The following is a 54,783-nucleotide window of genomic DNA, read 5'->3' as shown; positions in this document are numbered from 1 at the left end:
TCGGCCACGGCGTTGGCCATCGCCTCGATGTGGCCGTAGGCGGAATAGTAGAGGACAAGAACCTTGGCCATGGCGGCCTCCTTGATGGTCTGGGTTTGGGGTCAGGCTGGGGACGGGTGCAAGCGCCCGTCCCCAGGGATGGATCGGCTAGGCGGCGTCGACGAGCACCAGTTCGGCGTCTTCCAACGCTTTCACGCGGATCACGGCCTCGTCTTGAATGGCCGCGCCGTCGCGGGTGTTCAAAGCCACGCCGTTGACCTCGACCTTGCCGGTCGAGGGCACCAGATAGCCCTTGCGGTCGGCGCCGATCGCGTACTCCGTGGTCTCGCCGGCCTTCAGCGTCGCGCCCAGGACCCGGGCGTCGGTGCGGATCGGCAGGGCGTCGGTGTCGCCCTCGAAGCCGCTGGCCAGGGCCACGAACTTGCCGCTGCGGTCGCCCTTGGGGAAAGGCTTGGCGCCCCAGGCGGGACCTTCGCCGCGCTTGTTCGGGATGATCCAGATCTGGAAGATCTTGGTCGCGGTGCTTTCCAGATTGTATTCCGAGTGGCGGATGCCGGTGCCGGCGCTCATCACCTGGACGTCGCCCGCCTCGGTGCGCCCCTTGTTGCCCAGGCTGTCCTGGTGGGTGATCGCGCCTTCGCGGACATAGGTGATGATTTCCATGTCGGCGTGCGGGTGGGGCGGGAAGCCCGTGCCGGCCGCGATGGTGTCGTCGTTCCAGACCCGCAGGGCGCCGTGGTGGACGCGCGAAGGGTCATGGTAGTCGGCGAACGAGAAGTGATGCTTGGCGTCCAGCCAACCGTGGTTGGCGCCGCCCAGGCTGTCGAAGGTTCTGACGTCGATCATCGTCTGTCTCCTGGAGACCGAGGCCCCGAGGAAGGAGGGGTGGGGCCGTCTCTGTTGAGGAGAAGATGGCCTCTTGCCTTGCGATCTGAAATGGAAATGATCGAAACAAACCGTTTCGGAAATCGCACCAATGAAGCTCCCCGACTTCGAGGCCTGGGCGGTGTTCGCCAAGGTGGCCGAGACCGGCTCGTTCGTCGGCGCCGCGCGGCAGTTGAACCTGTCCAAGGCCACGGTCTCCAAGGCCGTTTCCCGGCTGGAAGACCGGCTGGGGGCGGCGCTTTTTCATCGCACGTCCCGGCGGCTGTCCCTGACCGAGGCCGGCAAGGCCTCGCTGCACCGGGCCAGCCACCTCCTGCAGGAGGGCGAGGCGCTGGAGGCCGAGGCCTCGGCCCAGTCGGCCGCGCCGCGCGGCCTGGTGCGGGTGGCCGCGCCGATGTCGTTCGGGATCGCCCACCTGGGACCCGCCCTGCCGGAATTCTTCGCCCTCTATCCGGAGGTCTCGGTCGAGCTGTCGCTGTCGGACCAGCTGGTCGACATCGTCGAGGAGGGCTTCGACCTGGCCCTGCGGATCTCGGCGCTCGAGGATTCCAGCCTGCTGGCCCGGCGCCTGTGCCCCGTGCGGGTGATGCTGGTGGGGTCGCCCGGCTACTTCGACCGGCATGGGCGGCCCGGCCACCCCAAGGACCTGACCGCCCATCGCGGCCTGTTCTACACCGGCGGCCGGTCCAGGGACGCCTGGCGGTTCGAGCACGCCGAGCACGGACAATACGCGGTCAGCGTGCCCTCGCCCCTGCGCGTCAACAACGCCGACATCCTGCGGCCCTCGCTGCTGGCCGGCCTGGGCCTGGCCATGCAACCGGACTTCCTGTGCTGGGAGGACGTCAAGAGCGGCCTGCTGGAAGAGGCCCTGCCCGACTGGGCCCCGCCGCCGATCGCCATGCATCTGGTCACCCCGCCCAGCACGATCCGGCCGGCGCGGGTGGAGGTGCTGATCGCGTTCCTGGCCAAGCGGATGGCGTCGGCGCCGTGGTTGGGGTGAAGGGCTTTAAAGAGGATGGCGCGACATCATGCGCGCCAATGAGCGCATCCGCTCCGACTTGGCCTAACCGAAGGGGATCAGGCCATCTCGTGCTTGTCGCTCAGGCATTCGCCGATGGCCCGGGCGCAGCCCGGCAAGCCCAGGGCGCCGATGAACGACATGGCGACCGCGCAGACCAGCATCACGGGTTGGAAGAAACGCATGCGAAATTCTCCACAGGCCAGTTCGTTCGGAAGGCGAGTTCCAACCCAGATAAGGCTGAAGCTTGACGTTTGTTCCTGCGAACCGTGGGTCCAGGTCGGAAAAGCTCAGCATGCGGCAGATATGTCTCACCCGTATGTCAGTCTCCCAACGCATAGGCGACGCGAGCGGCCTCAATTCGGGCCAGTTTTTCCTCGAGCGGGGACCAGTCGTCGGCCTCCGCGATCGGCGCCCACAGAGCCTCGACCTCGTCGATCAGCATCTCTTCCGGCTCCAACGCCTTGAAAACCGGGCTTTCCAGCCGCTCGGGCCGGTCGGGCTCGAAGGCCGGCAGCTGGCGGCGGAAGTCGAGGAACGCCGCCTGTCCGTACAGGGCGGCGCGCGGACCGGCCAGGGCGCGGGCCTCTGACGCCTCGCCGCCGAACCAGTCGAAGAAGAACGGCTCCCAGCGCAGTGATTCGCCGTCGGCCGCGCTCCCCGCGGCCAGGGCCACGAACGCGGCCTGGACCAGGGCCAGGTCGTCCTCGGCCGAGCGGCTCTTCAGGCCCAGGCGGCCCAGCATCGCCGCGCGCAGGGCGTTCCGGTAGAGGTCGGAGAAGGTGTTCAGGGCGGCGATCAGGCCGGCGTCGTCCGTGACCAGGGCCAGGCAGCCGGCCAGCTGCTGCAGGTTCCAGAACACCGTCTCGGGCTGGCGGCCGAAGCTGTAGAGGCCCGAATGGTCGAAATAGGCGGCGGTGAAGTTCGGATCGTTGCGCGGCAGGAACCGCCAGGGGCCGTAGTCGAAGCTCTCGCCCGTCACGACCATGTTGTCGGTGTTGAGCACCCCGTGCACGAAGCCGGCCGCCATCCAGCGGGCCAGCAGGCGGGCGCTGGCGGCCACCGCCTGCTCCAGCAGCACCCTGGGCCGGTCCGGCTGGTCCGCGACGTCGGGAAAGTAGGTCTCGACCGCATGGTCGACCAGCCTGGTGATGTTGTCGGGCCGCTCCAGGAAGGCCTGGCGCTGGAAGGTCCCGAACCGGATGTGGCTGTGCGAGAGGCGGGTCAGCACGGCCGAGCGGGTGGGGCTGGGCTCGTCGCCGCGCACCAGGGCCTCGCCGGTCTCGACCAGGGAGAAGGCGCGGGAGGTCGGAACGCCCAGGGCCTCCAGCATCGTGGCCGCCAGGATCTCGCGCACCCCGCCCTTCAGGGTCAGCCGGCCGTCGCCGGCCCGCGACCACGGCGTCTGGCCCGAGCCCTTGGTGGCCAGGTCGAGCAGGCGCCCGCTTCCGGCTTCCCGAAGCTGGGCGAACAGGAAGCCGCGCCCGTCGCCGAGGTCCGGGTTGTAGCTGCGGAACTGATGGCCGTGATAGCGCATGGCCAGCGGTCCGGGCTGGTTGTCCGGCAGGGGCGAGAAGCGCGCGAAGTGCGCCAGCCATTCGGCGTCGCTCAGCGCCTCCAGGCCCACCGTCGCGGCCGCGCGGTGGTTGCGGAACCGCAGGGTCGTCTCCGGGAAGGGCGCGGGCGCGACCGGATCGGCGAACTCCGGACCCAGGCGCATGAAGACCGGATCGGGGCGATAGGCGGCGGAAATGGGCATGTCCCCGACATGAGCCGCCGGTCGCGCCGGCGCAAGCGGCCATCTGGCCGCGCGCGATCGCTTCGAGGCCAACGGAAGGTTGGGGATGTTCGCCGAACGCTGTCGCATCCGAGCAACAGCCGTTCTCGAACCGTTAATCCATAAGGTTTCTCCTTGCCGAGACACCAGCGGGACCGTAACCCTTGCGTGTCAATTCGAACAGTCGTTCGGGTCACGACCAAATCAAAAGGCTGGGGCGGTGCAAGCGCTCGAGCCATAAAACGAACCGAGGTAGGAAATGCGCTTTACTCAGGTGCTTTGCGGCACGGCGTCCGCCGTCGTGCTCGCCGGTCTGACCCCTCTGGCGGCTCAGGCCCAAACCGCCGCCCAGGACACCGAAATCCCAACCGTCGACAGCATCGTCGTCACCGCCCAGAAGCGCGAGCAGAACCTGCAGGACGTGCCGGTGGTGGTCACCGCAGTCGGCGCCAAGCTGCTGCAGGACACCGGCGTCAAGGACATCAAGGACCTGACGATCCTGACCCCCGGCCTGACCGTGACCTCGACCTCGTCGGAAGCCTCGACCACCGCCCGCATCCGCGGCGTCGGGACGGTCGGCGACAACCCCGGCCTGGAAAGCTCGGTCGGCGTCGTGATCGACGGCGTCTATCGCCCCCGCAACGGCGTCGGATTCGGCGACCTGGGCCAGATGGAGCGCATCGAGGTCCTGAAGGGGCCGCAAGGCACGCTGTTCGGCAAGAGCACCTCGGCCGGCGTCATCAACATCGTCACCAAGGAGCCGGAATTCGGCTTCGGCGCCGAAGCCGAGGCGACGATCGGCAACTACAACGCCCACGGCCTGGCCGCCTCGGTGACGGGGCCGCTGTTCGGCAGCGAGACCTTGGCCGCCCGCCTGTACGTCGCCGCCCGCGAGCGCGACGGCTATAACGACGTGGTCACCGGCAAGGGCCCCAGCGACCGCGACGAGGACGCCGACCAGGGCTTCTACACCGTCCGCGGCCAACTGCTGTTCATCCCGGACGACAAGGCCACCTTCCGCCTGATCGCCGACTACAGCAAGCGCGACGAGAACTGCTGCGGCGCCTTGCAGATCCGCACCGGCCCGACCGCCGGCATCCTGGGCCTGCTGAACGGCGGCCCGGCCCTGGCCACCACCGCCGATCCCTATGCCCGCGTCGCCTATTCGAACCGCGGCGCGCCGTCGTCGATCGAGGACAAGGGCGTGTCGCTGCAGGGCGTGATCGACACCGACTTCGGCCAGATCACCTCGATCTCGGCCATCCGCAACTGGCGCACCGACAACGGCCAGGACTCGGACTTCACCACCGCCGACATCGCCTATCGCAACAAGGACGGCACCAACTACAGCGAGTTCACCACCTTCAGCCAGGAAATCCGCCTGGCGGGCCAGACCGACAAGTTCGACTGGCTGGTCGGCGCGTTCCTGGCGGACGAGCGGCTCGATAACAAGGCCAACTTCCTCTATGGCAACGACTACGAGCAGTATCTGGGCCGCCTGCTGTCGCGCTCCGCCGCCAACCCGGCCGGCGTCGCCAACTTCATCGCCCTGCTTCTGAACCGCGCGCCCAACACCAGCTTCGTCGGCGGCCAGGGCCTGCGTGACCAGTACAAGCAGCGCGCCACCACGGTCGCCGGCTTCACCAACAACACCTGGCACGTGACCGACGCCTTCGACATCACCGCCGGCCTCCGCTACTCGATCGACAAGAAGGACCTGGACACCTACCAGACCACCAGCGACGGCGGCGTGGCCTGCGGCACCGCCCTGTCGCCGGCCGGCCAGGCCCGCATCGCCGGCATCGTCGGCGCGGCCAACGCCGGCACGGTGATCGGCAACCTCTGCCTGCCCTGGGCCAACCCGCTGTTCAACGGCCGCGGCACCAACCAGAAGCGCTCGGACAAGGAATGGAGCGGCACCATCAAGGCGTCGTACCGCTTCTCGCCGGAAGTGTTCAGCTACGCCTCGTACGCCCGCGGCTACAAGGGCGGCGGCTTCAACCTGGACCGCACCCAGTCGTCCAACGGCCTGCCCTCGGGCGCGCCCGGCGTCGTGCCGATCCTGGACACCTCGTTCCCGGCCGAATTCGTCGACAGCTACGAAGTCGGCCTGAAGAACACCCTGTTCAACCGCACGATCCTGTTCAACGTCACGGGCTTCTACCAGAAGTTCAGCGACTTCCAGCTGAACACCTTCCTGGGCACCTCGTTCGCGGTGCGCTCGGTCGAGGAAGTGACCTCCAAGGGCGTCGACGTCGACTTCCTGTGGTTCACCCCGGTGCGCGGCCTGTCGATCCAGAGCGGCCTGAGCTACGCCGACACCAAGTACGGCGACCAGCCGGTCGCCAACGACCCGACCAACGCCCTGGCCCTGCTGCCGGGCAACCAGATGTCGCTGGCTCCGAAATGGTCCGCTTCGGGCTCGCTCAGCTATGAGCGCCCGGTCGGCGGCGACCTGAAGGCCCGCTTCAACATCGGTACGAAGTACTCTTCGAAGTACAACACCGGTTCCGACCTGTTCCCGCCCAAGGTCCAGAAGGCCTACACCGTGGTCAACGCCCGCCTCGGTCTGGGCGCGGCGGACGACAAGTGGACCATCGAGCTATGGGGCCAGAACCTGCTCGACGAGAAGTACGCCCAGGTGGCCTTCAACGGCACCCTGCAGGGCTCGTCGGGGCTGAGCGCCACCAACAAGGTCTACAACCCGGCGGCGGACACCATCACCTACAACGCGTTCCTGGGCGCGCCGCGCACCTACGGCCTGACCCTGCGGGCCAAGTACTAGGCCTGGACTCCGCCCGTGCCGGCCAGGGCCGGGATGGGCGGAGACGGGACGCGAGACCTGAAGGGCGATCCGGGCGACCGGGTCGCCTTTTCGTTTGGCCCGATTGGTCCTTAACCACGCTTTCCTCGAATCCCGAACCGCCCCACCCTGCGGTTGGGGGATTCGCCGCGGGAGGCATCGCATGAAGACCGTCCGGCTGCTCGGCGTCTGGGTCTGTCTGTTGCTGGGCCTGGCGATCGCCAACCTGGCGCTGCGCACGCCGCCGCCCCTGCCCGCCAACGCCCCGGCCGACCAGTTCTCGGCCGGGCGCGCCATGGCCGACGTCCGGGCCATCGGCCGCAAACCCCATCCGATCGGCTCGGCCGAGATCGTCCGGGTCCGCGACCACCTGCTCTCGCGGGTCAACGGCCTGGGGCTGGAGGTGCTGGTGCGGCCCGGCGAGGGCGTGCGCGAGGCGGCCCAGGGGTCGCCCCGTTCGGTGGCCGTCGGCGCGGTGCAGAACATCGTGGCCACCCTGCCCGGCGCCGATCGCGACGCCCCGGCGGTGCTGGTGATGAGCCACTACGACACCGTCCCCAACTCGCCCGGCGCGGCCGACGACTCGGCCGGCGTCGCCGCCGCCCTGGAGATCGCCCGCGCCCTGAAGGCCGGCCCGACTCCGGCCCGCGACGTGATCTTCCTGTTCACCGACGGCGAGGAGCCGGGCCTGCTGGGCGCCGAGGCCTTCTTCGCCCGCGACCCGCTGCGCGAGCATGTCGGCGTGGTGGTCAACATGGAGGCTCGGGGCGACGCCGGCCGGGCGGCCATGTTCCAGACCGGTCCCGACAGCGGCGACCTGATCCGCCTCTACGCCGGGAGCGCCCGGCAGCCGACCGCCAACTCGCTGGCCGCCGCCGTCTATGCGCGGATGCCCAACGACACCGACTTCACCCACGCCCTACGCAAGGGCCTGCCGGGGCTGAACTTCGCCTTCATCGACGACCAGCTGGCCTATCACACGCCGTTGGCCACGCCCGAGCACCTGAACCAGGGCAGCCTGCAGAACCTGGGCGACCAGGCCCTGCCCGCCGTCCGGGCCCTGGCCATGGGCGCGACCCTGCCTTCGAAGTCGCCGGACCTGATCTATTCCGACGTCCTGGCCCGGGGCCTGGTGGCCTATCCGGTGGAGGTCGGCTGGGCGATCCTGGCGTTGGCCGGGGTGCTGATCCTGTTCACCGGTTTCCGCGCCCTGCGCGGCAAGGCCGTGACCTTCGTCGAGATCCTGCGCGGAATCGCCGGCTTCCTGCTGCTGGGGGCCGGCGCGGTCCTGGCCCTGCACCTGGCCGGCCGGCTGATCGGGATCGGCGACCAGCAGCGCTACTACGCGATGCTGGGCCAATTCAACCTGCTGCTGCTGGGGGCCGGCGTCCTGCTGATCGGAGCGTGCCTGACCATCCTGATCCTGCAGGCGCGGGGCGGCGGCCGGATCTGGATCAGCCTGGTCGGCCTGGCGGCCGGGGGCGCCTGCAGTCTGGTCGGCGGTTTCGATCCGGTTGGCCTGGGCCTGGGGGTGGCGGTCGTCGTCCTGGCCTGGCTGAGCCTGGGCAAGGGCGTTGGCGTGTTCGGCGCCTGGCTTGGGGCGCTGCTGGTCGTGCTGGGCCTGGCGGTCACGGTGCAGGCCCTGCTGCCGGGCGGCTCGGTGATGCTGGCCTGGCCGCTGCTGGCCGCCAGCCTGGCGGCCGCCCTGGTCATGGCCGTGGGCGGGACCCGCGACCGCCGCGTCGCCTGGGTGCTGACCCTGGCCGTCGCCCTGATCGCCATCGCCGTCGTCGCCCAGCTGGGCGCCTGGGGGGCCTGGACCTTCGCCGGGGTGGGCCTGCAGGAGCCGGCCGTCCTGGCGGCCTTCGCCATCCTGGCCGCCCCGGCCCTGCTGCCCCTGGCCTTCGACTTCGCCGCCTATCGCGGGGCCCCGGTCTTCGCGGGCGTCGCCGTGGCGGCGGGCGTGGGGCTGCTGGCCTATGCCGGCCTGGGCGAAGGCGGGCCGGGCCGGCCGCAGCTGGCCGAGGCCAGCCACCTGGCCGACCTGTCGACCGGCACGGCCTGGCGGGTCTCGCCCCAGCCACGCCTGGATCCCTGGTCGCGGGTGGTGCTGTCGGACAACGACGCCAGGCCCGTGCGCCAGGCCTATCCGCCGCTCTACCGCGCCCCGGTGTGGATGGCCCCAACCGCCGTCCTGCCAGTCGAGCGGCCGGTGCTGTCGATCGACCGGGCCGGCGACCGCCTGCTGGTTCGCGCCATGCCGACCGCCGGCGCCGAGGTCCTGACCCTGCGCCTGCGACCCAGCATCGCCCTGCGCGAACCGCGCCTGAACGGCCGGCCGATCGCCCTGCCCACCCAGGCCGGCGAATGGACCAGCCTCAGCTACCACGCCCCCGACCCCAACGGCGTCACCCTCAGCTTCACCGCCCGCCCGGCCGGCAAGGTCGAGGTGGCCGTGGTCGAGATCCGCGACGGCTGGCCGCGCGGCGCCTCGGCCATCCCCGCCAAGCCGGCGGGGCTGATGGCCATGGGCTATTCGGACAAGACGATCGTGATGGATCGCGGGGCGTTGAGCTGGGCGGCGTATGTGGAGGGGGCGGACGGGGAATAGACCTTCTCCCCTTGCGGGAGAAGGTGTCGGCGAAGCCGACGGATGAGGGGTCGCACCGCCCTATCCGCCGTTCGCAGCTGGACCGACCTTCAACCCCTCATCCGACCTCGCTCCGCGAGGCCACCTTCTCCCGCAAGGGGAGAAGGGTTCGGGACCCGCCATCGCCGATCGACCGAAAGACCCTCGCGACGGCAAGATGCGGAACTTGGCCCTATTCCGCCGCCTGCTTGGCCGAATAGCCCAGCACGGCCTTGGTCTCGAGGAACTCGCCGAACGCGTGGTCGCCCCACTCGCGGCCGTTGCCGCTCATCTTGTAGCCGCCGAACGGGGCCATCAGGTCGGGGCCGGCGCCGTTCAGGATCACCTGGCCGGCCCGCAGCTTCGAGGCCACGACGCGCACCTGGTCCTGGTCATTGCCCGAGACATAGGCGGCCAGACCGTATTCGGTGTCGTTGCCGATCTCGACCGCCTGGTCGACGCCGTCATAGCCGAGGATCGCCAGCACCGGGCCGAAGATCTCTTCCTTGGCGATGGTCATGTCCGAGGTGACATTGGCGAAGACGGTCGGCTTGACGTAGTAGCCGGTCTCCAGCCCTTCCGGCTTGCCCGGACCGCCGGCCACCAGGGTCGCGCCCTCGTCGACGCCCTTCTGGATCAGGCCCTGGATCTTGTTCCACTGCACTTCGGAAACCACCGGACCCAGCTTGGAATTGCCGTTCGGGTCGCCGACCGTGTGGGCCTCGGCCGCGGCCTTGGCGATGGCGATCACCTCATCCATGCGCTTGCTGGGCACCAGCATCCGGGTCGGGGCGTTGCACGACTGGCCCGAGTTCATCATCACCGAGGCCACGCCGCCGCCGACCGCCTTCTGGAAGTCGGCGTCGTCGAGGATGATGTTGGGGCTCTTGCCGCCCAGTTCCTGGTGCACGCGCTTGACGGTCGGGGCGGCGTTGCGGGCCACCTCGATCCCGGCCCGGGTCGAGCCGGTGAACGACACCATGTCGACCTCGGGGTGCGAGCTCAGCGCCGCGCCCACCGTCGGTCCGTCGCCGTTGACCAGGTTGTAGACCCCGGCCGGCACGCCGGCGGCGGCCAGGATCTCGGTCCAGATCCAGGCCGAGAACGGGGCCACTTCCGAGGGCTTGAGCACCATGGTGCAGCCGGTGGCCAGGGCGGGCGCGACCTTGCAGGCGATCTGGTTGATCGGCCAGTTCCACGGGGTAATGAAGGCGCAGACCCCGATCGGCTCCTTGACCAGCCGGGTCGTGCCGCGGTCTTCCTCGAACTTGTAGTCCTTGAGCACCTGGAGGGCGGTCTGGACGTGGGCGATGCCCATGGCCGCCTGGGCGCGCTGGGCCAGCCACGACGGGGCGCCCATCTCCTCGGTGATGGCCTTGGCCATGTCCTCGAAGCGCTTCTGGTACTCGGCGATGATCCGCTCGAGCAGATCGACCCGCTCCTCGCGGCTGGTCCGGGAATAGCTGGCGAACGCCTTGCGGGCGGCGCGGACGGCGAGATCGACATCCTCGGCCGTGCCCAGGGTCACCCGGCCGGCGACGGCCTCGGTGGCCGGATTGATCACGTCCACGGTCTTGGAGCCTTTAGGCTCGACCCACTGACCGTCGATGTAGAACTTCAGGTAGTCGCGCATGCCGTGCTCCTCCGGGCTGGGGCGGTTCACGTCCGGAAGGACGACGGCCCTCGTTCAAACATCCATTTTAATGATCATTGATCACTGGGGAAGGCCTGATCGCTCGCCCGTCCTCGCCTCACCACATGGGATCGCGATCGGCGGCCTGGAAGACCTCGGCGATCCGCCGCCGATTGCCCGGCGTGACCTCGTCCGGCAGGGCGTCGGGCGCGAACCAGCCCACCCGGTGGATCTCGCCCTGGGCGCTGGCCGCGCAGGGCTCCCAGGCGTGGACGCGGTAGACCAGCACATGGTCGCCCGGATGGCGCGGCTCGTTGCTGTGGACCGACACCAGGGTCGGCCGGTCCAGCACGCGCACGCCGGCCTCCTCCTGCAACTCGCGGATCACCGCCGTCTCCGCCGTTTCGCCGCGCTCGACCCCGCCGCCCGGCAGGTGCCAGCCGGGAACATAGGTGTGCTCGATCAGCAGCACCCGTCCCTCGGCGTCGGTGACCACGCCGCGCACCCCCAGGGTCAGGCCCCGCCTGGCGCGGAACCAGGCATAGACGAGGGGACGGGTGAAGGGTTCGACACGGCGACGCCAGAGCATGGAGGGAACCTAGGATGTGCTCCTTCTCCTGTCATCCCGGGCATCGGCCTTGCAGGGAGCCCCGGCCCCCGCTAAAGCCCGGATCACATTTCAATCCGACAACGGACCCACGCTCATGCTCGCGATCGGCGTCATCGCCATTTTCCTGGCGGTCATCCTCGGCCTCAACAAGTTCGAGTTCGGCCGTTTCGACTAAGACCGTGACCACGCGCGGCGCGGCCCTGGTCACCGGCGCCGGCCGCCGGATCGGCCGCGCCCTGGCGCTCGAGGCCGCGCGGTGCGGCTTTGATGTCGCCGTCCATTACCGCACGGCCAAGGGCGACGTCCTGGCCGTCGCCGACGAGATCACGGCCCTGGGCCGCCGCGCCGCCGTCCTCGACGCCGAGCTGGCGGACGAGGACCAGGCCGCCAGCCTGGTCGCTCGCGCCAACCAGGCGCTGGGCCCCGTCACCCTGCTGATCAACAGCGCCTCGACTTTCGAGGACGACCGCCTGGCCACCGCGACCCGCCAGAGCTGGGACGCCCATCTGGACGCCAACCTGCGGGCCCCGGTCGTGCTGGCCCAGGCCTTCGCCGGCGCCCTGCCCGACGGCCGCTCGGGCCAGATCGTCAACATCGTCGACCAGCGCGTGCTCCGGCCCAATCCGCAGTTCTTCAGCTACAGCCTGTCCAAGGCCGGGCTGTGGTGGGTCACCCGGACGATGGCCCAGGACCTGGCGCCGCGCATCCGCGTCAACGCCATCGGCCCCGGCCCGACCCTGGCCTCGACGCATCAGGCGCCCGGCGAGTTCGAGCGCGAGGCCGCCGGCACGCCGCTGGAACGGGCCGTTTCGCTGGACGACATCGCCGCGGCCCTGCGCTACCTCATTGACGCCACGGCGGTCACGGGCCAGATGATCGCGGTCGACGCGGGTCAGCATCTGGGCTGGCGCACGCCGGACATCATCGGTTCCTGAGAGTCGCCGTGGCCGCCCAACCCCTGACCAATGCTCCCAACGACGCCCCGCGCCCCACGCCGGCCCGGGTGATCGTCACCAAGGTGTTCGTGCGCGGCCTGAAGGTCGACGCCTGGATCGGGGTCTACGACCACGAGCACGGCCGCCAGCAGCCCCTGGTCATCGACGTCGAGCTGGACGTGGCCGCCAGCCACTGCGAGGCCCTGGGCGACACGGTGAACTACGAGACCATCCTGCAGGCCGCACAAGCCATCGCCGCCGAGGGCCATATCGACCTGGTCGAGACCTTCGCCGAACGCCTGGCCCAGGCCAGCTTCGCCGACGGCCGCGTGACCCGCGCCCGGGTGCGGGTCGAAAAGCCCCTGGCCCTGGCCCCCCACGCCGCCGCGGCCGGGGTGGAAATCACCGCCGTCCGGGGGTGAGCCGCCGGTCATGAGCGAGCTCTCGCACAGCGCCCGCCTCTCCCCCTTCCAGCCCGAGACGGTCTGGACGCTGGAGGGCGCGGAGCTGGTCGAGCGCCGGGGCCGGCGCGAGTCGCGCTTTCCGCTGGCCGCCCTGACCTCGTTCCGCCTGGCCCGGCCGCGCTCCGGCGGGCGCCGCCGAGTGCTGACCCTGGCGTTCGGCCGCCGCAAGACGATCCTGACCGCCCAGAGCTATGTCGGCCCCGGCCGTTTCGACGACCGGCTGGCGAGCTTCTCGCTGTTCGTCCGCGCCGTGGCGGCTGTGGCCTCGGACCTGGCGCCCTCCAGCGAGAAAGGGGGCGCCCGCTTCGAACTGGCCGGCGTTATGGCCGCGCGCGAGGCCCTGACCTGGGTGATGGGCCTGCTGGCCTTCGGCACGGTGGTCATGCTGCTGCTGGCCTTCAGTCCGCACATGGCCGGCATGGCGATCGCCATCGCCGCCCGCCTGGCCTTCCTGCTGATCCTGCTCGCCGCGGCCCTGCCCTGGCTGGGACGCGGCCAGGGCCTGGACCCGCACGCCCTGCCGGACGACCTGCTGCCGTCGACATGAGGTCATCCCTCTCCCCCTGCGGGAGAGGGTGGCCCGCGAAGCGGGTCGGGTGAGGGGTCGCACCACCTCAGCCGTACACGGCTGATCCCACCTTCGCCCCCTCATCCGTCGGCTGCGCCGACACCTTCTCCCGCAAGGGGAGAAGGAAGCGCTCCACCTAACAGCACCTTCATTTGCATCCGCCGTCGTTTTTCGCGACCATCGTTCCATGAACCAAGCCGCCCCCGATCCCGCCGTCCCCCCTGCCCTGCAGGACGACAAGACCATGCCCGTGGTGGTCTACGCCCTCTATCTGGCCGCCCTGCTCTCGGCCGGCATGACCGCCGTGGTCGGGGTGATCCTGGCCTATGTCGGCAAAGGGGCCGCGCCGGAGTGGATACAGAGCCACTACGTCTTCCAGATCCGCACCTTCTGGCTGTCGCTGCTGTTCAGCGTGATCGGCCTGGTGCTGACGCCGATCGGCGTCGGCTTCGTGATCCTGCCGGCGGTCGGCATCTGGGTCGCGGTGCGATGCATCCTTGGCCTGTCCTGGCTGTTGAAGAACCAGGCCTATCCCACGCCGCGCAACTGGATGATCTGATGAGCGACGCCGCCCCCACCGCCCCCGACCGCGTCGATGAGGACAAGGTCCTGCCGATCGTGGTCTACGCCCTGTACCTGCTGGGCTTCACCAACGGCCTGACCGTCCTGGCCGGGCTGATCGTCGCCTATCTCAATCGCGAGACGGCCGGGCCGATCAACGCCAGCCACTACACCTTCGCGATCCGCACCTTCTGGCTGTCGATCTGGTGGTTCCTGATCGGCCTGGCCCTGTTCCTGGTGGGCCTGGCGCTGGCGGTGCTGCTGATCGGCATTCCGATGCTGATCGTCGGCGGCGCGATCATGGCGGCGATCGGCGTGTTCTTCGCCGTGCGCTGCATCCTGGGCCTGGTCTATCTGCTGAAGGGCGAGGCCTATCCGCGGCCCCTGGCCTGGCTGATCTGACGCGGTCGCCCATAAAAAAATCCCGGAGCGCCAAGGCCCTCCGGGATCTTCAATCCAACGCTCGAAGCCGGCCTTAGGCCGCCACCAGCTCCCGCCGCACCAGGCGGGCGTATTCGTCCATCAGCGACAGCGACAGCGCGCCCGGGGTGAACCGGAACTCGCCGATTTCCGACACCGGGGTGACCTCGGCGGCCGTGCCGACGATGAAGCACTCGGTGAAGGTGGCCAGTTCCGACTTGTCGATGTGGCGTTCGACCACCTCGATCCCGCGTTGGCGCGCGATCTGGATCACCGTCTGGCGGGTGATGCCGTTCAGGATGCAGTCGGGGGTCGGGGTGTGCAGCACGCCGTCCTTGACGAAGAACACGTTGGCGCCGGTCGCCTCGGCGATGTAGCCGCGATAGTCGACCATCATCGCGTCGGCATAGCCGTCCTTTTCGGCGGCGTGCTTGGAGATGGTGCAGATCATGTAGAGCCCGGCGGCCTTGGCGGCGGTCGGGATGGTGTTCGGGGCCGGGCGGTCGTACTTGGCCCAGGTCAGGCGGATGCCCTTGGCCTTGGTCGCCGGGTCGAAATAGCTGGGCCATTCCCACACGGCGATGGCCACGTGGATCCTGGTCTGCTGGGCCGAGACGCCGATCATCTCGCTGCCGCGCCAGGCGATCGGCCGGACATAGCAGTCGGTCAGGCCGTTCTTGGCCGCGGTCGCCTTGCACGCCTCGTCGATCTGCTCCACCGTGTAGGGGATCTTGAAATCGAGGATTTCGGCCGATTTGAACAGGCGCTCGGTATGCTCGGTCAGCTTGAAGATCTCGCCGCCATACATCCGCTCGCCCTCGAACACCGACGAGGCGTAATGCAGGCCGTGCGTCAATACGTGCACCTTCGCGTCCCGCCAGGCGACGAACTGGCCATCCAGCCAGATCCAACCATCGCGATCATCGAAGGGAACGAGAGACATCGGTCAAAGACCTCCTTATTTGGAACCCGGTTCTTAGACGCTCCGAGCCGCGGAAGGTCAAATAAAATGGACGCAAGCTGATGGCCGGGCCGCTTTCATCGGGACCGCCGGGGGGCGCGATGGGAGGCATGTCTCCCGGCTCGACCGACCCCCGCCTGATCCTCGGCGAGGAGCAGCTGGACGGCGGGCTGGAGCTGCTGCTGCTGGCCGAGGCGGGCCTGTGGGCGGCGGTCGACGCGGCCCTGGAGGGCGAGGGGCCGGGCCTGGGCCGTTCCCACTGGCGCGCCGCCTTCCTGCTGCGCCGCCGCCCCGGTATCGGCGTCCAGGACCTGTCGAAGCTGACCAGCCTGTCCAAGCAGGCGGCCAGCAAGACCCTGGCGGACCTGCAGCGGCTGAACCTGGCCCGGAAGGCGGCCGGCGACCTGGACGCCCGTCGCCGGCCGGCCGAGCTGACCCCCGAGGGGATCGCCTTCGAATACCGGGTGGCCGAGCGCCTGCGCACCCTGCTGGGCCGCGCCTATCGCACCGGCGGCCTGGACGGGGTGGCGGGAACGCGCCGGATCCTGGCGGCCCTGGCCGGACCGCGCCAGGGCGTCGGCCTCAATCGTCGGGACGGGCTATGACTCCAGAGGAACGCGGGGACCGCCACCTGCTGGTCATCGACGACGACGACCGCATCCGCACCCTGCTCAAGGAATTCCTGACCCGCGCCGGCTTCCGGGTCAGCGCCGCGGCCGACGCCGCCCACGCCGACCGGCTGACCGGGTCGATGGACTTCGACCTGCTGGTGCTGGACGTGATGATGCCGGGCGAGGACGGCTTTTCGTTCACCAAGCGACTGCGCGCCCGGGGCGGCGAGGCCGGCCAGACCCCGATCCTGATGCTGACGGCCCGCGACCAGACCCGGGACCGGATCGAGGGCCTGACCCACGGGGCCGACGACTACCTGGCCAAGCCCTTCGAGCCGCGCGAACTGCTGCTGCGCATCGAGTCGATCCTGCGCCGGTCCGCGCCCAAGCCGTCGGGTCCGCGCGCGCTCAGCCTGGGCGATTGCGCCTTCGAGCCCGAGCGCGGCGAGCTGACCCGAGACGGCGAGCCGATCCGCCTGACCGAGGCCGAGGTCGCCCTGCTGCGCCGCCTGGCCCGCGCGGCCCACGCCCCGGTCGACCGTCTGGAGCTGGCGCGCGACACCGTCGACGCCACCGGCCGCGCCGTCGACGTCCAGGTCACCCGCCTGCGCCGCAAGATCGAGCCGGATCCGAAGAATCCGCGATATCTGCAGACCGTGCGCGGCATCGGCTATCGGCTGGCGCCGGACTGATGATGATTCTTGTTTCAAGGCCTTCTCCGAATTCCGGATGTGGAAGGCTCCTCCCAATATTTCAGCCGTCATTCCGGGCCTTGTGCCCGGAACCCCTGGTTCAGCTTGCACGTGAGACGCAAGCGGTTCGCCAGCGAACCGCCCCTCCCGCACCTGCGGCGGACAGAGGGGTTCCGGGCACAAGGCCCGGAATGACGGACGTTAGATGTGGTGAGGCTTTCGCGGATCATCGGGGGAGGACCTAGTGTTCCGCCTCCGCGCCCGGCTCTACATCCCGCGCCAGATCAAGCGGTGGCTGCCGACCTCGCTGTTCGGCCGCAGCCTGCTGATCATCGTCCTGCCGGTGGCGGTGATGCAGATCGCCGTCACCTGGGCGTTCTTCGACGCCCACTGGGAGACCGTCACCAGCCGCCTGTCCGAGGGCCTGGCCGGCGACGTCGCCTGGGCGGTCCAGACCTACAAGGACGACCCCTCGCCCCGGGCGCTGGACAAGATGGCCGAGCGGGCCGAGGAATCGATGTCGCTGTCGATCGCCCTGCAGAAGGGCCGCAAGCTGCCGACCGGCCAGAGGCCGTCGCTGTTCGCCTCGCTGGACCGCTCGCTGCGGACGGCGCTGGATGACCGGCTGGACGATCCGTTCTGGTTCGACACCACCCGCTATCCCGGACACGTCGACATCCGCGTGCAGGTCAAGGAAGGGGTGCTGCGGATCATCGCCCCGCGCGACCGGGCCTTCGCCACCCAGGGCCACATCTTCATCCTGTGGATGGTGGTGGCGACCCTGCTGCTGACCGCCGTGGCCATCCTGTTCATCCGCAATCAGGTGCGAGCCATCGAGCGGCTGGCCGACGCCGCCGACGCCTTCGGGCGCGGCATCGACCAGGCCGCGTTCAAGCCGCATGGCGCGCGCGAGGTGCGCAAGGCGGCCACGGCCTTCCTGGCCATGAAGGCCCGCATCCAGCGCCATATCGAGCAGCGCACGGCCCTGCTGGCCAGCGTCAGCCACGACCTGCGCACCCCCCTGACCCGCCTGAAGCTGGAGATCGCCCTGGCCGAGCCCAGCCCGCAGCTGGAGGCCATGGCGCGGGACCTGTCCGAAATGGAGCACATGATCGACGAGTACCTGGCCTTCGCCCGCGGCGAAGGGGGCGAGGAGGCCCGCCAGGTCCTGCTGCGCCCCCTGATCGAGGGCGTGTGCGAGGGCGCGGCCCGCGCGGGCGCCAAGGTCGAGCTGTCGATCGGCGACGACCTGACGGCGATCCTGCGACCCAACGCCTTCAAGCGGGCCTTGGCCAACCTGATCGACAACGCCGCCGCCCACGGCGAGACCGTGCGGGTCTCGTCCACCGCCGCTCCGGCCGGCGGGGTGTGGATCTTCGTCGACGACGACGGCCCCGGCATCCCCGAGGACCGCCACGAGGAGGCCTTCCGCCCGTTCAACCGCCTGGACGAGTCGCGGAACCAGAACGAGAAGGGCGTGGGGCTGGGGCTGGCGATCGCGCGCGACATGGCGCGGGGCCTGGGCGGAGAGCTGACGCTGCAGCGGTCGCCGTTGGGGGGACTCAGGGCGGTGTTGAGGTTGCCGGGTTGATCTCAGATTCAGCCTATTCCCCAACAGTTGTCATCCCGGAAAGCGCGCAGCGCTCGTCCGGGACCCAGGTGAACTGCAAAGCGCCAGCCCAGTTCCCTGGGTCCCGGACAGCCTCTGCGAGGCTTCCGGGATGACAACGCTTGGAGCGATCCTTACCGCATCGCCGCTTCGATGAACCGCGGTCCCGGCTCGCGCATCGCCCGCGCCATCGCCGCGTCGAACGCCTCGGCGGTCTCGACCCGCTCGGCGGACAGGCCCAGCCCACCCGCCACCGAGACCCAGTCGATCCGCGGATCGGAAAGATCCAGCAGGCGCGAGGCCGCCGGACCCGGCTCGCCGCCGCCGGTGCGGCCCATCTCGATGCCGAGGATGCGGTAGGCGTGGTTAGCGAACACCACCACGGTGACGTCCAGCTTCTCGCGGGCGATCGTCCACAGGCCCTGGACCGTGTACATGCCCGCCCCGTCGCCGTTCAGGCTCAGCACCTTGCGGTCCGGACAGGCGACGGCCGCGCCGATGGCCAGCGGGATCCCCTGGCCGATCGCCCCGCCGGTCAGGGACAGCCAGTCGTGGGCCCGGGCGTTGCGGGTCTGGGTGAAGATCGGCAGGCCGGCGGTCACCGCGTCGTCGGAGATGATCCCTCCGGCCGGCATGTGGCGGGCGATCGCCGCGCCCATGGCCCAGGCGTCCAGCTTGCCGGCGGGGGCCGGGGGCGGCGCATGGGGCTCGACCGGTCCGTCCACCGGCGCATCCAGAAGGTCCGCCAGGGCGTCCAGCGCCGCCGCCGCGTCGGCGCCCCGGTCGCAGAGCGCCAGGGTCGCGCAGCCGTCGGGAACCAGCACGCTGGGCCGGTCGGGATAGGCGAAGAAGGCCACGGGCTCGGCGGTGGCGACCAGGACCATCAGGTCGACGCCCTCCAGGTCCTTCAGGGCCTGCTCGCCGAAATAGGGCAGCTTGTCGGGCCGGAACCGGCCCTCGCCGCGCGCCTGGCGGGCGGTGAAGGTGTCGGTCAGGACGCGCACGCCGGTCGCGGCGATCCGCCCGGCGGCGGCGACGGCCGCCTCGCCGCACGCGCCGCTTCCCAGCAGCAGGACGGGCCTGGCCGCGGCCTTCAGGGCCTTGGCCGCCGTCGCGACCACGGCCGGGTCCGGCGCGCGGAAGCGGGGACGCTCCGCCACCGGTCCCGCGACGGCGGTCTCGTCCCAGGCGCTGTCGGCCGGCAGGATCAGGCAGGCGTTCCCGCCCGGCGCGCCAAGGCTGGCGGCCACCGCCTCCGCGGCCAGAGGCCCGACCGCGTCGGCGCTGTCGGCCGACTTGACCCACAGCGAATTGGGCGCGGCCAGGGCGGCGATGTCGGAGTTCAGCGGCGCGTCGTAGCGGCGATGATCGACGGCATGGTCGCCGATGACGTTGACGATCGGGGTAAAGGCCCGCCGGGCGTTGTGCAGGTTGGCCGCGCCGTTGGCGTAGCCGGGGCCCAGGTGCAGCAGGGTGCAGGCCGGCGTCCCGGTCATCCGCCCGTAGCCGTCGGCGGCGCCGGTCGCCACGCCCTCGAACAGGCACAGCACGCTGCGCATCCGCGGCTCGCGGTCCAGGGCCGCGACGAACTGCATCTCGCTGGTGCCGGGATTGGCGAAGCAGGCGGTGACGCCGTTGTCGGCCAGGGTGGTGATCAGGGCGTCGGCGCCGTTCATCCGTTCTCCTTCAAGACAGCACCATCACCCCGTCGTCGGGCTCTTCGGCGAACAGCCGCGCCAGTTCCGCCGGCCGCCGTTCGCGGGCCAGGGCCTGGTTGATGTAGCCCTTGTCGGTCAGTTCGCCGCTGGCCGCATCGGGCGCGCCGTCCAGGATCAGGGCGCGGATCACCTTGCCGCCGCCCTTGGCCAGGCCGTTCAGCCGTTCCAGCCCGGCCCGGATCGCCGCCCGCACCGCCTCGGGCTCGCCGATCCGCGCGGCCGCCTTGGGGTCGAGGAACAGCATCAGCCCGACGCCCTCGCGTCCCTCGCCGCAGACCACCGCGTCCGACACCGCCCCGGCGATCGCCGAGATCGCCGCCACCCGCAGGGCGCCGGCCACCACGAACGTGCCGTTGGCCAGCTTGAAGTTCTCGACCAGCCGCCCGTCGAACACCAGTCCGGCCGAGGGGTCCAGCCGGTCGGCCAGCCTCGCCGCGTCGCCCAGGCGATAGAAGCCGTCCTCGTCGAACGCCGCCGCCGAGGCCTCGGGCATGTCGAGGTAGCCCGGCGAGACCTGCGGCCCCTTCACGCGGATCTCGAACTTGTCGGGCGGGCCGTCGGGGGCCGGGACCAGCTTGACCGCCGTGCCGGGGGTGGGCAGGCCGATCATGCCGGAGCGGGCGTTCAGCCAGTGGATGTTGCAGGCGGTCGGGCCGGTCTCGGTGGCCCCGTAGCCGGCGGCGAAGGTCACCCGGCAGCCGATCGTCCGCAGGGCCACCGCCTCGACGCGGTCGAGGATCGACTGGGCCATCGACGCCCCGCCGTACTGCAGCACCCGCACTTTCTCGAAGAACTTCGCCGCCAGGGCCGGATCGCGCTCCAGCTCGCCGACCAGCAGGCCCCAGCCGGCCGGGACCATGTTGTGATAGGTGGTCGCCACATCGCGCAGATTGCGCACCGTCTCGTCGAACCTGCCAGCCAGCGGCTGGCCGGCGTCGATATAAAGACTCCCGCCCCGGTGCAGCACCATGTGCAGGATGGCGTTGGCGCCCAGGCTGTGGCTCCAGGGCGCGGAATTGACCAGAACCGGCGGGTCGGGATCCTCATAGCAGGCGGCGATCTGGGCGGCGTTCAGGGCGATGTTGGCGTGGGTGCAGATCACCGCCTTGGGCCGGCCGGTCGAGCCCGAGGTCAGCAACAGCTTGGCCACGTCGTCGGGCCGGCAGACGGGGGGTTGGGGATCCGAGTCCTGGAGGGACTCGAAGGTCAGGTCGCCGTCGCGGGCGTTGCGGCTGGCGATCACCGGCAGGCCGGCCAGGAACGGCGCGGCCAGGGCGTCGGCGAAGGCTTCGGCGTCGTCGACATAGACCGCCGCCGGCTTCAGCCGCTCGATCGCGAAGGCCAGGCGGGAAAGGTCCGCGCCCTTCTGGCCGTACTGCGGCGAGACCGGCGCGATCGGCGCGCCCAGGCTCATGGCCGCATAGCCGATCAGGGCGTTGTCGATCCCGTTGCGCGCCAGGACCAGCAGGGGCTCGCCGCGCGACAGGCCCAGCTTCGCAAGGCCGCCGGCCAGGCGGGCGACCTGACCGGCCGCCTCCGCATAGGTCGCCGTCCGCCACCCGGCCGCGCCCTCGCCCCCCGCCGCGTCGGGCCGCTCGGCCAGCCAGACGCGATGCGGGGCCTGGGACGCCCAGCGGACCAGCGGCGCGGTCACGGTCTGGACGGTGGTCGAATAGGGGGTGGGGTTGCGCAGGATCAGGACGTCGCCGCGCCGCTCGACCTCCAGCGCCCGGGGCGCGTAGCGGGCGTCGCGAAACGGCGCGTGGGTCTCTGACGTCCCATCCATGCGGGGAGTGTTAACTGGAGTTACTCAGGTGGCAATCCCACCTCTTGATCCGCTCATCCCGGCGAATGCCGGGACCCAGATGGAATAGCGGTGTAGTGCATTCCATTGGCTCGGCGCTCTTCCAATCATCCCCTCCGCTACGGGATCTGGGTCCCGGCATTCGCCGGGATGGGCGGTTTTAAGGGGGGGGAAGCCGCCGCCTGTCCCCGCCTCCGCTCCAGCCACAGCCGTTCGGCCGGCGCCGGATCCAGCGCCAGGGCCCGATCATAGGCCGCCAGCGCCTCCACGCCGCGGCCCAGCCGGGCCAGCAGGTCGGCGCGCACGGCGTGGAACGGGCCGAAGTCGCGGAAGGCGACGGAGTCCAACCAGTCCACCTCGGCCAGGGCCTGGGCCGGCCCCGCCACCTCGGCCACCGCCACGGCGCGGTTGAGCCGCACCACCGCGTCGTCGCGCCAGGTCAGCAGGGCGTCATAGAGGGCCAGCACGGTCGGCCAGGGCGCGGGCTCGCCCAGGCTGGCGCGCGCGCACCAGGCCGCGTGGATCGCCGCCTGCAGCTGCCTTGGCCCCGGCTGGCGACGACTGGCGGCGGCGCGCAGCAGCCGCTCGGCCTCGAGGATCAGCGGTCGCCGCCACAGGGCCGGGTCCTGCTCGGACAGCGGCGTCATCGCCCCGTCGTCGTCCAGCCGCGCCGGGCGGCGAGCTTCGGCGTAGCGGACCAGGGCGGCGAAGGCCAGGCACTCGGGCTCGTCGGGTAGCAGCTCGGCCAGCACGGCGGTCAGGTCCAGCATCTCCTTGGCGTAACCGGCGTGCTGCCCCGCCCCGGCCGCGTCCTCGTGCGCCTTGGCGTAGGCGATCTCCAGGGTCGACAGCACCGCCCCGATCCGCTCGGGCCAGGCCTCGGGGCCGGGAACCTCGAAGGCGACGCCCGCCTCGGCGATCTTGCGCTTGGCCCGCACCAGCCTCTGGGCCAGGGTCGGCTCGGCCACCAGGAAGGCGCGGGCGATCTCCTGGGTGCTCAGGCCGCAGACCAGCCGCAGGGTCAGGGCCGCGCGGGCGTCGGGGGCCACGGCCGGGTGACAGCAGACGAAGATCAGCCGCAGCCGCTCATCCGGGATCAGGCGGGCGTCGTCGATCATGACCTCCTCCGCGCTGGGCGGCGGCGACGGCGGATCGGGAACCAGCCGGGTCCGCACGCCGCGCCGCCGCAGCATGTCCAGCGCCCGCCGCTGGGCGACGCTGTAGAGCCAGGCGGCGGGGTCGCGGGGTTCCCCGTCGTTCGGCCAGGCCTGGGCCGCCTTCAGGCAGGCCTCGGCGAAGGCCTCCTCGGCCAGGTCCAGGTCGCGGAACCTGGCGGCCAGGGCGGCGATCACCCGCCCGCCGTGCGCCCGCGCCGCCTGGTCGAGAAGGCTCCTCGCCATGGCGGTCAGGTGGTCCCGTCGATCACCGGCCGGACCTCGACCGAGCCGTCGCCCGCCAGCGGCAGCTTGCGAGCCCAGGCCAGGGCTTCGTCCAGGTCGACGGCCTCGATCAGGTAGAAGCCGCCCAGCTGCTCCTTGCTCTCGGCGAACGGACCGTCGTGCAGGCCGCACTGGCCGCCGGCCCGGCGCACGGTGGTGGCGGCGTCGGTGGTCTTCAGACCCGCCCCGCCCCGGAGCAGGCCCTTCTCGACCAGCTCGGCGGCGAAGGCCTGGTGCTGGGCGATGATCTCCCGCCAGGCGCGGCCGTTCTCGTCGCGATAGGCGGCCTCGTCCTCATAGATCAGCAGGGCGTATTGCATGGATCGGTCCTCCTCGACGGCCGGGATCGGCAGGGGCGCCGTCCGGTCTCGGATCAGAGACGGGTCAGCCTGGCCGGACTCGACATTCGCCCGCAAGTTTTTCGGCGGGCCCGGTCGGCTGGCCTCAGGCGACCTCGTGCACGATCGCCCGGACCTCGACCTTGCCGCCCGGGATCTGCGGGATCTTCCGGGCCCAGGCCTCGGCGGCGGCCATGTCCGGCGCCTCGACCAGGTAGAAGCCGGCCAGCTGCTCCTTGGTCTCGGCGAACGGTCCGTCATGGACCACGTGGCCTTGAGCGGTCCGGGCGATGGTGCGGGCCGAGGGGGTGTCGACCAGCCGCGCGCCCAGCCACGTCACGCCGCTGGCCCGCAGCTCCGCCTGCACCGCCTCGTGCGCCGCGATGACGCCCGGCTTGATCGGATCGGTCTCGGGCCGCGCCCACTCGGCTTCGCTGGAATAGATCATCAGCAGGTACTTCATCGATCCCTCCGTCGGCGCACGGCGCGCGCCCTCGCTGGAAGACGCGCGAGGGTGAAGGAATTCGACAGGGGGCGGTGAAGAAAGTCGAGCGCGCGCGAACCCCCTCAGTCGCTTCGCGACAGCTCCCCCAGAGGGGGAGCATCGATCCTCCCCCTCTGGGGGCCGGAGGGGGTCAGCCCGCCAGCGTCTCCAGGAACCGCACCGGCGCGCCCGTCCCTTCGGCCACGATCTCGTCGTCGCGCATCACCACGGTCCCGCGCACGATGGTCGCCACCGGCCAGGCCTTGGCCTCGAAGCCGTCGAACGGCGTCCAGCCCGAGCGGGTGGCCATCCAGTCGTGGGTGATCGTGCGTCGGGCCTTCAGGTCGACGATGGTGAAGTCGGCGTCGAAGCCCTCGGCGATGCGGCCCTTGTCGGCCAGGCCGAAGATCCGGTTGACGCCATGGCTGGTCAGGTCGACGAAGCGCTCCAGGGACAGGCGGCCGTCGACCACGTGGGTCAGCATGATCGGAACCAGGGTCTGGACGCCCGGCATGCCCGACGGCGAGGCCGGATAGGGCCGGGCCTTTTCCTCGCGGGTGTGGGGGGCGTGGTCGCTGCCCAGCACGTCGGCGATGCCGGTCTCGATGCCGCGCCAGACCCCGGCGACGTGCTCGGCCGAACGGATCGGCGGGTTCATCTGGGCGAAACCCTTCAGCCGCTCATAGGCCTCGGGCGCGACCAGGGTCAGGTGCTGGGGCGTGACCTCGACGCTGGCCACGTCCTTGTGCTGGGCCAGGAAGTCGATCTCCTGATGGGTGGTGACATGCAGCACGTGGATGCGCTTGCCCAGGCTCTTGGCGATGCGCACCAGGCGCTGGGTCGACTGCAAGGCGGCCTGGGCGTCGCGGACCTCCGGGTGGCTGGTCCAGTCGCCGGGGCGAGCCAGCGAGCGACGCTCGGCCAGGCGGTACTCGTCCTCGGAGTGGAAGGCGGCGCGACGGTTGACGTGGCGCAGCACGTTCTCGACGCCCTCGTCGTCCTGGACCAGCAGGGTGCCGGTCGAAGCGCCCATGAACACCTTGATGCCGCAGCAGCCCGGCAGGCGCTCCAGCTCGCCCAGGAAGGTCGCGTTCTCGTGGGTGCCGCCCACATAGAAGGCGTGGTCGGTGTGCATGCGGCCCTTGGCGCGGGCCAGCTTGTCGGCCAGGGCGTCGGGGTCGGTCGTCGTCGGCTCGGTGTTGGGCATCTCGAACACCGCCACCACCCCGCCCAGGGCCGCGCCGCGCGAACCGCTCTCCAGGTCTTCCTTCCACTCGAGCCCGGGCTCGCGGAAGTGGACCTGGCTGTCGATCACGCCCGGCAGCACCGTCAGGCCGCTGGCGTCGAACACCTCGCCGGCCGAAGCCTGGCCGAGGTCGCCGATCGCGACGATCTTGCCGCCGCGCACGCCGATGTCGGTGAAGCCGCGTCCCGCGTGATTGACCACCTCGCCGCCGCGCACGATCAGGTCGAAGGTCTGGGTCATGGGCGTGGCTCCTGCGGGGCTTTTGTCGTGGGCTGGGGGCGGTCTAGGAGCCCACCCTAGCCGCCGCAAGATTTAAAATGGCCGCTTCCGGCATTGACCGCCGCGCGCGACGGGCGCACGCCCCCGTTGTCTTCCCAGCACGACGAGGCTCCCATGGACTTTTCCAGACTCCAGACCGCCAGCAAGGTCACGGACGAGTGGAAGTATCCGCAAGGGACGCCCAACCGCACCGGCATGCTGCAGGTCGACGCCGCGCCCGACCATACGCTCTACTGGGAGGAATACGGCGATCCCGCGGGCGAGCCGGTGATGTTCCTGCACGGCGGGCCGGGCGGGGCCTGCGCGCCGGTGATGTCGCGGTTCTTCGATCCGGCGCGCTACCAGGTGATCCTGTTCGATCAGCGCGGCTGCGGGAAAAGCACGCCGACGGTGGCCTCGCACGGTCCCGAGGTCGCCCTGCTGAAGAACGACACCGACCACCTGGTGGCCGACATCAACCGCCTGCGCGAGGCGCTCGGCGTCGACGGCCCGATGCACGTCTTCGGCGGCAGCTGGGGCAGCACCCTGGCCCTGGTCTACGCCATCCGCCACCCCGAGCACGTGGCCTCGCTGATCCTGAGGGGCGTCTTCCTGGGGACGCGCGAGGACCTGCTCTACATGTACCAGGGCAATGCGGCGGTGTTCGCGCAAACGCCCTACGCCCTCAGCGAGCCGGGCGCGTACGTGACCTATCCCGACGAGTGGAAGGCCTTCGTCGAGGTCATTCCGCCCGAGCGGCGCGGCGACATGATGGGCGCCTACAAGACGATCTTCGACGCCAGGCCCGAGGACGAGGCGGGCCGCCGAGTCCAACTGCGCGCGGCCGTGTCCTGGTCGGTCTGGGAGGGGGCGATCTCGAACATGATCCCCGAGACCGGCGCCCCGGGCAAGTTCGGCGAGGCCGACTTCGCCCTGTGCTTCGCCCAGATCGAGGCCCACTTCTTCGCCAGCGACCTGTTCCTGGAGCCAGACTACATCACCCTCAACGCCGCGCGGATCGCCCACCTGCCGATCCACATCGTCCACGGCCGTTTCGACCAGGTCTGCCCGCTGACCCAGGCTTCCCGGCTGGTCGCGGCCCTGGAGGCGGTCGGGGCCGCCCCGGCCACCTATGTGCGCACCAACGCCGGCCACAGCGCCATGGAGGCGCAGACGGTGCTGGCCCTGACGGCGATCATGGATGGACTGCCGAGGACCTAGCCCCCAACCTTCCGCTCATCCCGGCGAACGCCGGGACCCAGATGGAATGACTTTGAGGCTGACGCCAAAGAGCGCTGAGCCACTCCAATCATCCACACCGCCAAGGGATCTGGGTCCCGGCATTCGCCGGGATGAGCGGATCAAAAAATATGCTTCAACACCAGAACCGCACGTCCTAGGTGCGGTCCGCCTCGATCGCATCTTCAGAAGCCGACGCCTCGGCCGGCTCGGGATCAGCTTCCGGCGCCGCCACATCCTCCACCACCGCCTGGAGCGCCGGCGTCACCGCCGCGTCCTCGACGGTCGGCTCCTCGGCGTCCGCCTCGGCTGCGGCGACGTCCTTGGCCGCCTTCACCTCGGCCAGCAGCGCCTTGGCCGCCCGCACCACCGTGGCCACGGGCAGGTCGCTCATGTGGCGGATGGCCTGCGACAGGTCCGGATCGACGGCCAGGAACTGCTCGAACGAGCGCGGGCCGCGCACGGCCCTGGTCAGCGGTCCCCACGGGCCGTAGCGGCGCTCGTCGGACGGACCGAACAGGCCGATCGTCGGGACGCCCGCCGCGGCGGCGATGTGCATTAGGCCGCTGTCGTTGCCGATGAACAGGTCCGCGCGCTTCAAGGCCGCGTAGGCGGTCAGCAGGTCCACCTTGCCGGTCAGATCGACATAGCGGCCGCGGGCCGAGGCCATGCGCAGCTCCTCGACCATCCGCTCGTCACCAGGCCCGCCCAGGATCATCAGGCGCCCGCCCGCCATCGGACCGCCGGGCGCCAGCAGCTGCTGGGTGGTCTGGGCGAAGCGCTCGATCGGCCAGATCTTGCCCACCCAGTTCGAGGCCGGGCCGACGGCCAGGATCGGGCCGGTCGGCTCGCCCGGGCGCGGCGCCAGCAACTGGTCGGCCAGGGCCTGGACGTCGGGGGTGATGTAGAGGTGCGGGGCCGGCGGGTCGCCTTCCAGCTTCAGCACCTTGGCCGCCTCGACCACCTTGTGGAGGGGCTCGCCGGTGTTGCGTTTCCAGACGGCGCGCTTCTCGCGGCGCAGGAAATAGGCCGTGCCCGAGCCGCGCAGGTCGACGACCAGGCCCCACTTCCTGTGCCGCACCTGGTTCCACAGCTTGAACCAATGGCCCTTGCCCTTGCCCTTCTCCATGACGATCACCCGGTCCAGGCCGGGCACGTGGGCGAACAGCGGCGCGGCCAGCGGGCCGGAGACGATGGTGAAGCGGGCGTTGGGGATCTGGTCGGCGAGGAACTTGATCAGGCCCGACGACAGCACGGCGTCGCCGATCCGCGTGGCGGTGATGAAGAGAATCGGGAAGGCCCGCTGTGTCATCGGACTATGTATAGGGCGTCCGGCGAGTCGGCGCATCCCTCGATAACGGCTCAGCTTTCCCTTCCTGGAGGGGTGGCGCAAAGACGTGCGACGCGCCACATGGGAGGCATGAGCCAGACCCTGATCGCCGCCCTGCCCAGCCGCGCCGTCATCACCGTGGGCGGTCCCGACGCCAGGACCTTCCTGAATGGCCTGCTGACCCAGGAAATCGAGACGCTGGAGCCCGGCAAGCTCCGCTTCGCGGGCCTGCTAACCCCGCAAGGCCGGCTGCTTTACGACCTGTTCGTGGCGGGCCTGGAGGAAGGCCTACTCCTAGATGTGGCGGCGGAGCACCGCGACGCGATCGTCATGCGCCTGACCATGTACCGCCTGCGGTCCAAGGTGGACCTGGCGGCCGTCGATCTGACGGCTTTCGCCATCTGGCCCGCGACGGACGGCTTGGCCGATCCACGCCTGCCCGCGCTCGGGTCGCGGCTCTATACTCGCGGGCTGGAGACCACCGCCACCGAAGACGACTACGACGCCCACCGCCTCGCTCTCGGCGCGCCCGGCCCCGCCGACTGGGGGAGCGACAAGACCTATCCGATCGAGGCCAATTTCGACCTGCTCAACGGGATCGACTTCAAGAAAGGCTGTTTCGTCGGCCAGGAGACCACCAGCCGCATGAAGCGGCGCGGCGCGATCAAGACCCGCATGCTGCCGATCGTCTTCGACGGCCCGCCGCCGGCCTTCGGGACCGAGGTGCTGGCGGGCGAGCTGCGCGCCGGCGAGGTGCTGTCGGGCCGCGACGGCCGGGCCATGGCCCTGCTACGGCTGGACCGCCTTGAGGGCGCGGACCTGACGGCGGACGGCCGGGCGGTGACGGTCGAATGGCCCGACTGGGTCCCGGCGACGCCGTTGCCGAGTTCGTAGGGCTCTCAGAATCGGAGCATGAAGCCTCGTCCTTCGACAAGCTCAGGATGAGGCTTCAGGGTTAGACGCCGCGCCTCAGTAGAAATCCTCATCCTGAGCTTGTCGAAGGACGAGGATTTCGGCTCTGCGACAGGCCGGGCAGCGCGCCCCAATCGCCGTTGATCACCGCTTCCTTCTTCGCCCGGCTCCAACCCTTCAGGCGACGCTCCCAAGCGATCGCGTCGATGATCTGATCGAAATGTTCGCTCCAGACCAAGACGACCGGGCGCCGGCTGTAGGTAAAGGCCTGGGTATCGGCGCCTTGGTTATGCTCCGCGGCCCGCGTCGACGGATCGTCGCCACGATGCGAACCGACATAGTACATCCCGTCTGCGCATCTCAGGATGTAGACCCACGCCCCCTGCACGACCTCGTCCTTCGACAAGCTCAGGATGAGGTCGAACTTACATCTCGCTGGAGATAAAGTCAGCAGATGTTCCCGAAAAGTTCTGGAAATCCGTCGTGACCTCGGCCAAGCTCCGGCCCATGATCGAGATCCAACGCTGCACCTGGCGCGGCATGAACGGCGACCCGTTCTACGAGGCCTATCACGACACCGAATGGGGCGTGCCGGAGTACGACTCCCGCGCCCTGTGGGAGAAGCTGGTGCTGGACGGGTTCCAGGCCGGGCTGTCGTGGATCACCATCCTGCGCAAGCGCGAGGCCTTTCGCGCCGCCTTCGCCAACTTCGATCCCGACAAGGTGGCCCGGTTCGGCGACGCGGACCGAGCCCGGCTGATGGCCGACGCCGGCATCATCCGCTCGAACGGCAAGATCGACGCGGCGATCTCGGGCGCACGGATCTATTGCGACATGCGCGAGCGCGGCGAGGACTTCTCCACGCTGCTGTGGGACATGGTCGGCGGCAAGCCGGTCCAGAACCACTGGGTCGGCGGCGACGTCCCGGCCCAGACGCCCCTGGCCGTCGACATGGCCAGGATGCTCAAGGCCAGGGGCTTCAAATATTGCGGCCCGGTGATCGTCTATGCCTTCATGCAGGCCACGGGCCTGGTCAACGACCACCTGACGACCTGCTTCAGGCACGAGGAATGCCGCATGCTCGCGCGATAGGCGCCGCGCAGGAAGGGAGGGCGGTCCGGCTTTCCGCAAATGCGGTGCGAAAACAGAGCGTTGAAACCAGGCGACAACCGGCGCTCGTCACGACCTTGTCGAGCTTCTGACGCTCTACTGTTGCGAGACTCCGCCAAATAGGCGCAGTGGAGAGCTTGACCATGCGCCCTGCTCGCTTCCTGTTCCGACGTCTCGTCGCGATCGCGGCCGTGCTCGCCGCCAGCGCCGGCCCGGCGCTGGCCGAAACCTCGGCGGATCGGCCAAGAGCGGACCTGCGAGGCCGGCTCTATGACTGGGCCGACGGCGTGCTGGTGGTGGCCCACCGGGCCTGTCACGCGCCAGCGCCCTCGCGCGGCATGACCACCGCCCTGCCGGAGAACTCGCTGGCGGCGCTGGATCGCTGCGTGGCCCTGGGCGTCGACATGGTCGAGATCGATATCCGCCGCACCGCCGACGGCGCGCTGGTGGTCATGCACGACGCCACCGTCGACCGCACCACCAACGGCCGCGGCCGGGTTTCCGAGATGAGCCTGCGACGGTTCAAGGCGCTGCGCCTCGACGCCGCGGACGGCGGCCCGGCCGAGGCCCCGCCGACGCTCGCGGAATATCTGGCGCGGGCCCGGGGCCGCATCCTGGTCAATCTCGACGTCAAGGAGCCGATCGCCGAGCAGGTGGCCCAGGTCGTCCTGGCCAGCGGGGCCGGCGGGCAGGTCCTGGTCAAGGCCCGGGCCGAGGCGGGCTCCGCCCCGATGGCCGACCTGCCGCCCTATAGCGGCCTGGCCTTCATGCCGATGGTCGGCGGGGTCAACGGGCGCGGGGCCGGCGATCCGGCGAGGATCACCGCCAGGCAGGTCCTGGCCGAGAACCGCATTCCGGCGATCGAGCTGTGCGACCTGCCGCGCTCGGATTTCAAGGCCGTGCGGGCCGCCGCGCGGCTGGCGCGGGTGCGGCTGTGGAGCAACGCCCTGGCCGGCAAGGGCCTGAAGGGGTTCTGGGCGCGGGCTCGAGCGGGCGGCGCGGCGGCCGATGGACGGCGGACCTGGGCGCGGCTGATCGACGACGGCGTCAGCGTCATCCAGACCAACCGGCCCTCCGCCCTGCTCGACTATCTCGACGCCCGGGGCCTGCGCGGTCGCGCGCCGCCCGTCGTCAACGCCGCGCTCTAGGCGAGGCCAGGGGCGCGCCGAGCGGCTCGGACAGCCGCGACCAGCCCGCCTCCAGCCAGGGCGGAACCAGCCGCCGCGCGCCCGAGGCGGCGAGGTGGTCGTCGTCGAAATAGATCGGGCGGCCGTCGATCATGCCGGCGCAGCCGTCGTCGCGGCACAGGGTTTCGGTCGGGAAGACGGCGGTGACGCCCGGGCGGTCCTCGGCGGCCGCGCGGATCTCGGCTTCGGCCGGCATGGCGCGGGCCAGGGGCGGACCGGCCTCGACCCGGGCGCAGACGCCTGGACGTCCGCCCAGCTGGCGCTGCTGGGCCAGGCATTCGGGCGGGGCCAGGGTGAGCTCGGGCACGGGGCCGATCACCACCACCCGCAGGTCCGGCCGCCGCCGGGCGATGGCGTCCAGCGTCGCGGACAGGGCGGCGGACAGGTCCGGCCTGACGCCCGGCCGGGCGCGGGTGTCGACCGCCACGCGCGGCGAGTTGACGTCGTAGAACGGCGGGGCGTCGCGATACAGCGGCCAGCGCGCGGCCAGCACGACCAGGGTCAGCCTGCGGTCGGCGGCGATCTGGTCCAAGGTCCTGGCCGCCCAGGCTTCGCAGCCCCGGTCCAGGCGGCCGAAGACCCGCACCCGCACGCCGGCCAGCGGCGGACAGCCGCCCCGGGCGACCTCGCGCACGCTCCAGCCCCGGGCGCGCGCCCAGGCGACCACCCCCGGGGTGACGGCGTCGGCATGGGAGTCGCCCCAGACCAGCACCTGGTCACCTTCCGGGCTGGACCCGGCGTCGGGCGACGCGGCGAAGCGGCACGACTCGGGCGAGGCCCGGTCCGCCCCTTCGAAACACGCCGTGCGGGCCGGATTGACGTCGGTCACCTCGAGATCCGCCAGGGCCCGGGAGTCCGGCGACAGGCGCTGGGGCAGGCCGTGACCGAGGAACAGGACCGCTCCGGCCGCGACGGGAGCCAGCAGAAGCGGCAGGACGCGGCCCAGGCGCCGCCAGGGGCGGTCGACCGGGCCGCGCCGCAAGGGCTGCTCGACGAAGCGCCAGGTCAGGGCCGCCAAACCCAGGGACAGCGCCACGAGGCCCAGGCGCTGGACGATCGTCAGGGGCTGCTGGGCGACGTCGGCGGCCAGCACCAGCAACGGCCAGTGCCAGAGATAGAGCGAATAGGATATCCGCCCCACGGCCACGACGGGCGCGGCGCGCAGGATCGCCGCCGCGCCCGGCGCCACGCCCTGGCCGCTCCAGACCAGCAACGCCGCGCCGAGGCAGGTCGGGACCGCGCCGAGACCGGGGAAGGGGCTGGCCTCGGTCAGGGCGACCAGGCTCCAGGCGATCGCCAGCAGCCCGCTGGCCGCCGCCAGGTTGGCCGCGCGGCGATCGGCGGGCGGGGACGCCAGGCCCAGGGCCAGCACCCCGCCCGCCAGGAACTCCCAGACCCGAGTCGGCAGGTGGAAGAAGGCCGCCACGCCGCCGCCTCGGGCGACCAGGACCTGGGCCAGCACCAGCGACGCCGCCAGCAGCGCCAGGGCCAGCCCGGTCCGCGCCCGTCGCAGCCAGGTCAACGACAGCAGCGCGATCAGCGCCGGCCAGACCAGGTAGAACTGCTCCTCCACGCCCAGCGACCACAGGTGCAGCAGCGGGTTTTGCTGAACCGACGGCGCGAAGTAGCCTGGGCTCTGGGCGGCCAGGACATTGGCCAGGAACAGGCCCGAGGCCGCGGCCGCCGCTCCGGTCTGGGCCAGCAGGCGCGGCATCTCGATCCAGGCGGCCAGGACGACCGTGACCAGTGTCACCAGAACATAGGCCGGCACGATCCGCCGCGCCCGGCGCAGATAGAATCCGCCCCACGAGAACCGCCCCGCGTCGCGCGCCTCGACCAGGATCCGGGTGATCAGGAAGCCCGAGATCACGAAGAAGACGTCCACCCCGACGAAGCCGCCCGGCAGCACGGCCGGGAAGGCGTGGTGGACCACGATGGCCGCCACGGCCAGGGCGCGCAGCCCGTCGATATCGCGCCGATAGCCTTGGTGTTCCGCTTGATCGCGCCCCATGCCGCCCTCTGTTTTTACAATCGTAAACAGATAAGGCGGCGCGAACCCTCGCGGTCAAGAAAATTTATTACATATGTAATCGACAAGGCCCGGCGATGTCAGCCGAGAGCTGGGCCTCCAGCGCCTCCAGCACCTGGGCGAAGCCGGTGCGACAGACGAAGCCCAGCCGCGCCGCCGCGCGGGACGGGTCGTAGACCCGGTCGATGCTGCCGAACATCGTCCAGCCGCGCCGGGCGTAGAGGTCGGGAAAGCGCGGGAAGCAGCGGGCCACCACGGCGGGCGCGTCCCGGATCAGCGCCTCGACATCGGCCGGCGAGAACGGCGGCGGGGCCGAGACGATGAACAGGTCGAAACCCAGGTCCGGGGCGCGGGCCAGGGCCAGCAGGTGGGCCCGCGCGGCGTCCTCGACGGTCAGGCGACGAAACAGCAGCTCGTTGGCCTTGGTGTTCTCGTCCGACTGAGCGATGGCGTGGGCCATGTCGTCGGCCTCGGGAAAGAACCGGCTGGTGCGCAGCACCACCACCGGCAGGCCGTGTTCGCGATGGACCAGCCGGCACAGCTGCTCGGCGGCCAGCTTGGTGACGCCATAGATGTTGCGTGGCTGGACGGGACTGTCCTCGGTCAGCCACTCGGCCCGGCGCGCGCCGCCGGCGGCCCCGGCCCGGATGGTCTCGGAAATCATCAGCGAGGTGGTCGAGGTGAAGACGAACCGCCCCACGCCCTGGGCGACGGCCTCGTCCAGCAGGTTCAGCGCGCCGGTGACATTGACGTCCACGAAGGCCTGGCGATCGAAGCGCTCGATATCGGGCTTGTGCAGGGCGCCGGAATGGATCACCGCCTCGATCGCGTGGTCGCCGATGGCCTGGCGCACCAGGGCGCGATCGGCGACCGAGCCGACCACCGCGGTCTCGGACGAGGGGACGACGTCCAGCCCGGTCACCGCGTGGCCGGCGGCGCGCAGGGCCGGCGCCAGGGTCCGCCCCAGCCAGCCGGAGGATCCGGTCAACAGCACGCGCATGGTCTGGCCTCCTTCAGGAGGCCGCCTGATCGCATCCCCGGTTGGCGCGGCGAACGCATAAGTTATTCTGCCGCCATGGCCGCCCCGTCGTCCCTCGCCGCCCCCGCCCCGCCCCATGCTCTGGGACGGTCGCTGCGAGTCTGGCGCGCGGCGCGGCGGGTCAAGCAGGCCCATGCCGCCGAACTGCTGAGCGTCTCCCAGGCCACGATCTCGCGCTGGGAAGGCGGCGCCCTGGAGCCCTCGCCGCGCGAAGCCGCCCGGCTGGCCGACCTGCTGGCCGCCCGGCCGGAGTCCGACGCCGACCGCGCCCTGCTCGACCTGGTGGAAAGCTCGACCCAGGCCGCGCATCTGGTCTGCGACCTCTCCCATCGCCTGCTGGCCGCCTCGCCGTCGCGGGCCGCCGAATGGGGCCTGCCGGCGCAAGACCTGATCGGCGTGTCGCTGTGGCGCTACGCCAGCCCGGCGATCCAGGCGGCCGAGGCCGGGCTGGAGGCGGCCGGCTGGTACGAGCCCCTGCCCCCCAGCCTGACGGTCGAGACCGGCGCCAACGACTCCAACGAGGTGCCGATCCGCCCCGGCCGCATGAGCTGGACCCGCCTGCGCCTGGCCGACGGCCGTTTCGCGCGGCTGGTGGGGACTCAGGGCCTTTCCCCCTCCGGCCGAAACGGATTATGAGCGGGGTCGTGACCAAGTCCTCCGCCAAGGCCCCGCCCAAAGTCCCCATGGGCCCCGACATGATGCTGGAAGCCGCCTGCGGCCCCGGCCATGTCTGCGGCGTGGACGAGGCGGGGCGCGGGCCGTGGGCCGGACCGGTCAGCGCCGCGGCGGTGATCCTGGACCCGAACCGCGTTCCCAAGGGCCTCAACGACTCCAAGAAACTGACGGCCAAGGCCCGCGCGGCGCTGGAGATCGAGATCAAGTCGGTCGCGATCGCCTGGTGCGTGGGCTTGGCCAGTGTCGAGGAGATCGAGGAACTCAACATCCTGCACGCCGCCGGCCTGGCGATGCGGCGGGCGGTCGAGGGCCTGTCCGTCCAGCCGGCCATGGCCCTGGTCGACGGCAACTACGCGTTCAAGCTGCCCTGCCCGATCAAGACGGTGGTCAAGGGCGACAGCCTGTCGTGCTCGATCGCCGCCGCCTCGATCCTGGCCAAGGAAGCCCGCGACCGGATCATGGTCGAGATGGACGCGGTCTATCCGGGCTACGGCTTCGCCGGCCACAAGGGCTATCACGCCGCCGTCCATGTCGAGGGCCTGCGCAGGCTGGGCCCTTCGCCGATCCACCGGATGGGCTGGGCGCCGGTCAAGCTGGCCTTGGCGGGCGAACTCGCGCTCGGCGACCTGGACGACACGGCGTTCGACGACGAGTTGGGCGCCTAGCCCCCGTCTCGGGCGCTCAGGACGCCACGGCCAGTTTTCGAACCGGCCTGTAGCTGAGCCCATAGTCCAGCAGCACCACCCCGCGCTCCAGGGCCTCGACGCCGTTCAGCCGCATGGCGCGCAGACCCGGCGACGCCTTCGGAAACAGCGACCGGCCCTCGCCCAGCAGCACCGGCGCCACCAGCAACTCCAGCCGGTCCAGCGCCCCGGCCGCGATCATCCCCGCCATCAGTCGGCCGCCGCCGACCACCCAGACGTCGCCGTCGTCGAGGCCCCGCAGATGGTCGACCAGGGCCGGCAGGCCGTCGGTCCAGAACCGGGTCTTCTCGCGCACGCTGGAACCGCGCCCCGAGGTCAGCACCAGGGCCCGCTTGCCGGCGTAGGGCCAGCCGATCCCGAGGCTGGGAATCAGGTCGTAGGTCCGCCGGCCCATCACCACCGTGCCGATCTGGTCGATGAACCGCTGGTAGCCGTGGTCCACCGAAACGAACGGCGCCAGCGCCTCGACGCTTCCGTCGAGGCCGGCGACATAGCCGTCCAGGCTGGCGGCGATCAGTCCGCGAATGACGGCCATGGCTCCCCGAAAATCAGGCGCGAAAATCCGGTCGCCAGCATTTCAGAACATTTAGGGAACATCAAGTATCGCGCTGACGGCGCTGGATTTTCTGAGTCTGAGCAGACTCAATCCGTCGGCCACCGGCGGTGGTTAACAGCTGATAACCATGTCCATCAACACACTATTTACTAGCTAGACTCATGATTCCGCTCAGTGTTTTTGACGGGAAGCGGACATGTCCTTCGGGCCTGAAACCATCATCCAGGGCGACTGCATCGAGGCGATGAACGCCCTGCCCGAGAAGTCCGTGGACCTGATCTTCGCCGATCCGCCCTACAATCTGCAGCTGGGCGGCGACCTGCTGCGGCCCGACAATTCCAAGGTCGACGCGGTCGACGACCACTGGGACCAGTTCGAGAGCTTCGCCGCCTACGACAAGTTCACCCGCGAATGGCTGAAGGCCGCCCGCCGGGTGCTGAAGGACGACGGCGCGATCTGGGTGATCGGCAGCTACCACAACATCTTCCGCGTCGGCGTGGCCGTGCAGGACCTGGGCTTCTGGATCCTCAACGACGTGATCTGGCGCAAGTCCAACCCGATGCCCAACTTCAAGGGCACCCGCTTCGCCAACGCCCACGAGACCCTGATCTGGGCCTCCAAGAGCCAGGGCGCCAAGCGCTACACCTTCAACTACGACGCCCTGAAGATGGCCAATGACGAGGTGCAGATGCGCTCGGACTGGACCCTCCCGCTGTGCACCGGCGAGGAGCGCATCAAGGGCGCGGACGGGAACAAGGCCCATCCGACCCAGAAACCCGAGGCCCTGCTCTACCGGGTGATCCTGTCGACGACGAAGCCGGGCGACGTGATCCTGGACCCGTTCTTCGGCGTGGGCACCACCGGCGCGGCCGCCAAGCGCCTGGGCCGCCGGTTCGTCGGCATCGAGCGGGAGGCCGAATACATTGCCCACGCCAAGGCCCGCATCGCCAAGGTCACGCCGATCGCCCCGGCCGACCTGGACGTCATGGGCAGCAAGCGCGCCGAGCCGCGCGTGCCGTTCGGCACGATCGTCGAGGCCGGCCTGCTCAATCCGGGCGACACGCTCTACTGCGCCAAGGGCGCCCACGCCGCCAAGGTCCGCCCCGACGGCTCGATCAGCGTCGGCGACCTGTCGGGCTCGATCCACAAGGTCGGCGCCCTGGTGCAGTCAGCCCCGGCCTGCAACGGCTGGACCTACTGGCACTTCAAGACCGACAAGGGCCTGGCCCCGATCGACGTGCTGCGCAGCCAGGTGCGGGCGGGGATGAACTAGGTTTCAAGCCCGCTCGTCCCGGCGAATGCCGGGATGAGCGGTTGAGTCGTCAGACCAGCCGTTCCCGCCCCGCCTTCGCGGCCTTCAGGAACACGCTCGGCAGCGCAGCCAGCCCTGCCGGGTCGGTCCAAACGAACTCCCCCTCGCCGTTGCTCTCGGCCCGCAGCACCCGCAGGGTCAGGGCGAAGTGCGTGAAGACGTGCTCGACCGTCCCGACGTCGCGCCAGGCGCCGGCGGCGGGCGCCGCGACGTCGGCCTCCGCGTCGGTCCAGGGCGTCGCGCGCCAGTCGCTGGTCGGCAGGCCCAGCATGCCGCCCAACAGACCCTGGGGCGGACGGCGGACCAGGGCCGTGGCGTCGCCGCGGGTCAGCACATAGGCCACGCCGTGCCGACGGGGCCGGTCGCCCTTCTTCACCTTGCGCGGATAGGTCTCCGGCGCGCCGGTCCTGAAGCCCTCGCACCAAGGCTGGACCGGGCAGCGGTCGCACAGCGGGACCTTGGGCCGGCACACCGTCGCCCCCAGGTCCATCAGCGCCTGGGCCCAGTCGCCGGGACGCTCGGCCGTGACCAGTTCCCCGGCCAGGCGCTTCAGCTCGGGCTTGGCGTCGGGGACGGGATCCTCGACCGCGAACAGCCGGGCCATCACCCGCTCGACATTGCCGTCGACGACGTTGGCCGGCCGGTCGAAGGCGATGGCGGCCACGGCGGCGGCGGTGTAGGCGCCCACGCCGGGCAGGGCGCGCAAGGACTCCTCGGTGTCGGGAAAGACGCCGCCGTGATCCGCCGCCACGGCCCGGGCGCAGGCCAGCAGGTTGCGGGCCCGGGCGTAGTAGCCGAGGCCGGCCCACGCCGCCATGAGGTCGCCGTCCTCGACCGCCGCCAGGTCCGACACCGTCGGCCAGCGCCGGGTGAAGCCCAGGAAATAAGGCGTGGCGTGCGGCACGGTGGTCTGCTGCAGCATCACCTCCGACAGCCAGACGCGGTAGGGATCCGAGCGCCGCCCGGCCTTGCCGGCCGCCGGCCCGGTGCGCCAGGGCAGGTCCCGCGCCTGGGCGTCGTACCAGGCCAGCAGGGCGGCGCGGAGGGCGGGGATGTCGAGCATGGGGGAGCTATGGCAAAACCACTCCACCGTTGTCATCCCGGAAAGCGCGGAGCGCTTGTCCGGGCCCCAGGGGCGGCTGCACCGCATCGGCCCGGTCTCCTGGGTCCCGGACAGCCTCTGCGAGGCTTCCGGTATGACAACCTTTTGGGATCATCACGGGCGCCCGCCTCTGCTACCCTCCCCCCATGCGTCGTCCCCTGCCCACCGCGGAAGAAGCCCTCGAGATCCTCAAGCGCCGCCGCACGCGCCCGCAGCGTCGGCCGCCGCCGCCGGCCGGCAAGTCGCTGGCCCCGCTGATCAAGAAGCTGGACGAGAAGTTCGGCCAGGGCCCGGCCGTGCTGCAGGCCCGCTGGCGCGAGATCGTCGGCGAGACCCTGGCGCGCCGCACCGAGCCCGTCCGCGTCATCAAGAGCCGCACCGGCGAGGGCGGCACGCTGGAGCTGCGGGTCGACGGGCCGGTGGCCTCGCTGATCCAGCACCAGGCGCCGCAGATCACCCAGCGGCTGGACCTGCTGCTGGGCAAGGGCGCGGTGACCAGGCTGCGCATCGTCCAGGGCCCGGTGAAGGCCCAGGCCGCGTCCGTCGCAACCGCGCCGCGCCGCAAGCCGCCGCTGGACGCCGCCCAGGAGCGCGACCTGGCCGACAGCCTCGCCGCCCAGCCGGAAGGCGGACTGAAGGAGGCCCTGCTGAAGCTGGGTCGCGGCGTGCTGCGGGATCCGCGCTGAGCAGCGTCTCTAGATTGACAACCGGACGTTCGATAGGCTGATGCGACGCCTTATCCGCGCCCTTTTCACGCGACTAAAGAATCGCGCTTAACTTCACTGTTCACGCCTTCCAGGGAAGATCACATGCGTCCGCTGACCCGCCGGCTCCTGACCGCCGTCGCCCTCACCGCCACTCTGGGCGTCGCGCTCGCCGGCTGCGACAAGAAGGAGTCGGTGTCGGCCGACGACATGTCGCTGGGCAACGCCAACGCCAAGGTCACGGTGGTCGAGTACGCCTCGGCCTCGTGCATCCACTGCGGCCGCTGGAACAACGAGGTCTTCCCGGCCTTCAAGAAGAAGTACATCGACACCGGTCGCGTGCACTACGTCTACCGCGAGTTCCTGACCGAGCCCGTGCAGGTGGCCTCGGCCGCGTTCCTGATGGCGCGCTGCGCGGGCAAGGACAAATATTTCTCGGTGCTGGATTCGGTCTACCACTCGCAGGAAGAGATGTTCACCACCGGCGACTATCGCGGCGTGCTGCTGCGCATCGCCCAGTCGGCCGGCATGGACGAGGCCCAGTTCACCAGCTGCGTCACCGACGAGAAGGCCCTCAAGGCCCTGAACGCGCGCGTCGAGAAGTACCAGGCCGACGCCAAGATCACCGGCACCCCGACCTTCATCATCAACGGCAAGAAGGCCGGCGGCGACGACGGCGGCGAGCAGTCGATGGCCCAGCTGGACGCCGCCATCGTCGCGGCCGAGGCGGCCGCGAAATGATCCTCGACCGGCGCGCCCTGATCGGAACAGGCCTTCCCGTCCTGGGAGCGGCGGCTTCGGGCCTGGTCCTGACCGCCGCGCCGACGATCGCGCGCGCCGCGCCGCTGCCGCCGGCCGAGGGCGACATGGCCCTGGGCTCGCCCAAGGCCAAGGTGCAGGTGGTGGAGTACGCCTCGCTGTCCTGCACCCACTGCGCCCACTGGAACAACGAGGTCTTCCCGGCCTTCAAGGCCGAGTTCATCGACACCGGCAAGGTCCGGTACGTGTTCCGCGAGTTCCTGACCGAGCCCTACCAGTTCGCCGCCGCCGGCTACCTGCTGGCCCGCCGCGTGGGGTCGGCCCGATACTTCCAGGTGATCGACGCGGTCTTCAGGCAGCAGGACGCCATCTTCCAGAGCCAGGACCTGTGGGGCGGCCTGCTGAAGATCGGCAAGAGCTTCGGCCTGACCGAGGAGCAGTTCACCACCGCCCTGCAGGACAAGGCGGGGCTCGACGCCGTCAACGCCCGGGTCGAAAAGGCGGCCGACCGCGACAAGGTCCAGGTGACCCCCACCTTCTTCGTCGACGGCGAGCGCCTGGAGGGCGGTCAGCCGATCGAGACCTTCGCCGCCGCGATCGCCAAGGCGGCGCGAACCAAGCCCGGCAAGGGCTGAGGGGCGGGCGCGCGCCGTGCAATTCCAGCGCCTGCGCCTTTCGGGATTCAAGTCCTTCGTCGAGCCGACCGAGTTCCGGATCGAGCCCGGCCTGACGGGGATCGTCGGCCCCAACGGCTGCGGCAAGTCCAACCTGCTGGAAGCCCTGCGCTGGGTGATGGGCGCCAACTCGGCCAAGGCCATGCGCGCGGGCGGCATGGACGACGTGATCTTCGCCGGCAGCGGCAATCGTCCGGCCCGCAACCACGCCGACGTCACCCTGACGATCGACAACGCCGACCGCACCGCGCCGGCCCAGTTCAATGACGACCCGGTGCTGGAGGTCGTGCGCCGCATCGACCGCGGCGAGGGCTCGACCTACCGCATCAACGGCCGCGAGGTCCGGGCCCGCGACGTCCAGCTGCTGTTCGCCGACGCCTCGACCGGGGCCAACTCGCCGGCCCTGGTCCGCCAGGGGCAGATCAGCGAGCTGATCGGGGCCAAGCCGCAGAACCGCCGCCGCATCCTGGAAGAGGCGGCCGGGGTCTCGGGCCTGCACACCCGCCGCCACGAGGCCGAACTTCGGCTGCGGGCCGCCGAGGCCAATCTCTCGCGGCTGGAGGACGTGGCTCGCGAGCTGGAGACGGCGCTGGGGCGGTTGCGCCGTGAAGCCCGCCAGGCCGAGAAGTACAAGCGGCTGTCGGCCGAGATCCGCGCCGTGCAGGGGGCCGTGCTCTACACCCGCTGGACCGAGGCCCGCGACGCCCTCAACCGCACCCAAGGCGAAACCACCGAGGCCGCCCGCGCCGTCGAGGACACCGCCCGCGCCGCCGCCGCCGCCCAGACCGCGATCCTGGCGGCCGAGACCGCCATGCCGCCCCTGCGCGAGGAAGCCTCGATCGCCCAGGCGGTGCTGGGCCAGCTGGCCATCCAGAAGGACCGGGCCGAGCGCGAGGCCGAGGCGGCCCAGGCCGAGTTCGAGCGGCTGTCGGCCGACCTGACGCGCATCGACGACGACCGGGCCCGCGAGGCGCAAGGCCTGCAGGACGCCGTCCAGGCCCTGGCTCGCGCCGAGGCCGAGCTGGCCGAGCTGCGCGCCCAGATCGCCGCCGCCCCCGCGCGGGGTCCGGAACTGGCCGCCGCCGCCAAGGCCGCCGAGGAAGGCCGGGCCAAGGCCGACAGCGAGGTCGAGCAACTGGCGGCCCGCGTCGCCGCCGAGGACGCCCGGGCCCGCGCCGCCGCCCAGCGCCTGGCCGAGGCCGAAAGCCGCCTGGCCCGCACGGTCCGCGCCCTGGACCAGGCCCGATCCGAGCGCGCCGCCGTCGGCCCCGTGGTCGATCCGGCCGCCGCCGAGGCCCGCCAGCGCTTCGCCAACGCCGAGGCGGGCCTGGCCGCCGCCCGCGCCGCGCTCGAGGAGGCCGAGACCGTGCGGATCAAGGCCGCCGCCGCCGAGGCCCAGGCCCGCGACCTGGCCCGCAAGGTCGAGGACCAGCTGGGCCGCCTGCGCACCGAGGCCCGCGGCCTGGCCCAGCTGACCGCCCCGCGCGCCAAGAGCGGCTTCTCGCCCGCCCTGGACGCGGTGACCCCCGAGAAGGGCTATGGCGCGGCCCTGGCCGCCGCCCTCGGCGACGACCTGGAGGCGGCGCTCGATCCGCGCGCGCCCTCGTTCTGGGCCGGCGCCGACGCCGAGCCCGTGACTTGGCCCGACGGCGCCCGGCCGCTGGCCCCGCTGATCAAGGCCCCGCCGGAGCTGGCCGCCCGCCTGTCGCACGTGGCCGTGGTCGAGCGGGCCGACGGCGACCGCCTGGCCAAGGGCCTGCCCGTGGGCGCGCGGCTGGTCTCCAGGGAAGGCGACCTGTGGCGCTGGGACGGCTTTGTCGCCCGCGCCGACGCGCCCAAACCCGCCGCCGTCCGGCTGGAGCAGCGCACCCGCCTGGCCGAGGTCGAGGCCGAGATCGACCAGGTCGCCCCGCGCGCCGAAGCTGCGACCGCCGCCCTGAAGACGGCCGCCGACGCCCTGCGGATCGCCGAAGAGACCCTTCGCGACAAACGTCGCGGTCCGCCCGACGCCGAGCGCCTGCTGACCGGGACTCGCGAGCAGGTCGCCCGCTACGAGCGCGAGGCGGCCCAGCGCGAGGCCCGCGCCCAGTCGCTGGACGACACCATCGCCCGCTTCGAGACCGAACGGGCCGAGGCCGACACGGCCCTGGCCGCCGTCCGGGCCGAGAGCGCCGGGGTCGAGAGCGCCGAGGACCTGGCCCCGCGCCTGGCCGCCGCCCGCCAGGCCGCGACCGCCGCCCGCGAAGCCGCCGCCGCCACCCGCTCGGCCCTGGATCAGGAGACCCGGGAAACCGCCGGCCGCGCCCGCCGGCTGGAGAGCCTGGAGCGCGATCAGGCCGACTGGGCCAAGCGCCGCGAGGCCTCGGCCCGGCGGGAGACCAGCCTGGAGGCCGACCGGGTCAAGGCCGCCGCCGCCCTGGAGGCCGCCCGCGAGGCGCCGACCGTGCTGGCCGGGAAGCTGGTGGTCATCGTCGAGCAGTTCGCCGCCGCCGAAGACCGCCGGGCCAAGGCCTCGGACGCCCTGGAGGCCGCCGAGACCGCCCGCCTCAACGCCGACCGCGCGGCCCGCGCCGCCGAGCAGGCCGCCTCGGAGGCCCGCGAGAAGCGCGCCGGCCTGGTGGCCACCCTGGACGCCGCCCGCGACCGCTTCGCCGAGGTGGCCACGGCCATTCGCGAGCAGGCTCGGATGGAGCCGGAGGAGCTGGGCCGCCACGTGGCGGGCGAGGCCGTCGCCGTGCCCAAGGACGCCGCCGGGGTCGAGGCCCACCTGTTCGCGCTGGAGCGCGAGCGCGACGCCATCGGTCCGGTCAACCTCCGCGCCGAGGAGGAGGCCAACGAATATGCCGCCCGCCTGGAGACCATGCGCACCGAACGGGCCGACCTGTCGGGCGCGGTGGGCAAGCTGCGGGCCGGCATCGAGGAGCTGAACGCCGAGGGGCGCGAACGCCTGCTGGCGGCGTTCGACGTGATCAACGCCAACTTCCAGACCCTCTTCCAGGCCCTGTTCGGCGGCGGTCAGGCCGAGCTGAAACTGATCGAGAGCGACGATCCGCTGGAAGCCGGGCTGGAGATCTTCGCCTGCCCGCCCGGCAAGCGCATGGCGTCCATGAGCCTGATGAGCGGCGGCGAACAGGCCCTGACCGCCAGCGCCCTGATCTTCGGCGTCTTCCTGGCCAACCCGGCCCCGATCTGCGTGCTGGACGAGGTCGACGCGCCGCTGGATGACGCCAATGTCGACCGCTACTGCAACATGCTGGACGAGATGCGCCGGCGCACCCGCACGCGCTTCATCGCCATCACCCACAACCCGGTGACCATGAGCCGGATGGACCGCCTGTTCGGCGTGACCATGGCCGAGCGGGGCGTGAGCCAGCTGGTCAGCGTGGACCTGTCGACGGCCGAGCAACTGGTGGCGGCGCAGTAGGGGAGACCCCCTCAGTCGGCTTCGCCGACAGCTCCCCCAGAGGGGGAGCATCCGCACAACGTAGCTCCTCCCCCTCTGGGCAGGGGTATCGCATATGGAAAAACGGCCATCTCGGTGCGCAGTGGAGCCGACTCGAAAGTCAGTATTCGCGCGCGATCCGAAGCTTTCCTTGGGTCGATCCAGGTGGCGCCAAAGCCGGTCCGAACCCTGATTTGGGCCGGAATTTCCATATGCGATACCCCTGCCCCTCTGGGGGAGGTGGCCCGAAGGGCCGGAGGGGGCCGCCGAGCTAGCCGCCGAAAAGCCCCACGACCGCATGCCTTAGCGGATTGGCCGGATCCGACAGCAGCTTCACCGCCATGGCGCACGACATCACCACCAGCAGCGGCCGGATCAGCCGGGCCCCGAACCGCATGGCCAGCCGGGACCCGACCTGCGCCCCGAGGAACGCGCCGGCGGCCATGGCCAGGCCGATCGGCCAGATCACCGCGCCCTTCAGGATGAACAGCGACAGGCTGCCCAGGTTCGAGGCCGCGTTGGCCAGCTTGGTGTGGGCCGTGGCCTTCAGCGCGCCGTAGCCCAGCAGGGTGACGATGGCCACCATGTAGAAGGCCCCCGCCCCGGGCCCGAAGATGCCGTCATAGAAACCGATCAGCGGCGCCGCGGTGAAGGCGAACACCGGCAGGGTCAGGCGGGGATGGACGTCCTCGCCCTTCAGCCCTTTCGAGAAGCCGAAATAGAGGGCGATGACGATCAGCAGGATCGGCACCAGGGCCGCCAGGACGCGCGGCGACAACAGGCTGGCGCACAGGGCGCCGCAGAGGCCGGCGACCGCGGCCGTCCCGGCGACCGGCAGGGCGGTCTTCCAGTCGATCAGGCCGCGCCGGGCGAAGGCGCTGGTGGAGGAGATGGCGCTGACCGCGCCCTGCAGCTTGTTGGTGCCCAGGGCCGCGACAGGGTTCATGCCGGTCAGCAGCAGGGCCGGGACGGTCAGCAAGCCGCCGCCGCCGGCGATCGCATCGAACGCCCCGGCGACCATGGCCACGGCGAACATGGTGGTCAGCAGGGCGAAATCGACGTGCATTCAGCTCAAGCCTTCGCGGGGTCCGCCCACAAGACGGGGCCGGGACCACGCGATGCAGCGAACGGTGGTGGGATTACTTCTGGCGCGCCTTGCGGGCGGCGTACTTGGCGTCGCGGGCGGCCTTCTGCTCGGCGGCGGTCAGGGCCTTGCGCTCCTTGCGCTGGGCGCGCTTCTCGGCGAGGGCGGCCTCTTCCTTGGCCAGGGCTTCCTGGCGGGCGGCTTCCTTGATCGCGGCGCGCTCGGCGCGGACCCGTTCCAGCTCGGCTTCGCGCTCGGCGTGGCGCTGCTCGAAATTGGGGTCCTGGACGGTCGGCTTCACCTTCATCTTGGCCAGCATGGCCTTCTTGGCTTCGGCGGCGGCGGTGATGCGATCGGCGAAGCCGGTGTTCTTCAGGTGCGACATGAATCTTCTGGTTGGTGGAAAGTGCGCTCCTAAGACCCCAAAACGCCCGGAAATGCAATGGATCATCCCCGGCGCGAATGGTCGCGCCGGGGAAATCGCGACCGTTACTTCTCGATTCGGTAGACGGTGTAGCTGTGCGGCGCGACGGCCGCGGCGAACTCGGTCCGGACCGGCACGCCCTGGCGGCGCCAGGCGTCGGCCTTGCCGTCGGGAGCCCTGGCCTCGACCAGCTTGCCGCTCGTCAGGTCGCGCAGCTTCACGCCCGCGCCCAGCAGCGACAGGTTGACGTCCGTGTCGTCGTCGCGGAACGACTGCACCACGAAGGTCCCGTTGTCGTAGGCGAACAGGCTGACCCGGTCCGGGCCGTCCAGCCGCACCGGGAAGTCGCGCTGCAGGTAGCGCTTGATCTCGGTCGTCACCCCCTGGGGCAGGTTGTAGAGGTCGCCCGGGTTCTCCGGCATGGTGATCACATAGAGCACCCCGCCGCCGTAGCGGTTCATCAGCAGGATCGGGAAGCCCTTGGCGTTGGCCACGCCGCGGATGATTCCCCAGCTGTCGTTGGTGTAGAAGGCCAGCTCCGGGAACAGCACCGGCGGGTTGTCGCGCCTGGGATCGTTGAGGCTCTCGCCATTGCCCGCGCCATAGCCGTTGAGGAAGTCGCGCAGCGCCACCTTGCGACCGGTGTCGCGCACCTCGAGGATGTCCTCGATCCCCTTGCCCTGCAGGGCGCCGAGCAGGCCCGAGGTGATGAACACCGTCTTGCCGGCCAGCAGGTTGCCCTTGATCTCCTCGACGATCTTCGGGTCCTTGGCCGCCGCCTGCGTCAGCAGGGCGACGTCCGCGCCCTTGGGGAAGCTGGGCGACAGCTCGATCGGAATGCCGATATTGCCCAGGTAGTTGTGCAGGAAGTCCTCGCCTGACGACTGGTAGGGTTTATACGAAGCGACGCCGATCGGGTTGCCCAGCAGGCCCAGGTCCTTGTCGATCTTTTCCAGCGACCAGCCCGCCGCCCGCCCCCAGCCGGGACCCGGATCATTGGGCTGGCCCGAGGGCCTGTAGCTGGCGACCATGGCCTTCCAGTCGAAGCTGGTGGCCTTGTCCTTCCACGGGCGCTGGCCCGGCTCGACGGCCCTGGCCTCGTTCATCGGCCGCCAGTTGAACAGGGTGATCTCCGGCGCCTTGGCCAGCAGGGTGTCCCACAGTTGCTCGGCGTAGCGGTCGACATAGAGGGTCGAGAAGGTGTCGACCCAGCCGCCGCCATTGCCCTTCTTGCCGTCCGAGCCGACGGGCCGGATGTTGTCGTAGTAGCGGACGATCGAATAGCTCTCGTACTGCTGCAGCAACTGGTCGGTGACCACCGGATCGCGGGTCTCGGTGCCGGTATAGATGCCGTCGAACATCTGCGACTGCTTTTCCAGGTCGTAGCCCGTGCCCTGGAAGTGCTCGTACCAGTTGGGGTACTTGATGATCATCCGGACCTTGGGATTGACCGCCTTGGCCGGGCCGAGCACCAGGTCCTGGCTGACCTTGCGCATGGTCTCCAGCCGGTACTGGCTCCAGGACCGGTCGCCCTTGGCGGCGATGTCGGCCGGACTCTTGGAGGTGTAGAAGAAGAAGTCGTCGAGGATCACCTCGTCGAAGTGCCTGGCCGCCAGGCGCACGGCCTTCTCGCACTCGGCCCGGTCGGCGGGCTTTTCGTAGTCGAAGGTGCCGAACTGGCCGCCCTCGCCGCCGGCCGCCAGGGTGATCCCGCCGGCCACCGTGACGCCGCGTTCCTCGAACCAGCCCTTGACCCGCTCGATCTGCTCGTCGGTGGCGAAGTTCTTGTCGCGATAGACCTCCAAATAGACCTTGTCGAAGTGCAGCTGGCGGCTGGCGCGCTCGAACTCGCGGTCGAAGGTGGCCTTGTCGGCCAGTTCCTTGGCGTTGTTGACGGCGATGTAGATGGCGGCGCGGAAGTTCCTGTAGGCCGGCAGGGGCTGCGGCTTGACGGCCGGGGCGGCCTGGGCGGCGGACGACAGGCCGATGGGCGCCAAGACGGCGCACAGCGCCGCGGCGCCGAGCAGGGTGCGGGTGACGCGGATCATGACTGGTTTCTTCCCTCGATGAACCCGCCGGCGCGTCGAGGCGTCCGATCATGGTTGCGGTACCATAGGGGTGACGCGACAAATGACGCGAGGGAAATCTCGAACGGCCCGGCTTTGCACGGCGAACACCCGCCCCCTCCGCGCCTTTCCGGAGGGAGAAGAGCCGCGCGTATCCGGCGGAACCCGCCGTCGTCGATCACGTAAGGGCGCGCTGATTCCGGCGCACGGTTCGAAAATCTCCAAAAGCCGTTATAAAACGGCCACTTGATGGTGTACCGCCCAACCTTGACGCACCGCAGCGCGCCCTATAGGTTCCGCCGCGATCAAGCCGGCCGGAAAACCGCCTCTTTTGGGGCGGCCGCGGGCGTCATCGGACCTGACCGCTTCCCATGCCCAAGGCCGACGAACCGAACGACAAGGCCTCGCAAAGCCTGGACGCTCGGATCGCCGCTTTCGAGGCGCGAAAGGCGGCGGAAGCGCCGGGACGCGCCGAGCACGAGAAATCGTCCCAGGACGGCTATCGTCTTCTGGCGGATCTGATCGGGGGCGTTCTGGTGGGGCTCGGCTTCGGCTGGCTGCTCGACCGCTACGCCGGCACGGGGCCCTGGGGCATGGTCGGCGGTCTGCTGATCGGCATGGGGTCTTCGATCTACATCGTCGTCCGCAAGGCGACAAAACTGAGCGCGCAGGCGTCGGCCAAGTCCGCCAAGGACGTAACCGACGGAGACACGGGAGGCGGGTCTACCGCCCCCAAGCAGAAGAGAGACTAGGGCCTTGGCCACGCCGATCGACCCGATGCACCAGTTCATGATCCAGAAGATCGTGGAGCTGCCGTCTGTGACTGTCCCGGGCCTGGGCGCGATCGACCTGTCGATCACCAACTCGATCGCCGCCATGCTGCTGGCCGCGACCCTGATCATCGTGTTCTACGCCTTCGCGGGCCGCGGCGCCGTCATTCCCGGCCGCCTGCAGACCACCGGCGAGCTGCTCTATGGATTGGTCGACGGCCTAGCCCAGTCGATCATCGGCCATGAGGGCAAGAAGTATCTGCCCTTCGTCTTCACCCTGTTCATCTTCATCCTGTTCATGAACCTGCAGGGCATGCTGTTCGGCTGGACGGGCAACTTCCTGGGCTTCACCGCCACCTCGCAGTTGGCCGTGACCCTGACCCTGGGCCTGATGGTCATCCTGACGGTGGTCGGCGTCGGCGTCGCCAAGAACGGCTTCAAATTCTTCAAGCTGTTCGCGCCGTCGGGCGTGCCGCTGTGGATCCTGTGGCTGGTGGTGCTGATCGAGATCGTCTCGTTCCTGGTGCGCCCGCTCACCCTGGCTCTTCGTCTGTTCGGCAACATGCTGGGCGGCCACGTGGTGCTGAAGATTTTCGCGACCTTCGTGGCCCTTCTGCTGGCCATGAAGCCGGCCTTCTGGCTGGTCGGCCTGCTGTCGCTGACCTCCGTCGTCGCCCTGACGGCCCTAGAGTTCATGGTGGCCTTCCTTCAGGCCTTCGTGTTCGCGGTGCTCACCTGCGTCTATCTGAACGACGTCGTGCACCTCGACAGCCACTGATCAACCTTTAGTCTTTCAACCAACACACCACTTCCCAAGGAGTTTCAATCATGGACGCTGCTGCAGCTAAGTACATCGGCGCCGGTCTGGCTATGCTCGGCATGGTCGGCGCGGGCATCGGCCTCGGCATCATGTTCGGCAACTACTTCCAAGGGGCCCTGCGCAACCCGACCGCGGCCGCTCAAGAGCGTCCGATGCTGTTCCTGGGCATGGCTCTGACCGAAGCCCTGGGCATCTTCGCCCTGGTCATCGCCTTCCTGATCCTGTTCCTCTAAATCCCTAGCTGAGAGGCGCCTTCGCCCATGGCGACGGAACATCACGGCACGGTCGAGTCGACTGAGGCTCCCAAGCACGAAAGCAGCGGCCTTCCGCAGCTGCAGTTCGAGCATTGGGGCGGTCAGATCGTTTGGCTGCTGCTCATCTTCGCCGTCCTCTTCGCGGTGCTGTCCAAGGCGCTCCTGCCCCGGGTCAGCGGCGCGATCGAGACCCGCGGCGCCAAGATCGCCGGCGACATCGCCGACGCCCGTCGTCTGAAGGACGAAGCCGAGGTGCAGGCCCGCGCGGCCGCCGCCGAGGTGGCCGAGGCTCGCGCCAAGGCCCAGAAGACCGCGGCGGACGCCAAGGCCAAGGCTTCGGCCGAAGCCGCCGAGCGTCAGGCGAAGGAAGAGGCCGTGCTGGCTGAAAAGCTGGCGGCCGCCGAGGCGCGCATCCAGGTCGCCCGCGACGAGGCCATGGGCCACGTCCGCGCGGTGGCCTCGGAGACGGCCGGCGCCATCGTCGAGAAGCTGACGGGCAAGGCGGCCACGGCCGCCGAGCTCAAGGCCTCGCTGGCGTAGGAGAGACGAGATGGAACACGAATCGCTCTTCAATCTCGCCAATCCGGAACTGTGGGTGCTGGTCGCGCTGGTCGCGTTCATCGGCCTGCTGGTCTGGCTGAAGGTCCTGCCGGGCGCCCTGTTCGGCGCGCTCGACGCCCACGCGGCCAAGATCAAGGCTGAACTCGACGAAGCCCAGCAACTGCGGGAAGAGGCCCAGGCCCTGCTCGCCGACGTGAAGGCCCAGCGGGAAGAAGCCGAGCGTCAGGCCGCCGGCATGCTCGAAGCCGCCAAGGCCGACGCCGCGCTGATCGCGTCGGAGGCCAAGGCCCGGCTCGAGGAGCAGATCACGCGCCGCGCCGAAATGGCCGAGCGCAAGATCGCCCAGGCCGAGGCCCAGGCCGCCGCCGACGTCAAGTCGGCCGCTGTCGACCTCGCCGCCCAGGCCGCCGAACAGATCCTGGTCGCCCGCCTTGCGACCGGCGCCTCCGACGGCCTCGTCGACGCGGCGATCAGCCAGGTCGGCGCGAAGCTGCAATAGCGGTTTCGGACACGGTTCAAGACATCAAGGGCGCGCTCCGCGAGGGGCGCGCTCTTTTTGTTTGGCTAACCCTGCCCCTGTGGGGGAGGCGATCGCGCAGCGATCGGTGGGGGGAGGTTTAGGATCGAAGATCGGGGATCAGGCCGCCTGCCGAATGCTCCCCCTCCGTCGGCTTCGCCGACACCTCCCCCATGGGGCAGGGGTATCTAGAGGTTCTAAACCGGCTGCTTCTTCAGCCAGCGCCGCCTGAGGTGCTTGCGGCCGCGCTTCAGCACCCGCCAGGAGGCCTTGCGCAGGAACAGCTTCTCGGACCGCAGCAGTTGCTGCCAGGCCACCAGCATGATCTCGGGCTCGCGACGCATCAGGCGGCGGATCGGGAAGATCAGCTTGGGATGCCGCCGCTGCCAGCGCAGGAAGCGGCGCTTGGCCTGGAACGAGTTGCGCAGCACGATCATCAGGCCCACCACCAGCAGCGGCAGGCCCAGATGGCCCGGCAGCGGCGTCAGGACGACCCCGGCCAACAGCACCAGGACGCCAAAGGCCAGCGCCGCCCAGCGGGCGATGCGACCCGCGGTCTCCCGCAGGACGAGGGCCAGGCGGCGACGGCGGCGATGGAGCCTCGAAGGCAGCCGGGCGAGCCTCTCAGCCGCTGAGTTCACGCGCCCTGCTTGGAGGACTGACGCTTCAGCGAGCGGCGCTTGAACGACTGGCGCCAGCGCTTGGCCACGCGCCAGCGGCGCGGCATGATCAGGCGTTCCATCCGCAGGACCTGCTGCCAGGCCACCGGAAACACTTCCGGCTCGCGGCGCAGCAGGCGGCGCAGCGGGAACAGCAGCTTGGGATGCGCATGCTGGAAGCGGACGAACTGCTTGCGCGCCCGGAACGAGTTGCGCAGCACCAGCATCAGGCCGATCACCGTCAGCGGCAGACCCAGGGGCCCCGGCAACGGCGCGATGACGAACCCCGCGACGATGAACACCAGGCCCAGGGTCACCAGCACGATGCGCGAAATTCGCCCGAGAAGCTCGCGGGCGAGTTCGTCGGCGGCGGAGAAACGCACGGGCGGCATGGCGAGGGCAAGGTTCATGGCAGGAAGAAACGGGTTCCGTGGTCCGTTCGATCCCGGCGATGGCCGGCCTTCTCGGCTCACTGGAACCGATATGAGAACGGGGCGCCCTTCCGTAAAGGCGCCCCGTTGTCGCTTTCGCCGACTGTGACGTCTATTCCGCAGCCAGTGGCGCGGCGGCCACAGGTTTCCACCTCAAACGCGGCTTTCGCGCCGCCTGGGTCTCGTCCAGGCGCTTGAGCGGCGCGTGGTAGGGAGCCCCCTTGAAGCGGTCGACGTCGCCCCCCTTCGCTGCACCGGCCAGGGCCCGCAGCGCGGTGACGAAGCGATCCAGTTCCTGCTTGCTCTCGGTCTCGGTCGGCTCGATCAGCATCGCCCCGTGCACCACCAGCGGGAAATACATGGTCATCGGGTGGAAGCCCTCGTCGATCATCGCCTTGGCGAAGTCGAGCGTGGTCACCCCCGTGCCCTCCAGCCAGGCGTCATCGAACAGGGCCTCGTGCATGCACGGGCCGTTCGGGAAGGCCGGGCTCATCAGGTCGCCGAGGCGGGCCTTGATGTAGTTGGCGTTGAGGACGGCGTCCTCGGCCACCTGCCGCAGGCCGTCGGCCCCGTGGCTGAGCATGTAGGCGTAGGCCCGCACGAACATGCCCATCTGGCCGTGGAAGGCGCTCATCCGGCCGAAAGCCTGGGCGGCGTCGTCCGTGGCCTCCTCGACCAGCTTGAACGTATGCTCGTGGCTCACCACCCACGGGGTCGGGGCGAACGGAGCCAGGGCCGCGCTCAGCACCACCGGACCCGCGCCCGGACCGCCGCCGCCGTGCGGGGTGGAGAAGGTCTTGTGCAGGTTGATGTGCATGGCGTCGACGCCCAGGTCGCCCGGGCGCACCCGGCCGACGATGGCGTTGAAGTTGGCGCCGTCGCAGTAGAAGTACGCGCCCGCCGCGTGGGTCAGGCGGGCGATCTCGACCACGTCGCGCTCGAACAGGCCGCAGGTGTTGGGATTGGTGACCATGATGGCGGCCACGTGGTCGCCCAGCTTGGATTCCAGGTCCGCCAGGTCGACCCGGCCGTCGTCGGTCTGGGCGATCTCGACGACCGTATAGCCGCAGAAGGCCGCCGTGGCCGGATTGGTGCCGTGGGCGCTGGTCGGGGCCAGGACGGTCTTGCGATGGCCGTTCCCGGCCGCCTCGTGGGCGGCGCGGATGGCCAGCAGGCCGCACAGCTCGCCGTGGGCGCCGGCCTTCGGCGACAGGGCCACGGCGGGCATGCCGGTCAAGGTCTTCAGCCAGTGGGCCAGGCGGTCCATCAGCTCGATCGCGCCCTGCACCGTCGACTGCGGCTGCAGCGGATGGATGTCGGAGAAGCCCGGCAGGCGGGCCATCTTCTCGTTCAGGCGCGGGTTGTGCTTCATCGTGCACGAGCCCAGCGGATAGAGGGCCAGGTCGATGGCGTGGTTCTTCTGCGACAGGCGCACATAGTGGCGCACGGCCTCGGGCTCGGACAGGCCCGGCAGGCCGATCGGCGCGACGCGAACCAGGTCGCCCAGGTCGGAGCCAAGCTCCTGGGGCGTCGGAGCGTCGGGCAGGTCGACGCCGGTCTTGTCCCAGGCGTTCAGCTCGAAGATCAGCGCCTCGTCCTGCAGCAGGCCGCGGGCCCCGGTCAGGGTCGGGTGGACATAGTCGTTGAGGTCGGCTTCGGGACGGGTCGGCCGTCCGACGGTGTTCATGCTCATTGGTCCAGCACCTTGGTCAGGGCCTTGGAGAAGAAGGTGATGTCGCTGTCCGGCGTCGTCTCGGTGGCGGCCACCAGCAGGACGTCGTCGAGGCCGGCGGTCGGGTCGAGGCGCGAGAACGGCACGCCGGCGATGACGCCGTTGGCGGCCAGGGTCTCGACCAGTTCGGCGGCGTTGGCCGGGACCTTGATCGCGAACTCGTTGAAGAAGCGCGGGGTCAGCACCTCGACGCCCGGCACGGCGGCCAGGGCGTCGCGCAGCTTCACGGCCTTCTGGTGGTTGACCAGGGCCAGCCGCCGCAGGCCCTTCTCGCCCAGCAGGCTCATGTGGATGCTGAACGCCAGGGCGCACAGGCCGCTGTTGGTGCAGATGTTCGAGGTCGCCTTGTCGCGGCGGATGTGCTGCTCGCGGGTCGACAGGGTCAGGACGAAGCCGCGGCGGCCGTCGGCGTCGACGGTCTCGCCGCACAGCCGGCCCGGGGCCTGGCGGACGTATTTTTCCTTGCAGGCGAACAGGCCGACATAGGGGCCGCCGAAGTTCAGGCCGTTGCCGATCGACTGGCCCTCGGCCACCACGATGTCGGCGCCCATCTCGCCGGGCGACTTGAGCAGGCCATACGAGACGGCCTCGGTGGTGACCACGATCAGCAGGGCCCCGGCCGCCTGGGCGGCGGCGGCGATCTTGCTGACGTCGGTGGCCGTGCCGAACACGTTGGGAGTCTGGACGACGACGCAGGCGGTGTCGGCGTCGATGGCGGCGATCACCGCGTCCTCGGCGTCGATGGCCGGCGCCAGGCGATCGGTGGCCACGCCGGCCGCATGGGCCAGGGTCTCCACCGTGCCGACATAGTGCGGATGCACGCCGCCCGACAGCACCGCCTTGTTCCGGCGGGTGATCCGCGCGGCCATCATCACCGCCTCGGCGGCGGCGGTGGAGCCGTCATAGAGCGAGGCGTTGGCCACCTCCATGCCGGTCAGGGCCGCGACCTGCGTCTGGAACTCGAACAGCACCTGCAGCGTGCCCTGGGCGATCTCGGGCTGGTAGGGCGTGTAGCTGGTCAGGAACTCCGACCGCTGGATGATGTGGTCGACGCTGGCGGGCACATGGTGGCGATAGGCCCCAGCCCCCACGAAGAACGGACCTTCCGAGGCCGAACGGTTGCGGCGCGACAGGCCCAGCATCTCGCGCTCGACCTCCAGCTCGCCGGCGTGGAACGGCAGGTCGACCGGACCGGCGCGACGGGCGACGGCGGGCACGTCGACGAACA

At 70.4% G+C, this 54,783-nt stretch carries 54 protein-coding genes and 1 pseudogene (2 of these 55 running past the window's edge); 28 read left to right on the top strand and 27 right to left on the bottom strand.

Going from position 1 to position 54,783, the window contains the following annotated elements; all coding sequences use genetic code 11:
- On the bottom strand, positions 1-71 hold the 5' end (the start) of the coding sequence (wrbA, locus tag AC07NX_RS13575) for an NAD(P)H:quinone oxidoreductase (RefSeq protein WP_035074551.1). The gene continues 529 nt to the left of window position 1, outside the view; 71 of the gene's 600 nt are visible here — the first part of the coding sequence; the start codon lies at positions 69-71; its stop codon lies off the left edge, out of view.
- A gap of 76 nt (positions 72-147) precedes the next feature.
- Complete coding sequence (locus tag AC07NX_RS13570) at positions 148-846, bottom strand: pirin family protein (protein WP_494642420.1); 699 nt, start codon at positions 844-846, stop codon at positions 148-150.
- 130 nt (positions 847-976) lie between these two features.
- Between AC07NX_RS13570 and AC07NX_RS13565 the strand changes: the two genes are divergently transcribed.
- Positions 977-1,885: a LysR family transcriptional regulator gene (locus tag AC07NX_RS13565; RefSeq protein WP_494642418.1), complete on the top strand. Its 909-nt coding sequence runs from the start codon at positions 977-979 to the stop codon at positions 1,883-1,885.
- Positions 1,886-1,962: 77 nt separating this feature from the next.
- Here the strand turns inward: AC07NX_RS13565 and AC07NX_RS13560 are convergent, their stop codons facing one another.
- Positions 1,963-2,088, bottom strand: a complete 126-nt coding sequence (locus tag AC07NX_RS13560; protein ID WP_007667460.1) for a hypothetical protein — start codon at positions 2,086-2,088, stop codon at positions 1,963-1,965.
- Between the two features lie 137 nt (positions 2,089-2,225).
- Complete coding sequence (locus tag AC07NX_RS13555; RefSeq protein WP_494642416.1) at positions 2,226-3,662, bottom strand: protein adenylyltransferase SelO; 1,437 nt, start codon at positions 3,660-3,662, stop codon at positions 2,226-2,228.
- A 277-nt stretch (positions 3,663-3,939) separates the two neighbouring features.
- Here AC07NX_RS13555 and AC07NX_RS13550 point away from each other — a divergent pair, with 277 nt between their 5' ends.
- On the top strand, positions 3,940-6,465 hold the full coding sequence (locus tag AC07NX_RS13550; protein WP_494642415.1) for a TonB-dependent receptor: 2,526 nt from the start codon (positions 3,940-3,942) through the stop codon (positions 6,463-6,465).
- Positions 6,466-6,646: 181 nt separating this feature from the next.
- The gene (locus AC07NX_RS13545; protein WP_494642413.1) at positions 6,647-9,094 is read left to right on the top strand and encodes a M28 family metallopeptidase; all 2,448 of its coding nucleotides are present in this window, start codon (positions 6,647-6,649) and stop codon (positions 9,092-9,094) included.
- A 211-nt stretch (positions 9,095-9,305) separates the two neighbouring features.
- Here AC07NX_RS13545 and AC07NX_RS13540 read toward each other — a convergent pair whose 3' ends face one another.
- Together AC07NX_RS13540 and AC07NX_RS13535 are read right to left on the bottom strand one after the other, a co-directional pair.
- Positions 9,306-10,745 carry an aldehyde dehydrogenase family protein gene (locus tag AC07NX_RS13540; protein ID WP_494642411.1) on the bottom strand — a complete coding sequence of 480 codons (1,440 nt, stop codon included), beginning with the start codon at positions 10,743-10,745 and terminating at the stop codon, positions 9,306-9,308.
- Between the two features lie 118 nt (positions 10,746-10,863).
- Entirely contained in the window at positions 10,864-11,334 is a 471-nt protein-coding gene (locus tag AC07NX_RS13535; RefSeq protein WP_494642410.1) for an NUDIX domain-containing protein, read from the bottom strand.
- A gap of 16 nt (positions 11,335-11,350) precedes the next feature.
- Here AC07NX_RS13535 and AC07NX_RS13530 point away from each other — a divergent pair, with 16 nt between their 5' ends.
- From AC07NX_RS13530 to AC07NX_RS13505, 6 genes are all read left to right on the top strand, one after another.
- Positions 11,351-11,530: a hypothetical protein gene (locus tag AC07NX_RS13530; protein ID WP_494642408.1), complete on the top strand. Its 180-nt coding sequence runs from the start codon at positions 11,351-11,353 to the stop codon at positions 11,528-11,530.
- A 4-nt stretch (positions 11,531-11,534) separates the two neighbouring features.
- The gene (locus AC07NX_RS13525) at positions 11,535-12,290 is read left to right on the top strand and encodes an SDR family oxidoreductase (protein ID WP_494642407.1); all 756 of its coding nucleotides are present in this window, start codon (positions 11,535-11,537) and stop codon (positions 12,288-12,290) included.
- 23 nt (positions 12,291-12,313) lie between these two features.
- Positions 12,314-12,712 (top strand): dihydroneopterin aldolase, encoded by a 399-nt coding sequence (gene folB, locus AC07NX_RS13520; protein WP_494642495.1) that lies wholly within the window; start codon positions 12,314-12,316, stop codon positions 12,710-12,712.
- 10 nt (positions 12,713-12,722) lie between these two features.
- A complete protein-coding gene (locus AC07NX_RS13515) occupies positions 12,723-13,301 on the top strand; it encodes a hypothetical protein (RefSeq protein WP_494642406.1) in 579 nt (192 codons plus the stop codon).
- Between the two features lie 208 nt (positions 13,302-13,509).
- On the top strand, positions 13,510-13,881 hold the full coding sequence (locus tag AC07NX_RS13510) for a DUF4870 family protein (RefSeq protein ID WP_494642404.1): 372 nt from the start codon (positions 13,510-13,512) through the stop codon (positions 13,879-13,881).
- Positions 13,881-14,285: a DUF4870 family protein gene (locus tag AC07NX_RS13505; RefSeq protein WP_494642403.1), complete on the top strand. Its 405-nt coding sequence runs from the start codon at positions 13,881-13,883 to the stop codon at positions 14,283-14,285. Before AC07NX_RS13510 ends, AC07NX_RS13505 begins: the two co-directional genes overlap by 1 nt.
- A 73-nt stretch (positions 14,286-14,358) precedes the next feature.
- Here AC07NX_RS13505 and AC07NX_RS13500 read toward each other — a convergent pair whose 3' ends face one another.
- Complete coding sequence (locus AC07NX_RS13500; protein WP_494642401.1) at positions 14,359-15,246, bottom strand: branched-chain amino acid aminotransferase; 888 nt, start codon at positions 15,244-15,246, stop codon at positions 14,359-14,361.
- A gap of 119 nt (positions 15,247-15,365) precedes the next feature.
- Here AC07NX_RS13500 and AC07NX_RS13495 point away from each other — a divergent pair, with 119 nt between their 5' ends.
- From AC07NX_RS13495 to AC07NX_RS13485, 3 genes are all read left to right on the top strand, one after another.
- Positions 15,366-15,869, top strand: a complete 504-nt coding sequence (locus AC07NX_RS13495) for a MarR family winged helix-turn-helix transcriptional regulator (RefSeq protein ID WP_494642400.1) — start codon at positions 15,366-15,368, stop codon at positions 15,867-15,869.
- Positions 15,866-16,567 carry a response regulator gene (locus AC07NX_RS13490; RefSeq protein ID WP_494642399.1) on the top strand — a complete coding sequence of 234 codons (702 nt, stop codon included), beginning with the start codon at positions 15,866-15,868 and terminating at the stop codon, positions 16,565-16,567. Before AC07NX_RS13495 ends, AC07NX_RS13490 begins: the two co-directional genes overlap by 4 nt.
- Before the next feature lie 244 nt (positions 16,568-16,811).
- A complete protein-coding gene (locus AC07NX_RS13485) occupies positions 16,812-18,158 on the top strand; it encodes an ATP-binding protein (RefSeq protein ID WP_494642398.1) in 1,347 nt (448 codons plus the stop codon).
- A 152-nt stretch (positions 18,159-18,310) separates the two neighbouring features.
- Here AC07NX_RS13485 and AC07NX_RS13480 read toward each other — a convergent pair whose 3' ends face one another.
- The 6 genes from AC07NX_RS13480 to AC07NX_RS13455 form a co-directional block, all read right to left on the bottom strand.
- Complete coding sequence (locus tag AC07NX_RS13480) at positions 18,311-19,852, bottom strand: acetolactate synthase large subunit (RefSeq protein WP_494642396.1); 1,542 nt, start codon at positions 19,850-19,852, stop codon at positions 18,311-18,313.
- A gap of 10 nt (positions 19,853-19,862) precedes the next feature.
- The gene (locus tag AC07NX_RS13475; protein WP_494642395.1) at positions 19,863-21,680 is read right to left on the bottom strand and encodes a feruloyl-CoA synthase; all 1,818 of its coding nucleotides are present in this window, start codon (positions 21,678-21,680) and stop codon (positions 19,863-19,865) included.
- Positions 21,681-21,817: 137 nt separating this feature from the next.
- Complete coding sequence (locus AC07NX_RS13470) at positions 21,818-23,098, bottom strand: RNA polymerase sigma factor (RefSeq protein ID WP_494642394.1); 1,281 nt, start codon at positions 23,096-23,098, stop codon at positions 21,818-21,820.
- Positions 23,099-23,103: 5 nt separating this feature from the next.
- Positions 23,104-23,457 (bottom strand): YciI family protein, encoded by a 354-nt coding sequence (locus AC07NX_RS13465; protein WP_494642393.1) that lies wholly within the window; start codon positions 23,455-23,457, stop codon positions 23,104-23,106.
- Between the two features lie 124 nt (positions 23,458-23,581).
- Positions 23,582-23,938 carry a YciI family protein gene (locus tag AC07NX_RS13460; protein WP_494642392.1) on the bottom strand — a complete coding sequence of 119 codons (357 nt, stop codon included), beginning with the start codon at positions 23,936-23,938 and terminating at the stop codon, positions 23,582-23,584.
- Positions 23,939-24,110: 172 nt separating this feature from the next.
- The gene (locus AC07NX_RS13455) at positions 24,111-25,445 is read right to left on the bottom strand and encodes a dihydroorotase (protein WP_494642391.1); all 1,335 of its coding nucleotides are present in this window, start codon (positions 25,443-25,445) and stop codon (positions 24,111-24,113) included.
- A 153-nt stretch (positions 25,446-25,598) separates the two neighbouring features.
- Between AC07NX_RS13455 and pip the strand changes: the two genes are divergently transcribed.
- Positions 25,599-26,684: a prolyl aminopeptidase gene (pip, locus tag AC07NX_RS13450; protein WP_494642389.1), complete on the top strand. Its 1,086-nt coding sequence runs from the start codon at positions 25,599-25,601 to the stop codon at positions 26,682-26,684.
- Positions 26,685-26,859: 175 nt separating this feature from the next.
- Here the strand turns inward: pip and AC07NX_RS13445 are convergent, their stop codons facing one another.
- Positions 26,860-28,014: a glycosyltransferase family 9 protein gene (locus tag AC07NX_RS13445; RefSeq protein WP_494642387.1), complete on the bottom strand. Its 1,155-nt coding sequence runs from the start codon at positions 28,012-28,014 to the stop codon at positions 26,860-26,862.
- 108 nt (positions 28,015-28,122) lie between these two features.
- Here AC07NX_RS13445 and ygfZ point away from each other — a divergent pair, with 108 nt between their 5' ends.
- A complete protein-coding gene (gene ygfZ / locus AC07NX_RS13440; protein ID WP_494642386.1) occupies positions 28,123-28,926 on the top strand; it encodes a CAF17-like 4Fe-4S cluster assembly/insertion protein YgfZ in 804 nt (267 codons plus the stop codon).
- 11 nt (positions 28,927-28,937) lie between these two features.
- On the opposite strand, the pseudogene AC07NX_RS13435 reads toward ygfZ, so the two are convergent.
- Both AC07NX_RS13435 and AC07NX_RS13430 read right to left on the bottom strand, forming a co-directional pair.
- A pseudogene (locus tag AC07NX_RS13435) lies at positions 28,938-29,079 on the bottom strand (hypothetical protein); the annotation flags it as partial.
- Complete coding sequence (locus tag AC07NX_RS13430) at positions 29,015-29,350, bottom strand: GIY-YIG nuclease family protein (protein WP_494642384.1); 336 nt, start codon at positions 29,348-29,350, stop codon at positions 29,015-29,017. The pseudogene AC07NX_RS13435 and the gene AC07NX_RS13430, both read right to left, overlap by 65 nt.
- Positions 29,351-29,451: 101 nt before the next feature.
- Between AC07NX_RS13430 and AC07NX_RS13425 the strand changes: the two genes are divergently transcribed.
- Entirely contained in the window at positions 29,452-30,036 is a 585-nt protein-coding gene (locus tag AC07NX_RS13425; RefSeq protein WP_494642383.1) for a DNA-3-methyladenine glycosylase I, read from the top strand.
- 161 nt (positions 30,037-30,197) lie between these two features.
- Positions 30,198-31,202 carry a glycerophosphodiester phosphodiesterase family protein gene (locus tag AC07NX_RS13420; protein WP_494642381.1) on the top strand — a complete coding sequence of 335 codons (1,005 nt, stop codon included), beginning with the start codon at positions 30,198-30,200 and terminating at the stop codon, positions 31,200-31,202.
- Here AC07NX_RS13420 and AC07NX_RS13415 read toward each other — a convergent pair.
- Positions 31,186-33,252, bottom strand: a complete 2,067-nt coding sequence (locus AC07NX_RS13415; protein ID WP_494642380.1) for an acyltransferase family protein — start codon at positions 33,250-33,252, stop codon at positions 31,186-31,188. The genes AC07NX_RS13420 and AC07NX_RS13415 overlap by 17 nt on opposite strands.
- Before the next feature lie 67 nt (positions 33,253-33,319).
- Positions 33,320-34,270 (bottom strand): NAD-dependent epimerase/dehydratase family protein, encoded by a 951-nt coding sequence (locus tag AC07NX_RS13410; RefSeq protein ID WP_494642378.1) that lies wholly within the window; start codon positions 34,268-34,270, stop codon positions 33,320-33,322.
- Positions 34,271-34,345: 75 nt separating this feature from the next.
- Here AC07NX_RS13410 and AC07NX_RS13405 point away from each other — a divergent pair, with 75 nt between their 5' ends.
- Both AC07NX_RS13405 and rnhB read left to right on the top strand, forming a co-directional pair.
- On the top strand, positions 34,346-34,945 hold the full coding sequence (locus AC07NX_RS13405; protein WP_494642377.1) for a helix-turn-helix transcriptional regulator: 600 nt from the start codon (positions 34,346-34,348) through the stop codon (positions 34,943-34,945).
- A gap of 47 nt (positions 34,946-34,992) precedes the next feature.
- Positions 34,993-35,649 carry a ribonuclease HII gene (gene rnhB / locus AC07NX_RS13400; protein ID WP_494642494.1) on the top strand — a complete coding sequence of 219 codons (657 nt, stop codon included), beginning with the start codon at positions 34,993-34,995 and terminating at the stop codon, positions 35,647-35,649.
- A 16-nt stretch (positions 35,650-35,665) separates the two neighbouring features.
- Here rnhB and AC07NX_RS13395 read toward each other — a convergent pair whose 3' ends face one another.
- On the bottom strand, positions 35,666-36,223 hold the full coding sequence (locus AC07NX_RS13395) for a dihydrofolate reductase family protein (RefSeq protein WP_494642376.1): 558 nt from the start codon (positions 36,221-36,223) through the stop codon (positions 35,666-35,668).
- A gap of 217 nt (positions 36,224-36,440) precedes the next feature.
- On the opposite strand from AC07NX_RS13395, the gene AC07NX_RS13390 reads away from it, so the two are divergent.
- Positions 36,441-37,517 (top strand): site-specific DNA-methyltransferase, encoded by a 1,077-nt coding sequence (locus AC07NX_RS13390; RefSeq protein ID WP_494642374.1) that lies wholly within the window; start codon positions 36,441-36,443, stop codon positions 37,515-37,517.
- Positions 37,518-37,566: 49 nt separating this feature from the next.
- Here AC07NX_RS13390 and mutY read toward each other — a convergent pair whose 3' ends face one another.
- On the bottom strand, positions 37,567-38,619 hold the full coding sequence (gene mutY / locus AC07NX_RS13385; protein WP_494642372.1) for an A/G-specific adenine glycosylase: 1,053 nt from the start codon (positions 38,617-38,619) through the stop codon (positions 37,567-37,569).
- A gap of 185 nt (positions 38,620-38,804) precedes the next feature.
- On the opposite strand from mutY, the gene AC07NX_RS13380 reads away from it, so the two are divergent.
- The 4 genes from AC07NX_RS13380 to AC07NX_RS13365 all read left to right on the top strand — a co-directional run bounded on the left by AC07NX_RS13380 (position 38,805) and on the right by AC07NX_RS13365 (position 44,219).
- Positions 38,805-39,344 carry a DUF721 domain-containing protein gene (locus AC07NX_RS13380; protein ID WP_494642371.1) on the top strand — a complete coding sequence of 180 codons (540 nt, stop codon included), beginning with the start codon at positions 38,805-38,807 and terminating at the stop codon, positions 39,342-39,344.
- A gap of 123 nt (positions 39,345-39,467) precedes the next feature.
- Positions 39,468-40,103 (top strand): thioredoxin domain-containing protein, encoded by a 636-nt coding sequence (locus AC07NX_RS13375; RefSeq protein ID WP_494642370.1) that lies wholly within the window; start codon positions 39,468-39,470, stop codon positions 40,101-40,103.
- A complete protein-coding gene (locus AC07NX_RS13370; protein WP_494642368.1) occupies positions 40,100-40,756 on the top strand; it encodes a DsbA family protein in 657 nt (218 codons plus the stop codon). The genes AC07NX_RS13375 and AC07NX_RS13370 overlap by 4 nt, the downstream gene beginning before the upstream one ends.
- A gap of 16 nt (positions 40,757-40,772) precedes the next feature.
- Entirely contained in the window at positions 40,773-44,219 is a 3,447-nt protein-coding gene (locus tag AC07NX_RS13365; RefSeq protein ID WP_494642366.1) for an AAA family ATPase, read from the top strand.
- Positions 44,220-44,508: 289 nt separating this feature from the next.
- Here the strand turns inward: AC07NX_RS13365 and AC07NX_RS13360 are convergent, their stop codons facing one another.
- From AC07NX_RS13360 to AC07NX_RS13350, 3 genes are all read right to left on the bottom strand, one after another.
- Positions 44,509-45,303 (bottom strand): TSUP family transporter, encoded by a 795-nt coding sequence (locus AC07NX_RS13360; protein WP_494642365.1) that lies wholly within the window; start codon positions 45,301-45,303, stop codon positions 44,509-44,511.
- Between the two features lie 73 nt (positions 45,304-45,376).
- A complete protein-coding gene (locus AC07NX_RS13355) occupies positions 45,377-45,706 on the bottom strand; it encodes a DUF6481 family protein (protein ID WP_145683372.1) in 330 nt (109 codons plus the stop codon).
- A 104-nt stretch (positions 45,707-45,810) separates the two neighbouring features.
- Positions 45,811-47,793 carry a hypothetical protein gene (locus tag AC07NX_RS13350; RefSeq protein ID WP_494642363.1) on the bottom strand — a complete coding sequence of 661 codons (1,983 nt, stop codon included), beginning with the start codon at positions 47,791-47,793 and terminating at the stop codon, positions 45,811-45,813.
- Between the two features lie 389 nt (positions 47,794-48,182).
- Between AC07NX_RS13350 and AC07NX_RS13345 the strand changes: the two genes are divergently transcribed.
- Genes AC07NX_RS13345 through AC07NX_RS13325 form a run of 5 tightly spaced genes read left to right on the top strand, consistent with a single transcriptional unit; the run spans position 48,183 to position 50,715 of the window.
- Positions 48,183-48,563, top strand: coding sequence for an AtpZ/AtpI family protein (locus AC07NX_RS13345; protein ID WP_494642362.1), 381 nt, complete (start codon positions 48,183-48,185; stop codon positions 48,561-48,563).
- 25 nt (positions 48,564-48,588) lie between these two features.
- Entirely contained in the window at positions 48,589-49,359 is a 771-nt protein-coding gene (locus tag AC07NX_RS13340) for a F0F1 ATP synthase subunit A (RefSeq protein ID WP_494642493.1), read from the top strand.
- Between the two features lie 50 nt (positions 49,360-49,409).
- Positions 49,410-49,634 (top strand): F0F1 ATP synthase subunit C, encoded by a 225-nt coding sequence (locus AC07NX_RS13335; RefSeq protein WP_494642360.1) that lies wholly within the window; start codon positions 49,410-49,412, stop codon positions 49,632-49,634.
- A 27-nt stretch (positions 49,635-49,661) separates the two neighbouring features.
- Complete coding sequence (locus AC07NX_RS13330) at positions 49,662-50,195, top strand: F0F1 ATP synthase subunit B family protein (protein ID WP_494642359.1); 534 nt, start codon at positions 49,662-49,664, stop codon at positions 50,193-50,195.
- Positions 50,196-50,205: 10 nt separating this feature from the next.
- On the top strand, positions 50,206-50,715 hold the full coding sequence (locus tag AC07NX_RS13325; protein ID WP_494642358.1) for a F0F1 ATP synthase subunit B: 510 nt from the start codon (positions 50,206-50,208) through the stop codon (positions 50,713-50,715).
- Positions 50,716-50,930: 215 nt separating this feature from the next.
- Here AC07NX_RS13325 and AC07NX_RS13320 read toward each other — a convergent pair whose 3' ends face one another.
- The 4 genes from AC07NX_RS13320 to gcvPA form a co-directional block, all read right to left on the bottom strand.
- A complete protein-coding gene (locus AC07NX_RS13320; RefSeq protein ID WP_494642357.1) occupies positions 50,931-51,374 on the bottom strand; it encodes a hypothetical protein in 444 nt (147 codons plus the stop codon).
- Positions 51,371-51,802: a hypothetical protein gene (locus AC07NX_RS13315; RefSeq protein ID WP_494642355.1), complete on the bottom strand. Its 432-nt coding sequence runs from the start codon at positions 51,800-51,802 to the stop codon at positions 51,371-51,373. The genes AC07NX_RS13320 and AC07NX_RS13315 overlap by 4 nt, the downstream gene beginning before the upstream one ends.
- Positions 51,803-51,935: 133 nt before the next feature.
- Entirely contained in the window at positions 51,936-53,516 is a 1,581-nt protein-coding gene (gcvPB, locus tag AC07NX_RS13310) for an aminomethyl-transferring glycine dehydrogenase subunit GcvPB (protein ID WP_494642354.1), read from the bottom strand.
- Positions 53,513-54,783 carry the 3' portion of an aminomethyl-transferring glycine dehydrogenase subunit GcvPA gene (gcvPA, locus tag AC07NX_RS13305; protein WP_494642353.1) on the bottom strand. The gene runs 76 nt beyond the window's last position, so only the last 1,271 of its 1,347 coding nucleotides appear in the window; its start codon lies beyond the right edge, outside the window — the gene reads right to left on this strand; its stop codon occupies positions 53,513-53,515. Before gcvPA ends, gcvPB begins: the two co-directional genes overlap by 4 nt.

Source organism: Caulobacter sp. GW821-FHT09A05, assembly GCF_059418465.1.
The sequence above is the reverse complement of the archived record's forward strand: the minus strand, read 5'-3'. Positions and strand labels throughout refer to the sequence as shown.

Coding starts and splice junctions, on each gene's coding strand:
- AC07NX_RS13410 (WP_494642378.1), bottom strand. CDS start 34,270: ATGCGCGTGCTGTTGACCGGATCCTCCGGCTGGCTGGGGCGGACCCTG.
- AC07NX_RS13370 (WP_494642368.1), top strand. CDS start 40,100: ATGATCCTCGACCGGCGCGCCCTGATCGGAACAGGCCTTCCCGTCCTG.
- AC07NX_RS13360 (WP_494642365.1), bottom strand. CDS start 45,303: ATGCACGTCGATTTCGCCCTGCTGACCACCATGTTCGCCGTGGCCATG.
- AC07NX_RS13415 (WP_494642380.1), bottom strand. CDS start 33,252: ATGGGGCGCGATCAAGCGGAACACCAAGGCTATCGGCGCGATATCGAC.
- AC07NX_RS13330 (WP_494642359.1), top strand. CDS start 49,662: ATGGCGACGGAACATCACGGCACGGTCGAGTCGACTGAGGCTCCCAAG.
- AC07NX_RS13405 (WP_494642377.1), top strand. CDS start 34,346: ATGGCCGCCCCGTCGTCCCTCGCCGCCCCCGCCCCGCCCCATGCTCTG.
- AC07NX_RS13510 (WP_494642404.1), top strand. CDS start 13,510: ATGAACCAAGCCGCCCCCGATCCCGCCGTCCCCCCTGCCCTGCAGGAC.
- AC07NX_RS13345 (WP_494642362.1), top strand. CDS start 48,183: ATGCCCAAGGCCGACGAACCGAACGACAAGGCCTCGCAAAGCCTGGAC.
- AC07NX_RS13490 (WP_494642399.1), top strand. CDS start 15,866: ATGACTCCAGAGGAACGCGGGGACCGCCACCTGCTGGTCATCGACGAC.
- AC07NX_RS13355 (WP_145683372.1), bottom strand. CDS start 45,706: ATGTCGCACCTGAAGAACACCGGCTTCGCCGATCGCATCACCGCCGCC.
- AC07NX_RS13500 (WP_494642401.1), bottom strand. CDS start 15,246: ATGTCTCTCGTTCCCTTCGATGATCGCGATGGTTGGATCTGGCTGGAT.
- ygfZ (WP_494642386.1), top strand. CDS start 28,123: ATGAGCCAGACCCTGATCGCCGCCCTGCCCAGCCGCGCCGTCATCACC.
- AC07NX_RS13495 (WP_494642400.1), top strand. CDS start 15,366: ATGGGAGGCATGTCTCCCGGCTCGACCGACCCCCGCCTGATCCTCGGC.
- AC07NX_RS13475 (WP_494642395.1), bottom strand. CDS start 21,680: ATGGATGGGACGTCAGAGACCCACGCGCCGTTTCGCGACGCCCGCTAC.
- AC07NX_RS13325 (WP_494642358.1), top strand. CDS start 50,206: ATGGAACACGAATCGCTCTTCAATCTCGCCAATCCGGAACTGTGGGTG.
- AC07NX_RS13335 (WP_494642360.1), top strand. CDS start 49,410: ATGGACGCTGCTGCAGCTAAGTACATCGGCGCCGGTCTGGCTATGCTC.
- mutY (WP_494642372.1), bottom strand. CDS start 38,619: ATGCTCGACATCCCCGCCCTCCGCGCCGCCCTGCTGGCCTGGTACGAC.
- AC07NX_RS13380 (WP_494642371.1), top strand. CDS start 38,805: ATGCGTCGTCCCCTGCCCACCGCGGAAGAAGCCCTCGAGATCCTCAAG.
- AC07NX_RS13455 (WP_494642391.1), bottom strand. CDS start 25,445: ATGACCCAGACCTTCGACCTGATCGTGCGCGGCGGCGAGGTGGTCAAT.
- AC07NX_RS13465 (WP_494642393.1), bottom strand. CDS start 23,457: ATGCAATACGCCCTGCTGATCTATGAGGACGAGGCCGCCTATCGCGAC.
- AC07NX_RS13545 (WP_494642413.1), top strand. CDS start 6,647: ATGAAGACCGTCCGGCTGCTCGGCGTCTGGGTCTGTCTGTTGCTGGGC.
- AC07NX_RS13350 (WP_494642363.1), bottom strand. CDS start 47,793: ATGATCCGCGTCACCCGCACCCTGCTCGGCGCCGCGGCGCTGTGCGCC.
- AC07NX_RS13540 (WP_494642411.1), bottom strand. CDS start 10,745: ATGCGCGACTACCTGAAGTTCTACATCGACGGTCAGTGGGTCGAGCCT.
- AC07NX_RS13445 (WP_494642387.1), bottom strand. CDS start 28,014: ATGACACAGCGGGCCTTCCCGATTCTCTTCATCACCGCCACGCGGATC.
- AC07NX_RS13570 (WP_494642420.1), bottom strand. CDS start 846: ATGATCGACGTCAGAACCTTCGACAGCCTGGGCGGCGCCAACCACGGT.
- AC07NX_RS13480 (WP_494642396.1), bottom strand. CDS start 19,852: ATGAACGGCGCCGACGCCCTGATCACCACCCTGGCCGACAACGGCGTC.
- AC07NX_RS13340 (WP_494642493.1), top strand. CDS start 48,589: ATGCACCAGTTCATGATCCAGAAGATCGTGGAGCTGCCGTCTGTGACT.
- AC07NX_RS13560 (WP_007667460.1), bottom strand. CDS start 2,088: ATGCGTTTCTTCCAACCCGTGATGCTGGTCTGCGCGGTCGCCATGTCG.
- AC07NX_RS13515 (WP_494642406.1), top strand. CDS start 12,723: ATGAGCGAGCTCTCGCACAGCGCCCGCCTCTCCCCCTTCCAGCCCGAG.
- AC07NX_RS13420 (WP_494642381.1), top strand. CDS start 30,198: ATGCGCCCTGCTCGCTTCCTGTTCCGACGTCTCGTCGCGATCGCGGCC.
- AC07NX_RS13470 (WP_494642394.1), bottom strand. CDS start 23,098: ATGGCGAGGAGCCTTCTCGACCAGGCGGCGCGGGCGCACGGCGGGCGG.
- AC07NX_RS13565 (WP_494642418.1), top strand. CDS start 977: ATGAAGCTCCCCGACTTCGAGGCCTGGGCGGTGTTCGCCAAGGTGGCC.
- AC07NX_RS13550 (WP_494642415.1), top strand. CDS start 3,940: ATGCGCTTTACTCAGGTGCTTTGCGGCACGGCGTCCGCCGTCGTGCTC.
- gcvPB (WP_494642354.1), bottom strand. CDS start 53,516: ATGAGCATGAACACCGTCGGACGGCCGACCCGTCCCGAAGCCGACCTC.
- AC07NX_RS13425 (WP_494642383.1), top strand. CDS start 29,452: ATGATCGAGATCCAACGCTGCACCTGGCGCGGCATGAACGGCGACCCG.
- pip (WP_494642389.1), top strand. CDS start 25,599: ATGGACTTTTCCAGACTCCAGACCGCCAGCAAGGTCACGGACGAGTGG.
- AC07NX_RS13535 (WP_494642410.1), bottom strand. CDS start 11,334: ATGCTCTGGCGTCGCCGTGTCGAACCCTTCACCCGTCCCCTCGTCTAT.
- AC07NX_RS13395 (WP_494642376.1), bottom strand. CDS start 36,223: ATGGCCGTCATTCGCGGACTGATCGCCGCCAGCCTGGACGGCTATGTC.
- AC07NX_RS13315 (WP_494642355.1), bottom strand. CDS start 51,802: ATGAACCTTGCCCTCGCCATGCCGCCCGTGCGTTTCTCCGCCGCCGAC.
- AC07NX_RS13555 (WP_494642416.1), bottom strand. CDS start 3,662: ATGCCCATTTCCGCCGCCTATCGCCCCGATCCGGTCTTCATGCGCCTG.
- AC07NX_RS13505 (WP_494642403.1), top strand. CDS start 13,881: ATGAGCGACGCCGCCCCCACCGCCCCCGACCGCGTCGATGAGGACAAG.
- rnhB (WP_494642494.1), top strand. CDS start 34,993: ATGGGCCCCGACATGATGCTGGAAGCCGCCTGCGGCCCCGGCCATGTC.
- AC07NX_RS13460 (WP_494642392.1), bottom strand. CDS start 23,938: ATGAAGTACCTGCTGATGATCTATTCCAGCGAAGCCGAGTGGGCGCGG.
- AC07NX_RS13390 (WP_494642374.1), top strand. CDS start 36,441: ATGTCCTTCGGGCCTGAAACCATCATCCAGGGCGACTGCATCGAGGCG.
- AC07NX_RS13375 (WP_494642370.1), top strand. CDS start 39,468: ATGCGTCCGCTGACCCGCCGGCTCCTGACCGCCGTCGCCCTCACCGCC.